Annotated in this window: 56 protein-coding genes, 1 tRNA gene and 1 other RNA gene (1 of these 58 cut by a window edge); 32 read left to right on the top strand and 26 right to left on the bottom strand. The window is 48.8% G+C overall.

From position 1 onward, the window contains the following. The 7 genes from gcvP to JK154_RS13315 all read right to left on the bottom strand — a co-directional run. A protein-coding gene (gene gcvP / locus JK154_RS13345) for an aminomethyl-transferring glycine dehydrogenase (protein ID WP_211993032.1) crosses the window boundary here: on the bottom strand, positions 1 to 2484 show its 5' portion. 390 nt of this gene lie to the left of the window's left edge; the window shows 2484 of its 2874 coding nt (coding positions 1-2484); the start codon lies at positions 2482 to 2484; its stop codon lies beyond the left edge, outside the window. Between the two features lie 192 nt (positions 2485 to 2676). After that, a complete protein-coding gene (gcvH, locus tag JK154_RS13340) occupies positions 2677 to 3066 on the bottom strand; it encodes a glycine cleavage system protein GcvH (protein ID WP_211993031.1) in 390 nt (129 codons plus the stop codon). A gap of 30 nt (positions 3067 to 3096) precedes the next feature. Continuing rightward, the gene (gene gcvT / locus JK154_RS13335) at positions 3097 to 4194 is read right to left on the bottom strand and encodes a glycine cleavage system aminomethyltransferase GcvT (protein ID WP_211993030.1); all 1098 of its coding nucleotides are present in this window, start codon (positions 4192 to 4194) and stop codon (positions 3097 to 3099) included. Between the two features lie 442 nt (positions 4195 to 4636). Beyond that, a complete protein-coding gene (gene ubiI / locus JK154_RS13330) occupies positions 4637 to 5836 on the bottom strand; it encodes an FAD-dependent 2-octaprenylphenol hydroxylase (protein ID WP_211993029.1) in 1200 nt (399 codons plus the stop codon). 12 nt (positions 5837 to 5848) lie between these two features. Continuing rightward, positions 5849 to 7030, bottom strand: coding sequence for a 2-octaprenyl-6-methoxyphenyl hydroxylase (gene ubiH, locus JK154_RS13325; protein WP_211993028.1), 1182 nt, complete (start codon positions 7028 to 7030; stop codon positions 5849 to 5851). 10 nt (positions 7031 to 7040) lie between these two features. Next, positions 7041 to 8357 (bottom strand): Xaa-Pro aminopeptidase, encoded by a 1317-nt coding sequence (gene pepP, locus JK154_RS13320; RefSeq protein WP_211993027.1) that lies wholly within the window; start codon positions 8355 to 8357, stop codon positions 7041 to 7043. A gap of 23 nt (positions 8358 to 8380) precedes the next feature. After that, on the bottom strand, positions 8381 to 8962 hold the full coding sequence (locus JK154_RS13315) for a YecA family protein (protein WP_211993026.1): 582 nt from the start codon (positions 8960 to 8962) through the stop codon (positions 8381 to 8383). A 167-nt stretch (positions 8963 to 9129) separates the two neighbouring features. Between JK154_RS13315 and zapA the strand changes: the two genes are divergently transcribed. The 3 genes from zapA to JK154_RS13300 all read left to right on the top strand — a co-directional run bounded on the left by zapA (position 9130) and on the right by JK154_RS13300 (position 10294). Continuing rightward, entirely contained in the window at positions 9130 to 9459 is a 330-nt protein-coding gene (gene zapA, locus JK154_RS13310) for a cell division protein ZapA (protein ID WP_211993025.1), read from the top strand. Between the two features lie 38 nt (positions 9460 to 9497). After that, a non-coding RNA gene (gene ssrS / locus JK154_RS13305) (6S RNA) lies at positions 9498 to 9681 on the top strand. 25 nt (positions 9682 to 9706) lie between these two features. Continuing rightward, complete coding sequence (locus tag JK154_RS13300; RefSeq protein ID WP_211993024.1) at positions 9707 to 10294, top strand: 5-formyltetrahydrofolate cyclo-ligase; 588 nt, start codon at positions 9707 to 9709, stop codon at positions 10292 to 10294. 34 nt (positions 10295 to 10328) lie between these two features. Here JK154_RS13300 and serA read toward each other — a convergent pair whose 3' ends face one another. Further along, a complete protein-coding gene (serA, locus tag JK154_RS13295) occupies positions 10329 to 11567 on the bottom strand; it encodes a phosphoglycerate dehydrogenase (protein WP_211993023.1) in 1239 nt (412 codons plus the stop codon). Between the two features lie 566 nt (positions 11568 to 12133). Between serA and JK154_RS13290 the strand changes: the two genes are divergently transcribed. Continuing rightward, positions 12134 to 12553: an ASCH domain-containing protein gene (locus JK154_RS13290; protein ID WP_211993051.1), complete on the top strand. Its 420-nt coding sequence runs from the start codon at positions 12134 to 12136 to the stop codon at positions 12551 to 12553. Positions 12554 to 12622: 69 nt separating this feature from the next. Here the strand turns inward: JK154_RS13290 and rpiA are convergent, their stop codons facing one another. Further along, positions 12623 to 13282: a ribose-5-phosphate isomerase RpiA gene (rpiA, locus tag JK154_RS13285; protein WP_211993022.1), complete on the bottom strand. Its 660-nt coding sequence runs from the start codon at positions 13280 to 13282 to the stop codon at positions 12623 to 12625. Positions 13283 to 13593: 311 nt separating this feature from the next. On the opposite strand from rpiA, the gene argP reads away from it, so the two are divergent. Continuing rightward, positions 13594 to 14493 carry a DNA-binding transcriptional regulator ArgP gene (gene argP, locus JK154_RS13280; protein WP_211993021.1) on the top strand — a complete coding sequence of 300 codons (900 nt, stop codon included), beginning with the start codon at positions 13594 to 13596 and terminating at the stop codon, positions 14491 to 14493. 40 nt (positions 14494 to 14533) lie between these two features. Here argP and JK154_RS13275 read toward each other — a convergent pair whose 3' ends face one another. From JK154_RS13275 to tkt, 7 genes are all read right to left on the bottom strand, one after another. After that, positions 14534 to 15265: an oxidative stress defense protein gene (locus JK154_RS13275; protein ID WP_211993020.1), complete on the bottom strand. Its 732-nt coding sequence runs from the start codon at positions 15263 to 15265 to the stop codon at positions 14534 to 14536. A 94-nt stretch (positions 15266 to 15359) separates the two neighbouring features. Then, positions 15360 to 15995: an arginine exporter ArgO gene (gene argO / locus JK154_RS13270; RefSeq protein WP_211993019.1), complete on the bottom strand. Its 636-nt coding sequence runs from the start codon at positions 15993 to 15995 to the stop codon at positions 15360 to 15362. 205 nt (positions 15996 to 16200) lie between these two features. Continuing rightward, positions 16201 to 17061, bottom strand: coding sequence for a small-conductance mechanosensitive channel MscS (gene mscS, locus JK154_RS13265; protein ID WP_211993018.1), 861 nt, complete (start codon positions 17059 to 17061; stop codon positions 16201 to 16203). A 293-nt stretch (positions 17062 to 17354) separates the two neighbouring features. Beyond that, the gene (gene fbaA, locus JK154_RS13260) at positions 17355 to 18434 is read right to left on the bottom strand and encodes a class II fructose-bisphosphate aldolase (RefSeq protein WP_211993017.1); all 1080 of its coding nucleotides are present in this window, start codon (positions 18432 to 18434) and stop codon (positions 17355 to 17357) included. 96 nt (positions 18435 to 18530) lie between these two features. Continuing rightward, positions 18531 to 19694: a phosphoglycerate kinase gene (pgk, locus tag JK154_RS13255; RefSeq protein ID WP_211993016.1), complete on the bottom strand. Its 1164-nt coding sequence runs from the start codon at positions 19692 to 19694 to the stop codon at positions 18531 to 18533. A 21-nt stretch (positions 19695 to 19715) separates the two neighbouring features. After that, a complete protein-coding gene (epd, locus tag JK154_RS13250; protein WP_211993015.1) occupies positions 19716 to 20762 on the bottom strand; it encodes an erythrose-4-phosphate dehydrogenase in 1047 nt (348 codons plus the stop codon). A gap of 338 nt (positions 20763 to 21100) precedes the next feature. Then, a complete protein-coding gene (gene tkt, locus JK154_RS13245; RefSeq protein ID WP_211993014.1) occupies positions 21101 to 23092 on the bottom strand; it encodes a transketolase in 1992 nt (663 codons plus the stop codon). Between the two features lie 257 nt (positions 23093 to 23349). Here tkt and JK154_RS13240 point away from each other — a divergent pair, with 257 nt between their 5' ends. From JK154_RS13240 to JK154_RS13220, 5 genes are all read left to right on the top strand, one after another. Then, positions 23350 to 24108, top strand: coding sequence for a M48 family metallopeptidase (locus tag JK154_RS13240; RefSeq protein WP_211993013.1), 759 nt, complete (start codon positions 23350 to 23352; stop codon positions 24106 to 24108). 93 nt (positions 24109 to 24201) lie between these two features. Then, positions 24202 to 25062: a LysR family transcriptional regulator gene (locus JK154_RS13235; RefSeq protein ID WP_349291109.1), complete on the top strand. Its 861-nt coding sequence runs from the start codon at positions 24202 to 24204 to the stop codon at positions 25060 to 25062. A 152-nt stretch (positions 25063 to 25214) separates the two neighbouring features. Then, positions 25215 to 25622, top strand: a complete 408-nt coding sequence (locus JK154_RS13230) for a DoxX family protein (protein WP_211993012.1) — start codon at positions 25215 to 25217, stop codon at positions 25620 to 25622. A gap of 10 nt (positions 25623 to 25632) precedes the next feature. Continuing rightward, positions 25633 to 26604, top strand: a complete 972-nt coding sequence (locus JK154_RS13225; RefSeq protein ID WP_211993011.1) for a glutathione S-transferase C-terminal domain-containing protein — start codon at positions 25633 to 25635, stop codon at positions 26602 to 26604. Continuing rightward, a complete protein-coding gene (locus tag JK154_RS13220) occupies positions 26601 to 27206 on the top strand; it encodes a dienelactone hydrolase family protein (protein WP_211993010.1) in 606 nt (201 codons plus the stop codon). Before JK154_RS13225 ends, JK154_RS13220 begins: the two co-directional genes overlap by 4 nt. Before the next feature lie 93 nt (positions 27207 to 27299). Here JK154_RS13220 and speB read toward each other — a convergent pair whose 3' ends face one another. Then, complete coding sequence (speB, locus tag JK154_RS13215) at positions 27300 to 28220, bottom strand: agmatinase (RefSeq protein ID WP_211993009.1); 921 nt, start codon at positions 28218 to 28220, stop codon at positions 27300 to 27302. A gap of 296 nt (positions 28221 to 28516) precedes the next feature. Continuing rightward, complete coding sequence (gene speA / locus JK154_RS13210) at positions 28517 to 30493, bottom strand: biosynthetic arginine decarboxylase (RefSeq protein ID WP_211993008.1); 1977 nt, start codon at positions 30491 to 30493, stop codon at positions 28517 to 28519. Positions 30494 to 31255: 762 nt separating this feature from the next. Here speA and JK154_RS13200 point away from each other — a divergent pair. From JK154_RS13200 to JK154_RS13180, 5 genes are all read left to right on the top strand, one after another. Next, positions 31256 to 32452 carry a multidrug efflux MFS transporter gene (locus tag JK154_RS13200; RefSeq protein WP_211993006.1) on the top strand — a complete coding sequence of 399 codons (1197 nt, stop codon included), beginning with the start codon at positions 31256 to 31258 and terminating at the stop codon, positions 32450 to 32452. 310 nt (positions 32453 to 32762) lie between these two features. Next, the gene (locus JK154_RS13195) at positions 32763 to 33515 is read left to right on the top strand and encodes an AzlC family ABC transporter permease (RefSeq protein WP_211993005.1); all 753 of its coding nucleotides are present in this window, start codon (positions 32763 to 32765) and stop codon (positions 33513 to 33515) included. Continuing rightward, the gene (locus JK154_RS13190) at positions 33505 to 33831 is read left to right on the top strand and encodes an AzlD domain-containing protein (RefSeq protein ID WP_211993004.1); all 327 of its coding nucleotides are present in this window, start codon (positions 33505 to 33507) and stop codon (positions 33829 to 33831) included. The genes JK154_RS13195 and JK154_RS13190 overlap by 11 nt, the downstream gene beginning before the upstream one ends. Before the next feature lie 148 nt (positions 33832 to 33979). Next, positions 33980 to 35362, top strand: a complete 1383-nt coding sequence (gene guaD / locus JK154_RS13185) for a guanine deaminase (RefSeq protein WP_211993003.1) — start codon at positions 33980 to 33982, stop codon at positions 35360 to 35362. 30 nt (positions 35363 to 35392) lie between these two features. Then, on the top strand, positions 35393 to 36745 hold the full coding sequence (locus JK154_RS13180; protein ID WP_211993002.1) for a solute carrier family 23 protein: 1353 nt from the start codon (positions 35393 to 35395) through the stop codon (positions 36743 to 36745). A gap of 8 nt (positions 36746 to 36753) precedes the next feature. On the opposite strand, the gene JK154_RS13175 is transcribed toward JK154_RS13180, so the two are convergent. Next, positions 36754 to 36999, bottom strand: a complete 246-nt coding sequence (locus JK154_RS13175; protein WP_211993001.1) for a hypothetical protein — start codon at positions 36997 to 36999, stop codon at positions 36754 to 36756. A 218-nt stretch (positions 37000 to 37217) separates the two neighbouring features. Here JK154_RS13175 and metK point away from each other — a divergent pair, with 218 nt between their 5' ends. Next, positions 37218 to 38372 carry a methionine adenosyltransferase gene (gene metK, locus JK154_RS13170; RefSeq protein ID WP_211993000.1) on the top strand — a complete coding sequence of 385 codons (1155 nt, stop codon included), beginning with the start codon at positions 37218 to 37220 and terminating at the stop codon, positions 38370 to 38372. Between the two features lie 92 nt (positions 38373 to 38464). On the opposite strand, the gene JK154_RS13165 is transcribed toward metK, so the two are convergent. Further along, the gene (locus tag JK154_RS13165) at positions 38465 to 39328 is read right to left on the bottom strand and encodes a glycosyltransferase (protein ID WP_211992999.1); all 864 of its coding nucleotides are present in this window, start codon (positions 39326 to 39328) and stop codon (positions 38465 to 38467) included. Positions 39329 to 39620: 292 nt separating this feature from the next. On the opposite strand from JK154_RS13165, the gene JK154_RS13160 reads away from it, so the two are divergent. From JK154_RS13160 to ruvX, 6 genes are all read left to right on the top strand, one after another. Next, positions 39621 to 40130, top strand: coding sequence for a SprT family zinc-dependent metalloprotease (locus JK154_RS13160; RefSeq protein WP_211992998.1), 510 nt, complete (start codon positions 39621 to 39623; stop codon positions 40128 to 40130). A 98-nt stretch (positions 40131 to 40228) separates the two neighbouring features. After that, the gene (gene endA / locus JK154_RS13155) at positions 40229 to 40936 is read left to right on the top strand and encodes a deoxyribonuclease I (RefSeq protein WP_211992997.1); all 708 of its coding nucleotides are present in this window, start codon (positions 40229 to 40231) and stop codon (positions 40934 to 40936) included. A gap of 73 nt (positions 40937 to 41009) precedes the next feature. Further along, entirely contained in the window at positions 41010 to 41741 is a 732-nt protein-coding gene (gene rsmE, locus JK154_RS13150) for a 16S rRNA (uracil(1498)-N(3))-methyltransferase (RefSeq protein ID WP_211992996.1), read from the top strand. Positions 41742 to 41754: 13 nt separating this feature from the next. Then, complete coding sequence (gene gshB / locus JK154_RS13145; protein ID WP_211992995.1) at positions 41755 to 42702, top strand: glutathione synthase; 948 nt, start codon at positions 41755 to 41757, stop codon at positions 42700 to 42702. A 161-nt stretch (positions 42703 to 42863) separates the two neighbouring features. Beyond that, positions 42864 to 43427 carry a YqgE/AlgH family protein gene (locus tag JK154_RS13140; protein ID WP_211992994.1) on the top strand — a complete coding sequence of 188 codons (564 nt, stop codon included), beginning with the start codon at positions 42864 to 42866 and terminating at the stop codon, positions 43425 to 43427. Then, positions 43427 to 43846 carry a Holliday junction resolvase RuvX gene (ruvX, locus tag JK154_RS13135; protein ID WP_211992993.1) on the top strand — a complete coding sequence of 140 codons (420 nt, stop codon included), beginning with the start codon at positions 43427 to 43429 and terminating at the stop codon, positions 43844 to 43846. Before JK154_RS13140 ends, ruvX begins: the two co-directional genes overlap by 1 nt. Before the next feature lie 95 nt (positions 43847 to 43941). Here ruvX and JK154_RS13130 read toward each other — a convergent pair whose 3' ends face one another. Then, the gene (locus tag JK154_RS13130; RefSeq protein ID WP_211992992.1) at positions 43942 to 44298 is read right to left on the bottom strand and encodes a DUF1622 domain-containing protein; all 357 of its coding nucleotides are present in this window, start codon (positions 44296 to 44298) and stop codon (positions 43942 to 43944) included. 202 nt (positions 44299 to 44500) lie between these two features. Further along, positions 44501 to 45511, bottom strand: a complete 1011-nt coding sequence (locus JK154_RS13125; protein WP_211992991.1) for a PilT/PilU family type 4a pilus ATPase — start codon at positions 45509 to 45511, stop codon at positions 44501 to 44503. A 15-nt stretch (positions 45512 to 45526) separates the two neighbouring features. On the opposite strand from JK154_RS13125, the gene JK154_RS13120 reads away from it, so the two are divergent. Genes JK154_RS13120 through hemW form a run of 5 tightly spaced genes read left to right on the top strand, consistent with a single transcriptional unit; the run spans position 45527 to position 48848 of the window. Continuing rightward, positions 45527 to 46231, top strand: coding sequence for a YggS family pyridoxal phosphate-dependent enzyme (locus JK154_RS13120; RefSeq protein WP_211993050.1), 705 nt, complete (start codon positions 45527 to 45529; stop codon positions 46229 to 46231). 24 nt (positions 46232 to 46255) lie between these two features. Beyond that, the gene (locus JK154_RS13115) at positions 46256 to 46810 is read left to right on the top strand and encodes a YggT family protein (protein ID WP_211992990.1); all 555 of its coding nucleotides are present in this window, start codon (positions 46256 to 46258) and stop codon (positions 46808 to 46810) included. Continuing rightward, a complete protein-coding gene (gene yggU / locus JK154_RS13110; protein ID WP_211992989.1) occupies positions 46807 to 47109 on the top strand; it encodes a DUF167 family protein YggU in 303 nt (100 codons plus the stop codon). The genes JK154_RS13115 and yggU overlap by 4 nt, the downstream gene beginning before the upstream one ends. Before the next feature lie 16 nt (positions 47110 to 47125). Continuing rightward, a complete protein-coding gene (locus JK154_RS13105; protein ID WP_211992988.1) occupies positions 47126 to 47719 on the top strand; it encodes an XTP/dITP diphosphatase in 594 nt (197 codons plus the stop codon). Next, complete coding sequence (hemW, locus tag JK154_RS13100; protein ID WP_211992987.1) at positions 47712 to 48848, top strand: radical SAM family heme chaperone HemW; 1137 nt, start codon at positions 47712 to 47714, stop codon at positions 48846 to 48848. The genes JK154_RS13105 and hemW overlap by 8 nt, the downstream gene beginning before the upstream one ends. Positions 48849 to 48884: 36 nt before the next feature. On the opposite strand, the gene JK154_RS13095 is transcribed toward hemW, so the two are convergent. The 3 genes from JK154_RS13095 to trmB form a co-directional block, all read right to left on the bottom strand. Beyond that, on the bottom strand, positions 48885 to 49604 hold the full coding sequence (locus tag JK154_RS13095) for a DUF2884 domain-containing protein (protein ID WP_211992986.1): 720 nt from the start codon (positions 49602 to 49604) through the stop codon (positions 48885 to 48887). 94 nt (positions 49605 to 49698) lie between these two features. Then, positions 49699 to 50025 carry a YggL family protein gene (locus JK154_RS13090; protein WP_211992985.1) on the bottom strand — a complete coding sequence of 109 codons (327 nt, stop codon included), beginning with the start codon at positions 50023 to 50025 and terminating at the stop codon, positions 49699 to 49701. Beyond that, positions 50025 to 50744 carry a tRNA (guanosine(46)-N7)-methyltransferase TrmB gene (gene trmB, locus JK154_RS13085; protein ID WP_211992984.1) on the bottom strand — a complete coding sequence of 240 codons (720 nt, stop codon included), beginning with the start codon at positions 50742 to 50744 and terminating at the stop codon, positions 50025 to 50027. Before trmB ends, JK154_RS13090 begins: the two co-directional genes overlap by 1 nt. Positions 50745 to 51001: 257 nt before the next feature. Here trmB and mutY point away from each other — a divergent pair, with 257 nt between their 5' ends. From mutY to JK154_RS13065, 4 genes are all read left to right on the top strand, one after another. Next, positions 51002 to 52060: an A/G-specific adenine glycosylase gene (mutY, locus tag JK154_RS13080; protein WP_211992983.1), complete on the top strand. Its 1059-nt coding sequence runs from the start codon at positions 51002 to 51004 to the stop codon at positions 52058 to 52060. A 30-nt stretch (positions 52061 to 52090) separates the two neighbouring features. Continuing rightward, positions 52091 to 52366: an oxidative damage protection protein gene (locus JK154_RS13075; RefSeq protein WP_211992982.1), complete on the top strand. Its 276-nt coding sequence runs from the start codon at positions 52091 to 52093 to the stop codon at positions 52364 to 52366. Between the two features lie 43 nt (positions 52367 to 52409). Continuing rightward, the gene (mltC, locus tag JK154_RS13070; protein ID WP_211993049.1) at positions 52410 to 53489 is read left to right on the top strand and encodes a membrane-bound lytic murein transglycosylase MltC; all 1080 of its coding nucleotides are present in this window, start codon (positions 52410 to 52412) and stop codon (positions 53487 to 53489) included. A gap of 289 nt (positions 53490 to 53778) precedes the next feature. After that, positions 53779 to 54162: an autotransporter outer membrane beta-barrel domain-containing protein gene (locus JK154_RS13065; RefSeq protein ID WP_211993048.1), complete on the top strand. Its 384-nt coding sequence runs from the start codon at positions 53779 to 53781 to the stop codon at positions 54160 to 54162. 138 nt (positions 54163 to 54300) lie between these two features. Here the strand turns inward: JK154_RS13065 and JK154_RS13060 are convergent, their stop codons facing one another. Continuing rightward, positions 54301 to 56439 (bottom strand): ornithine decarboxylase, encoded by a 2139-nt coding sequence (locus tag JK154_RS13060; protein ID WP_211992981.1) that lies wholly within the window; start codon positions 56437 to 56439, stop codon positions 54301 to 54303. 568 nt (positions 56440 to 57007) lie between these two features. Here JK154_RS13060 and JK154_RS13055 point away from each other — a divergent pair. Next, positions 57008 to 57083 (top strand) — tRNA-Phe (locus tag JK154_RS13055). The last annotated feature ends 588 nt before the right edge of the window (positions 57084 to 57671 follow it).

The following is a 57671-nucleotide window of genomic DNA, read 5'->3' as shown; positions in this document are numbered from 1 at the left end:
AATCCCGCTGCTCTCTTTTATCGGGCGAATATCAAGGATGCACTCATGGGCAACCCGGCCATCTTTGCCAGTATAAAGCACCGGAAAAGCATGCTTCAAACGAGTAGCAATATAGTTAGCATTTAAGATAGCAACCTGGCTCGCTTTTTTCAGGCCCTCAGCTCCCATCATACGAATATACATCCAGCTGATGGGGAGGATAGATGCGCTACCGAATGGTGCGGCTGAAACAGCACCTTGCTGAGTCAGCATCCCATCAATCTGTACGACACTGTGTCCAGGAACAAAAGGAGCTAAATGCGCTTTAACACCAATGGGCCCCATGCCAGGCCCACCACCACCGTGCGGAATACAGAAAGTTTTATGGAGATTAAGGTGGGAAACATCCGCCCCAATATATCCGGGGGAGGTAATCCCCACCTGGGCATTCATGTTGGCACCATCAAGATAAACCTGACCACCAAACTGATGCACTATTTCACAGACTTCACGGATAGTCTCTTCATACACACCATGTGTGGAAGGATAAGTCACCATAATACAAGAGAGAGCATCACCTGCAGTTTCTGCTTTCAGACGTAAATCTTGTAGGTCAATATTACCGTCTGCATCACAAGCCACAACGATAACGTCCATGCCAGCCATCTGAGCAGATGCCGGATTTGTTCCATGAGCCGAACTCGGGATCAGACAAAGATGGCGGTGCCCCTGCTGGCGATTTTCGTGATAACGACGAATCGCCAGTAAGCCAGCATACTCCCCTTGTGCGCCAGAGTTGGGTTGCATACACAGGGCATCGTATCCAGTGAGTTTCACCAGCCAGTCAGAAAGCTGGGAGATCATTTGATGGTAGCCTTCCGCCTGGTTAGCCGGACAGAAAGGATGCAACTCGGCAAATTCTGGCCAAGTAATCGGGATCATCTCCGCAGCCGCATTCAGCTTCATGGTGCAAGATCCCAGCGGGATCATTGCCTGATTTAAGGCCAAGTCTTTACGCTCAAGGCTGTGCATATAACGCATCATCTCGGTTTCACTGTGGTAGCGATTAAATACCGGATGCGTAAGAATAGCATCATGACGTATTAACGACGGAGGTATTGAGGGGGCGGCCATACTCACTTGCTGATCAAGAGTATCGATATCCAGTTGATGATCTTCACCCAGGAGTACATCAAACAGCGCCAATACATCTTCACGTGTCGTGGCTTCATCAAGGGTGATACCCACGGCATTGAGAATATCACTACGCAGGTTAATTTCCCGGGCTTCAGCACGCGCCAGCACATCTGCTTTATCAACGACATCAAGGCAGAGTGTATCAAACCAATGGGTATAACGCAGCGACTTACCTTTCTGCAGCAAGCCAGCTGCCAGAATATCGGTCAGACGATGAATACGAGAAGCGATACGCTTTAGCCCCACAGGACCATGGTAAACCGCATACAGACTGGCAATATTGGCCAGTAACACCTGTGAGGTACAAATGTTAGAATTCGCCTTTTCCCGGCGAATGTGCTGCTCACGTGTTTGCATTGCCATACGCAAAGCCGTGCGCCCCGCTGCATCACGTGATACGCCAATGATGCGCCCTGGCATCGCCCGTTTAAACGGTTCACGAGCGGCAAAAAAAGCAGCGTAAGGCCCACCGTACCCCATTGGCACACCAAAACGTTGAGCCGAGCCAAAGACAATATCCGCCCCCTGCTGACCTGGAGAGTCAAGCAAGACCAGCGTCATAAAATCGGCAGCAACAGCAACAATAATGCTACGCTGTTTCAGCTGCTCAATCAGTAACTGATAGTCATGAAGTGCACCAGTGGTGCCCACTTGTTGTAATAAAACGCCAAATACATCCTGGTGATCCAGTACCTTTTCAGCGTCATCGACAATGATGTCAAAACCAAAAGTCTCTGCTCGGGTACGCACGACATCCAGCGTTTGCGGGTGAACATCTGCCGCGACAAAGAAGCGGTGCGCATTTTTCAGTTTGCTGACACGCTTTGCCATTGCCATTGCTTCGGCAGCTGCTGTAGCCTCATCCAACAGTGAAGCTGAGGCAATATCCATGCCGGTCAAGTCGAGGGTAACTTGCTGGAAGTTTAACAGAGCTTCAAGTCGTCCTTGAGATACTTCAGGCTGATAAGGTGTATAAGCCGTATACCAGCCAGGATTTTCCAGCATATTGCGCAGAATGACCGGCGGGGTCTGTACTGCCGTATACCCCATTCCGATGTAGCTTTTAAAACGTTTATTACGCCCGGCAATCCCTTTGAGCTCGGCAAGTGCGGCAAATTCAGTGGCAGCGTCACCAACAGGCGGAGGGCTGGAAAGCTGAATATCTTCTGGCACGAGAGAAGAAATCAGTGCGTTCAAAGAGGGAGCACCAACAACATCCAGCATATCCTGCTGTTGTTGTTGATTAGAGCCGATATGGCGGAGAATAAAGGCTTCTTTATTTTCAAGCTGGTGTAAAGATTCGGTCATGGGCAGCAGTTCCTGAAACAGGCGAATTTTTGAAAGGAGATAAACACCGGATAGTTCAAGTTGCAGGAAGGCCACAACACAGAGAATGCCCTGCTGCCTGAACTATGACATGTAACGCATCAGAAACTGGCTCTGTGCTTCCAGAGCCAGTGCTTCTGGGCGGGAACACCCACGTGTTCCATCTGAGCTAAGTTACTCGTCTTCCAGCAAAGCCTCATAAGCAGAAGCAATAAGCAATGCTTCCAGTTCGGCTGCATCGCTGGCTTTGATTTTAAAAATCCAGCCATCTCCATAAGGTTCGTTGTTAACGAGTTCTGGCGAATCTTCCAGTGCCTGGTTAACTTCAACAATCTCACCGCTAATGGGCGCATAAATATCTGAAGCTGCTTTTACTGACTCAGCGACGGAGCAGTCGTCTCCCTGGCTGACCTGGGTTCCTACCTCCGGTAAATCAATGAAGACCATATCACCCAGTAATTCCTGGGCGTGCTGTGTAATACCTACAGTAAAAATACCGTCAGATTCTTCACGCAACCACTCATGCTCTTTGGTATATTTTAATTCATTCGGCACATTGCTCATTGTTTTCTCCTGACATCATATCGCAATCGATTAAAATGGCACTGGTTCACCCGCCCGTACAAAAACAGGCTTGGTGACCTTAACAGGTAGCTCACGCTTGCGTATCTCAACAATCGCCGTATCACCAATATTTTTTGGGACCCGCGCGAGGGCGATACTGTAGCCGAGTGTAGGGGAGAAACTGCCGCTGGTGATTTTGCCTTCATAAAGGTGACCGGCCGCATCAGTAAAGCGAACAAGTAACCCACTACGCAGGACTCCTTTGTCTTCCAGTACCAGGCCCACGAGTTTTTCTTCTACCGTTGAACGCTGTGCCTCCAGTGCCTCGCGACCAATGAAATCACGATCTTCAGGTTGCCAGGCAACAGTCCACCCCATGTTCGCAACCAGTGGCGATGTCTCTTCATCCATCTCCTGGCCGTATAAATTCATTCCTGCTTCAAGGCGCAAGGTATCACGCGCGCCTAATCCGCAAGGTGTAACACCGGCGGCCAGTAACCGTTGCCAGAAATCCGCCGCCTGATCATTGGCAAGGGCAATTTCATAGCCCTCTTCGCCGGTGTAACCGGTCGTGGCGATAAACAAGTCACCCGCCTGAACACCAAAGAATGGCTTCATACCTGTAACGGTCTGACGCTGTTGATCACTGAGTAGTGTCGCAACCCTGGCTTTTGCATTCGGCCCCTGAACAGCAATCAAGGCGAGGTCATCCCGTACAGACAGAGAAACCGCAAAGGGTTCAGCTTGTTGACGTATCCAGGCGAGATCTTTCTCACGCGTGGCAGAGTTCACCACCAGGCGAAAATAGTCAGTTCCCAGGAAATAGATGATCAAGTCATCAATCACACCGCCGGATGCATTGAGCATTCCGGTATAGAGCGCTTTTCCTGGCTGAGTGAGTTTCGCGACATCATTGGCGACCAGGTAACGTAAAAATTCCTGAGCCCGGCTACCATGAAGATCAACGATAGTCATGTGAGAAACATCAAACATACCGGCATCAGTACGGACGGCATGGTGTTCATCAAGCTGGGAGCCATAATGCAATGGCATCATCCAGCCATGGAAATCAACCATACGCGCACCACATTGCTGATGCTGTTCAAATAAGGGGGTTTGTTGAGTCATTTTTTCCTCTTTTAACCCATCGGTCGGAAAGCAATATAAGCGCCTGCAACCGCCAGATAAAACCCGCACCAGCCACTGTTAAGGCAGCGCTGCAAACACCATTCTTTGTTGAAGTTATCACCGAATAACCAGCGAAACTATAAGCTAAAATGGCTTTTGCATTAGCTTATTGTCAAATCAGAAAAAACAATGTCTGGTGTTCTCATGGGGTAAATTGAGATATTCGTCACATAAAAATGATTATTGAGATTGAATAACGTGATGAACTTTACATTTATTACTTTTTCATAAATGAAAAAACTCTCATCCCAAAACCATCAGATTAGAAAATATAATGCGAAACTTTACCAAGGATTAGAATATTTCAAACGAAGAAAAAACACCCTTTCAGGAAATCTGAAAGGGTGTGATGAAATGATTTACGGATATCTGTAATCAGGAATCAGCGTAACCAGGCTGGCAGGTCGTCCAATCCCATTGCTTGTCGGATCAGTTTAGGCTTCATACCCGGTAAAGTATCCGCCAGCTTAAGCCCAATATCCCGCACTAACTTTTTCGCGGGATGGTTACCGGCAAACAGTTCACGGAAACCCTGCATGCTGGCAAGCATTACTGCGGCACTATGCTTACGGCTCCGTTCATAGCGCCGTAAATAGAGATGCTGCCCAATGTCTTTACCTTCTCTGTGCAGGCGACGCAGTTCGGACACCAGTTCAGCGGCATCCATAAAGCCCAGATTCACCCCCTGCCCGGCTAAAGGATGAATGGTATGTGCAGCATCGCCAACCAATGCCAGACGATGTGCTGCAAAACTGCGTGCATAGCGTCCCGTTAATGGAAAGACCTGACGCTCACTTTCCACCTGACATAGCCCCAGCTGGAAATCAAACGCAGCAGAAAGAGCCCGGTTAAATACCTCATCGCTTGCGGTATGCATGTCCTGTGCATCAAAAGGGGACAATGACCAAACAATGGAACAAAGATGCGGATCACTCAGGGGAAGAAAAGCCAGAATGCCGTTACCATGAAACACCTGGCGGGCAACAGCCTGATGCGGTTCGGCGGTACGAATGGTCGCCACTATGGCATGGTGATTATAATCCCAGAAGGTGAGTGGAATATCAGCCTTGTTCCGCAGCCATGAGTGGGCTCCATCCGCGCCAACGACCAACCGTGCGGTTAACATATCACCCTCTTTCAGGGTCAGAAAAGCCTCGTTCTCACCCCAGGCAACTTGCTGAATTTCAGCCGGGGCAAGTAGTGTCACATCAGAACATTGCTCGGCACGCTGCCATAATGCTGAATGAATAACGGCATTTTCAACGATATGCCCCAAGTGGCTGAAACCGAGGCTTCTATCATGAAAATCAATTCGCCCGAAGCTGTCCTGATCCCAAACTTCCATACCATGGTAGCAACTGGCTCGCATGGCGATGTTTTGCCAGGCTCCCAAATGGGTAAGGAGTTTTTCACTGGCCGCATTGATAGCGGATACACGTAATCCTGGGGCAGCATCCATAGGCAGAGGTTCAGGAATACGGTTTTCCAGTACCGCAACTCGCAACCCGCTACCCTGAAGGCCACAGGCCACCGCGAGCCCGACCATGCCACCACCGACAATCGCCACATCAACGCTTTGCAAATTGACTCTCCTTTAACGCGCAACCCAACCTAGCGTGCGCTGAGCCAGCACATCACGTGCTGGAGTAAAATATTCCATCGCCAACAGGCCCAGATTTCGCCCCACCACTAAAGGAGACCAGTCATTGGCAAACAAATGAACCAGACTGTCTGTCATACCGATGGTCATTCCTCTGTCTGCCGACCGTTGTTGCTGATAGGCAGCCAGTACCGGATAACTGCCCGGATCCTGTTGTTGATGCCAGGCCTGAGAAAGATTCTCTGCCAGTGACATCACATCCCGCAAGGCAAGATTAAACCCCTGCCCGGCAATAGGGTGTAACGTTTGTGCCGCATTTCCTGCTAATACCAGGCGATGGGAAATAGTTTGCTCGGCCGTGGTCAACGCCAGTGGGTAGTGATGACGCTTCCCAACATGAGTAATTCGCCCTAAACGCCAGCCAAACTCTTGCTGCAAGTGTTGACAGAACTCGCTATCGCTCCAGCTTGCAACCTGTTCACTGGCATCCTGAGCATGGCTCCAGACCAGTGAACAGCGCCTGTCGGACATGGGCAGCATCGCCAATGGGCCATGTGGCGTAAAACGTTCAAAAGCGCGTCCATGATGCGGGCTCGAGGTGGTAACATTGGCAATGACAGCCACTTGCTGGTAATTATGAGATTGCCAGACGATGCCGCATTGTGCCGCCAAAGAGGAACGGGAACCATCCGCTGCAACCAGTAAACTGCCTTCAAGCCGGGTTCCATCACTCAGAGTGACATTCACGCTGTCCTGCTCACGCTGAAAAGCGGTGACACGTTGCGGGCAGTGCAAGATGACCCCAGGTGCTTTTTGCAACAAGGCAAACAAGCGCTGGCCAACATCATGCAGCTCGACTACCTGCCCAAGCGCCGGGATATGATAGTCCTCGGCCTCCAGCGTGACGAAGCTGGCATGGCCACGCTCGCTCACATGCACCGTGCGAATAGCGGTCGCACAATCAGCAATAGCAGGCCAAATACCAATACGCGTGAGCTGCTGACAGGTACCCTGAGCCAGAGCGATAGCCCGGGCATCAAAGCCTGGATGAGACGTGTTGTCAGGGCTCACGGCTTCAATTAAATGAACCGTGAGTTTCCCCTGTGTTAGCCGGGAGATAGCCAGTGCCAGTGTGGCGCCTGTCATCCCTCCCCCTACAATAATGATGCTGCTCATAGGATGCTCTTCACTGCCGTGCCGCGGCCATCAATGCTTCAATATCATCAGCGGACTTCACAACACCGGCGGTTAAATTCTCACTACCGTTTTCAGTTATCAGGATATCGTCTTCAATGCGGATCCCAATCCCACGGTATTCCGCTGGGACATCAGCATCGGGGGCAATATAGAGTCCAGGTTCAATCGTCAGAACCATACCCGGCTCCAGGACACGTGACCGTTCAGGGCCATAAAAACCCACATCATGCACATCCAGTCCCAGCCAGTGACTCAGGCTGTGCATAAAAAATGGCTGATATGCTTTTTCGGCAATCAGAGTATCCACATCCCCTTGCAGCAAACCCAGTTTAACCAACCCCGTGACCATAATGTGCACAACCTGTGCGGTGACATCCTGAATCGTCGTGCCTGGGCGATATAGCGCATGTGCTGTATCAAGAGACTCCAGCACAATGTCATAAATGGCACGCTGGGGAGCACTAAATTTGCCATTGACGGGAAAAGTACGGGTGATATCCCCGGCATATCCTTGGTATTCACACCCCGCATCAATAAGGACTAAATCTCCGCTCTGCATTTTACTTTCATTTTCAGTGTAATGCAGAATACAGCCATTTTCCCCACTACCGACAATGGTATTGTAGGATGGATAACGGGCACCATGGCGGTTAAATTCGTGGTGAATTTCCCCTTCCAGCTGGTACTCAAACATGCCCGGGCGACAAACTTCCATTGCGCGGGTATGGGCCAGAGAGGTGATTTCGCCCGCACGACGGAGTATTGCGCACTCCTCTTCCGATTTGAACAGGCGCATTTCATGCAAGACGGGGCGCCAGTCAATCAAGGTATCTGGAGCCTTAAGATTTTTGCGGCTGCCACGGCGCAGCTTATCCAGGGCAGCAAACACAATGCTATCCGCATAATCGTACTCACCCTGAGCGTGGTACACCACATTCAGTCCATTCAGCAATTGGTAGAGCTGTTCGTCGATCTCATTAAATGCCAGTGCTCTGTCCACCCCCAGTTTTTTAGGGGCGGCATCCTGCCCAAGGCGACGACCAAACCAGATCTCTGCGTTTTTATCCCGTACGCGATTAAAAAGTACGGTATGACTGTGCGTCACATCGCTCTTAATCAGCACCAGTACCGCTTCTGGTTCATTGAAACCGGTTAAATACCAAAAATCACTGCTCTGACGATAGGGATATTCACTATCAGCATTACGCGTTGCTTCAGGTGCCGAAAAAACAATAGCGGCACTTGCCGGGGCCATTTTGGCCAATAAAGCCTGACGACGACGGTGAAATTCAAGCTGCTGTTTCATCACTCCCCCTGAAATTTTTTTGATTAATGAAGTGTGGGTTTGTTGGTTTCTGGTGCAACAGGCTGGGTACGGGTAAAACTATCATGGCACAGTAAAGCTGCAACACGAACGTACTCAATAATTTCTTCCAGAGACATTTCCAGCTCTTCCTGGTCGTCATCTTCGTCATAACCCAGTTGGGCGATATTACGTAAATCGTCAATCGCTTCGCCAGTTTCACCCGTCACTTTATCCAGTTTAGGCTGTGTCACGCCCAACCCGAGTAAAAAATGGTTAACCCAGCCAGAAAGTGCATCTGCCCGGTCAAACACGGTAGCGGTTTCATCATCAGGGAGGTAGAGCTGAAACAGGAAACCATCGTCTTCCAGTGCATCAGCAATTGCACCCTGCATTTCTCGTAAGGCATCAGCCAGGTTTTTGCTAAACGCCAGGCCTTCGTTGGTTAAATCATGAAGCAGGGTTTGCCAGTTGCTTTCACTATTGTTACCACCGCACAACATTCCAGTGATTAAACCGTGCATTTCTGCCGGGGTTAGCCCGACACCTTGTTCATTGAGTAACTGGCCAACCGCATCATAGGCAGGCATTGCATTTTGTATAGACATGCGCATTCATCGTCGTTAGCAGGAGGAGTGTGTTATGCTACCACTTGGACCCCTCCAGATACCAGAAAAGGGCTTGTATCTTAATATTAGGGTGGCTATAGTGACGCCCCTTACGTTATTGGAGACCCATAACGTTAAGGCGGGCGAGTCAACAGCAGGAAGGTAGCATGTCTGCACAACCAGTCGATATTCAAATTTTCGGTCGTTCATTACGCGTTAATTGCCCACCGGAACAGCAGGATGCGCTGAATCAGGCTGCGGAAGAACTGAGTCAGCGTTTACAAGATTTAAAAGTTCGTACCAGAGTGACGAACACAGAGCAGTTAGTGTTTATTGCAGCACTTAATATTTGTTATGAACTGGCGCAGGAAAAAGCCAAAACTCGTGACTATGCCGCGAATATGGAAGAACGTATCCGCATGCTGCAACAAACAATTGAACGGGCCTTACTGGAACAAGGCCGTCCGGCAGATCGTCAGACTCCAGCGTTTGAATAACGCGTAAAAGTCGATTATACTGCTCAGTAACAGATAGAATTTCTCTGAGATGTTTGCAAGCGGGCCAGTCCCCTGAGCCGATATTTCATACCAACAGAATGTGGCGCTCCATGGTCGGTGTGCATGCTCGGTTCGTCCGAGAAGCCTGAAGACTGTGACGACATGTTCACCTTGAACCAAGGGTTCAAGGGTTACAGCCTGCAGCGGCATCTTGGAGAACCCCCCTCTTTGAACAGGCATTCTGCCTATGACTCACTGTAAATCTCGTACTGAACTTCGCCAAATTGTGCGACAGTCACGCCGCGCGCTGTCAGCGGATGAACAAGCATGTTCCGCCCGACTTGCCGCTCAACGCATGATGGCCTTGCCGCAAGTTATTCAGGCAAAAAATCTGGCATTATTTCTCTCTTTTGACGGCGAACTGAATACAGCCCCTCTGATTCATGCCCTGTGGCAAGCCCATAAAGCTGTCTATTTACCGGTTTTACACCCCTTTAGCAGGGGAAACCTCCTATTTCTGCGCTATAACGAAAACACACCATTAATCAAAAACAGACTAAATATTATGGAACCCAGGCTGGATGTCAGGCAGGTACTGCCCGTCAGTCAGCTGGATGTTCTGGTCACACCGTTGGTTGCTTTTGACAGTGAAGGACAGCGACTGGGGATGGGCGGGGGATTTTACGATCGCACTATGCAGAACCGGCAGCAACACCATTTTTATCCTGTTGGCCTGGCACATGACTGCCAGTGGGTCCCGGAACTTCCCGTTGAAGCATGGGATATACCGCTACCTGCCGTCGTCACACCATCACGCCTCTGGCAATGGCAATAACGCCTCGACTAATGCACCGAGGCGTGGCTGTCTTTTAGTAAAGCAAACGTGCGCGGATAGTGCCCGGAATAGCTTTCATCTGTTTCAGTGCGCCTTCCGCGACTTCTTCAGACGCGTCCACATCAATAACCACATACCCCATGTGCGGCGTTGTCTGTAGATACTGAGCGGCTATGTTGATGCCCTGTTCGGCAAAAATCTGGTTCAGTGCCGTCATCACACCCGGACGATTTTCATGAATATGCAGCAAACGACTGGAGGTTCCCCCATGCAATGGCAAAGAAACTTCCGGGAAGTTTACCGCAGACAGAGTTGAACCATTATCGGAATATTTAGCCAGTTTCCCGGCAACTTCCAGGCCAATATTTTCCTGTGCTTCCTGAGTGGAACCACCGATGTGCGGCGTCAGAAGCACATTATCAAACTCACACAACGGTGAACTGAAAGGTTCACTGTTGGTTGCGGGCTCCGTTGGGAACACATCAATTGCGGCACCGGCAAGATGCTTACGGGATAATGCATCGCACAAAGCAGGAATATCAACCACAGTACCGCGTGAGGCATTAATCAACAAAGCCCCTGGTTTCATCATCTCGATCTGAGATGCCCCCATCATATTTTTAGTGGAAGCATTTTCAGGCACATGGAGACTGACGACATCACTCATATTCAGCAAATCAGAGAGATGCTGTACCTGGATAGCGTTCCCCAACGGCAATTTGCTCTCGATATCATAGAAGAAAACATGCATCCCCAAAGATTCAGCCAGGATACCAAGCTGAGTACCAATATGACCATAGCCAATGATACCGAGCTTTTTACCACGAGCTTCATAAGAACCCACTGCCAGTTTATTCCAGATACCTCGGTGGGCTTTAGCATTGGCTTCAGGAATACCGCGCAGTAACAACAACAGCTCACCAATAACCAGTTCCGCAACGGAGCGGGTATTCGAGAAAGGCGCATTAAACACAGGTACACCACGTTTAGCCGCTGCATCCAGATCGACCTGGTTAGTACCAATACAGAAGCAACCGACAGCCACCAAACGTTCTGCAGCAGCAAGAATATCTGCGGTCAAATGAGTGCGGGAACGTAAACCAATGAAATGTGCATCACGAATCGCCTCTTTTAATGCCTCACTGTCCAGGGCGCCTTTATGATATTCAATGTTGGTATAGCCCGCTGCACGGAGATTATCGACGGCTTTCTGATGCACGCCTTCAACCAGCAGGAATTTAATCTTGTCTTTTTCCAGTGATACTTTTGCCATTTCCCGACCCTATGATTCTCAGATTTGTTGTGTACAACCAGATGTGTCCCTCCTGTCAAAATATCAAAATCTACGCTCGGGGCAATATAAACGATTGCGCTTTCCCTCAGGAAAAAGCGCAGAAAAATGACGTATCAGAATAATCTACTGAGTAACAGTGATTACCAGAGATGAATAACAGAACTGCAATATGAATGTGATATATGTCACCAAAATACCCCTAAAAATAATTTCCTTTATTTATTGTCCGGTATTGAAGACAGGTTTGGTACGCAATAATCCTGTTAAAACAAATTAAATAGCCACAAAGCAGATTAAAAACAACGAATTCTGGTTATTTTTAATATTAAAACCCAGTAATGATATGGAGTGCACCTGATAGTACAATCCGTACTCTTATGCATTTTCGTTGCACATGATGGTCTCACACAACCCACTCAGCTATAAATTCACATTATACTGGCATGAAATATACCCTTCGCTTATGGCTGACGGGCGTCAGATGACGCACGCCTCAAAACAGTGTTAGATTTATGCACTCGTCTATTGGAATGAGTTATTTAATGATGTCACTACTTGACCATTTAACAACAAAGTATCCGGACGCCCAGGCATGGGCAATGGGTGACAGCCCTGAAATGGCCAATCAACTTGCAGATTTAGTGGTAAAAGGGATTAAAACTGCATCCTGTGGCTCTCTTGCAGCCTTCCTTGCTGAAGCATCCTCCCCCAAAGTAGGAAGCCATAATATTATTCTTGATGGACAGGGGAACCCTGTGTGTGTCATCAGAATGGTTTCAATGCGTCTGTTGCGTTTCTACGAGGTCACTGAAGAATTTGCCAGAAAAGAAGGGGAAGGAGATCTGAGCCTTGAGTACTGGCGGCAAGAACATAAAGCCTTTTTCACCCGGGCTGGTTTTTACTCTGAGGATATGGAACTGGTAGCCGAAGAGTTTGAGGTCGTTGAAGCAGTACCATTCGATTGAATATGCGGCCCGCTCCCTGTAGCAATATTACTGAGTACAGGGAACGCAAAGCGTCCCCTGAAGAGTATGCTATTTCTTTAATGTAATCACACCATTTTCACTACCGATCAGCGCAATATCAGCACCACGACGCGCAAAAAGCCCCACAGTGACGATACCAGGAATGCCATTTATTTCATCTTCAAGTTTAATCGGTTCCATAATGCTCAAACCGTATACATCCAGAATCAGGTTACCGTTATCAGTCACTACCCCCTGCCGGTACTCAGGGCGCCCACCCAGTTTGACCAGTTTACGGGCAACAGCGCTACGAGCCATGGGGATCACTTCTACGGGCAGTGGAAATGTTCCAAGAATACCAACTTGCTTAGATGCATCCGCGATGCAAACAAACGTATCAGCCACTGAAGCGATGATTTTTTCACGTGTTAATGCCGCACCGCCGCCTTTAATCATCTGTAGTTGATCATTAATCTCGTCAGCCCCATCCACATACACACCCAGGGAATCAATCTGATTAAGGTCAAAAACAGGTATCCCCAAACTGATCAGTTTGGCGGTAGAGGCCTCAGAACTGGAGACGGCACCTTCAATTTTGCCTTTAATTGTCCCCAGGGCATCAATAAAATGTGCTGCGGTACTCCCGGTACCCACACCAACAATGGTACCTGGTTGTACATATTGCAATGCTGCCCACCCCACTGCTTTTTTCAGTTCATCCTGCGTCATAATGTTCTGCCTGTGCTATGAAGACTGGCGCATATTATAAATCATGTTGGCAAAAATGTGCTCAACCAGGTCGCAATATTGCGTGTTAATCCCCGAACATAGTCAAAAGATCGCCTGAATAATACAATTCATAGTAGGGGTCATCAAAAGAGAGCCGATCAGTAGAGAACTGTTGTGCAAGCAGCACGAAATAAACGAACACCAGCTCTAAGCAACCTGGAGTATGATAGTTACCAGAGGATTTAATCTGGATCGGTAATAAATATATGTCATAGTGCTACCATAGCGCAGATAAGAGTGAATAAATAATAATGAAACGCCCGGACTATAGAACATTACAGGCACTGGATGCCGTCATTCGTGAACGTGGATTTGAACGCGCGGCCCAAAAGCTGTGTATTACACAATCAGCGGTATCACAACGTATTAAACAACTGGAAAATATGTTCGGCCAACCACTCTTGGTTCGTACCGTTCCGCCTCGCCCCACTGAACAAGGGCAAAAATTACTGGCACTGCTGCGTCAAGTTGAACTACTGGAAGAAGAGTGGTTAGGTGACGAGCAGACGGGCTCAACTCCCCTGCTGCTTTCTCTTGCCGTTAACGCCGACAGTCTGGCGACCTGGTTGTTGCCCGCCCTGGCACCAGTACTGGTTGATTCCCCTGTCCGCCTGAATCTTCAGGTAGAGGATGAGACACGGACCCAGGAACGTTTACGTCGTGGTGAAGTGGTGGGTGCAGTCTCCATTCAGCCTCAGCCGCTACCCAGCTGTCTGGTAGACAGGCTAGGAGCCCTGGACTATTTGTTCGTCGGCTCCAAAGCCTTTGCCGAACGCTACTTCCCCAATGGGGTAACCCGCCAGGCATTACTGAAAGCTCCTGCCGTCGCGTTTGACCATCTTGATGATATGCACCAGGCATTTTTACAACAAAACTTCGATTTATCCCCCGGTAGTGTGCCATGCCATATTGTGAATTCATCAGAAGCCTTCGTGCAGCTGGCCCGTCAAGGGACGACCTGTTGTATGATCCCACACTTGCAAATTGAGCGTGAATTAAATAGCGGGGAGTTAATTGATTTAACACCCGGTTTGTTACAAAGACGGATGCTCTACTGGCACCGCTTTGCCCCAGAAAGCCGAATGATGCGCAATGTTACTGATGCATTACTGGAATATGCCCATAAGGTGTTAAGACAAGATACAGAATAACAATCTCCCCTGTATAAAGCGGGAGATTGTTGATTATCACTTACTGGGCGACAGAGGCTTGTGGTGGTTCAAGTTCAAATACCACATCCACTTGGTCATCAAATTGAATAGACTGCCTGTCGTAGGTATCTTCGGCAGAAACCGGTGCGGCGGAGTCAGCTTTCATCATACGAACCATAGGGGCTGGCTGATAGTTAGCAACATGGTAGCGTATGCTATACACCGGGCCTAGCTTACGGTGAAAACCTTCGGCTAACTGTTGAGCCTGATTAATAGCATCATTAATCGCGGCCTGGCGAGCTTTGTTCTTAAACGCGTCTGGTTGGGCAACGCCTAACGAGACGGAACGAATTTCGTTCAACCCCGCTTTCAGTGCACCATCAAGCAACGGGCTCATTTTATCAAGCTGGCGTAAGGTGACTTCCACCTGACGCACTGCACGATAGCCTTTCAGCTGGGTTTTCCCCTCTTTGAGGTACTCATACTCAGGCTGAGTGCTCAGATTGGCAGCGTTAATATCTTTCTTTTCTACCCCATTCTGCTGTAAGAACGTCATATACTGGGCTACACGTTCATCAACCTGTTTTTTAGCGTCAGCCGCATTTTTCGCTGAGACACTCACTTCAATAGCCAGTGTCGCCATATCAGGCACTGCACTGACACTGGCAGCCCCGGAAGTCACCACATGCGGGCCATTGGGTAATTCATTCGCCTGAGCTGAAACAGCCCCCAGCCCAATCAATGCAGATAATGCTAACATTTTAAACGTCACTGTATTTCCTCCGCAGTCGGTGTCAGAAGTGTTACTCTTGTTATCCTCATCAGCATAAGATCTTGCCGGTATTTGTCTATCAGACAAAAGCGAGTTATGTGATTAACTGCCTGAAAAGTGTCATTCCATCCAGAGCCAATTGTAGGGCAATAAACCACATTACGGCCCCGACGATCAGGTTAATTGCACGCTGCGCTTTTTCAGTCTGCAGAAGAGGAGCTAACCAGGCCGCCATCAGCGCCAGGCCATAGAACCAAATAATCGAAGCACTGGCAGTTCCGAGAGCGAACCAACGTTTTGGACCATCGTCCAACTGCCCTCCCAGGCTACCCAAGACCACCAAGGTATCAATATAGACATGGGGGTTAAGCCAGGTAACGGCCAGAACCAGTGCCAGCACCTTCCAGCGCCCTTGTTTCATTGTCTCGACAGTGGTCAATTCAATATTGCGACTCAATGCAGTACGCCATGCTCCAAAGCCATACCAAAGCAGAAACAGAACCCCACCCCAGGTCACCAGCATTAAGAGCCATGGAGACTGCATCAGCAATGCACTACCACCGAATATCCCCCCCCAAATCAGAACCAAATCACTGATAGCACATAGCGTCGCAATCATGATGTGATACTGGCGACGGATCCCCTGATTCAACACCAGGGCATTTTGTGGTCCCAGTGGCAGTATTAAGGCTGCGCCTAATGCAATACCTTGAAAATAATAAAATAGCACAACACACCTCTTCGGTTTCACCTCACTGAAACGGAGTGTAATGACTTTTTATTATTAGATTAAATGGATAATTTTAATGAAACATTAATAAAATTAATTTAAAGCGCAGGGAAGAGAAATGAATATTTAGCAGCGGCGTATTAATGATACCCAGCTGACAACCGCTACAGGGGAGGAGCACGTCCCCTCCCCTGTTTCTTAAATACTATGCCTGGTCTGTGCTTTTGATCTGGTTTACATGCACATCCATTTGTGGATATGGCAGGCTGATACCATTAGCATCCAGTTCTTTTTTAACACGCTCCAGCACGTCCCAGTAGACGGCCTGTAAGTCGCCACTGTTACTCCATGCCCGCATAATGTAATTCACCGAAGACGCCCCCAGCTCATGTACACGAACAATGATGTCACGATCCTGAAGAATGCGCTCTTCCGACTTCAAAATATTAGTAAGAATCTGTTTTACCTGATCGATATCGGCATCGTAAGAAACACCAATAATAAATTCATTACGTCGCGCCGGCTCACGAGAGTAGTTGATAATATTGCCACTAATAATCTTACCGTTTGGCACCACAACAATTTTGCCATCCGATGTACGCAACGTAGTGGAAAAAATTTGTACACTCAGCACAGTTCCCGCAACACCACCTAAGTCAACATATTCTGCAGAACGTAGCGGGCGGAAGGTCACCAAAAGGACACCTGCGGCCAGGTTTGAGAGTGAGCCTTGTAATGCCAGTCCCACAGCCAAGCCTGCGGCGCCTAATACCGCAATAACTGAAGCGGTCTGTACCCCAACACGCCCCAGGGCTGCTATCAGGGTAAAAGCGATAATGCCATAACGAACCAAAGCCGAAAGGAAGTCAGCCACGGTGGCATCAATATGTCTGGCTTTCATCAAACGATTAATCGTTCCAGATACAATACGCGACACCACGATACCAACTATCAGAATAACAAGGGCAGCCACAATATTGACCACATAACTTAACAGTAGCTCCTGGTTGTCAACCAACCAGCCACCCGCGCTACCAATCTTATCTACTACATGAAGTTGTTCCATTAAAAATTCCTTGTCTGATAGGTTATACATAACGGTTACGCCCAAAAGCGACCACGCGTCATCCGTACAGGGTAAACAAGAATAAACCAATATGCCAAAGAGGTTTGCTGTCAGGTACGAAAAGAGTCTGAATAGGGAGATAACGGACGATTGTCCCGGACAAAATATTCTGGCTTGCAATAAGCAAACAGACTGGAATAAGGAAGGGGATGAATAACGGGCAGATATGCCACGCTATACCTCAATAGCATCAAGCCCGCATTCGCGGGCTTGATGTGGATAACAAACGTAAATTACAGAACGTCTACCGCATTCAGTTCTTTAAACGCTTGCTCAAGACGTACGATCATAGATGTCTGGGCTGCACGCAGCCATACACGTGGATCGTAGTACTTTTTGTTCGGCTGATCGGCGCCTTTCGGGTTACCCAACTGAGCCTGGAGGTAATCTTCGTTAGTTTTGTAATACTGCAGGATACCGTCCCATGTTGCCCACTGGGTATCGGTATCAATGTTCATTTTGATAACACCGTAGCTTACGGAGTCTTTGATTTCCTGGGCAGAGGAACCTGAGCCACCGTGGAATACGAAGTTCAGGCTGTTGTGTGGCAGGTTATGTTTCTTAGAAACATAGTCCTGAGAATCACGCAGGATAGTTGGAGTCAATACCACGTTACCAGGTTTGTAGACGCCGTGTACGTTACCGAAGGAAGCCGCAATGGTAAAACGCGGGCTGATTTCAATCAGTTTAGAGTATGCATAATCAACATCTTCCGGTTGGGTGTACAGAGCAGAAGCATCCATATGGCTGTTATCCACACCGTCTTCTTCACCACCAGTACAGCCCAGCTCGATTTCCAGGGTCATACCCATTTTTGCCATACGAGCCAAATATTTAGAGCTGATTGCAATGTTCTCTTCCAGTGACTCTTCAGACAGGTCAATCATATGGGAAGAAAACAAAGGTTTACCGGTAGCAGCAAAGTGTTTTTCACCCGCATCCAGCAGGCCATCGATCCACGGCAGCAGTTTCTTCGCACAGTGGTCAGTATGCAGAATTACAGGTACACCGTAATGCTCAGCCATCTGATGAACATGATGTGCGCCAGAAATTGCACCCAGGATAGCAGCGCCCTGAGGAACGTCAGTTTTTACGCCTTTACCGGCGATAAATGCTGCACCACCATTAGAGAACTGAATAATAACTGGAGCTTTAACTTTTGCAGCCGTTTCTAACACAGCATTGATGGAGTCAGTACCGACGCAGTTTACCGCAGGCAGTGCAAAGTTGTTTTCTTTTGCAATCTGGAAAACTTTCTGTACGTCATCACCAGTCAGTACACCTGGTTTTACGAAATCAAAAATTTTAGACATATGGATGCGTCCTGTAAGTCTGTGAAAAATTGAGCTTATCCCACGTATTATTCCGGGGAAATAAAACCAACGGGCAGATATCTCTGCCCGCTACCATTACTGCTTCGCGCGTTCTTCAAGCATCGCAACGGCTGGCAACACTTTGCCTTCGACGAACTCGAGGAATGCACCACCACCGGTAGAGATATAGGAAATTTTATCAGTAATACCAAATAGATCGATTGCCGCCAAAGTATCACCACCACCCGCGATAGAGAATGCGTCACTCTCCGCGATAGCATTCGCCACGATCTCTGTTCCTTTACGGAAGTTAGGGAATTCAAATACACCCACTGGGCCATTCCACAGAATAGTTTTGGCATTTTTCAGGATCTCAGCCAATTTATTCGCAGAAACATCGCCCATATCCAGGATCTGTTCGTCATCTTTGATATCGCTGGCTGATTTCATTGTTGCTGTTGCTGTCTCAGAAAACTCAGTAGCAACACGAACATCAGTCGGTACTGGAATATCACAAACCGTCAGCAGACGTTTGGCTTCATCCACCAAATCAGCTTCGTACAGGGACTTACCAACATTATGCCCCTGAGCTGCAATAAAGGTATTCGCGATACCACCACCGACGATCAACTGGTCAGCAATATGAGAGAGCGAGTCCAGTACGGTCAGTTTAGTAGAAACTTTGGAACCACCAACGATAGCCACCATCGGACGAGCAGGATCTTTCAGTGCTTTACCCAGCGCTTCCAGTTCACCTGCCAGCAGTGGGCCTGCACAGGCCACTGGCGCGAATTTACCAACACCATGAGTAGAAGCCTGAGCACGGTGAGCGGTACCAAAAGCATCCATCACAAATACATCGCAAAGCGCCGCATATTTCTTGGAAAGGGTTTCGTCGTCTTTCTTTTCGCCTTTATTGAAGCGAACGTTCTCAAGAACCACCAATTCACCTTCTGCAACCTCAACCCCATCGAGGTAATCTTTAACCAGTCGTACAGGGGACGAAAGTTTTTCTTTCAGGTAATTAACAACCGGCAGCAGAGAGAATTCTTCGTTGTACTCACCTTCAGTTGGGCGGCCCAAATGAGAGGTGACCATGACTTTTGCTCCTTGTTTCAGAGCTTGTTCAATCGTCGGAAGAGAGGCACGGATACGTGCATCACTGGTGACTTTGCCGTCTTTAACAGGCACGTTCAGATCAGCACGAATAAAGACACGTTTTCCCGCAAGATCCAGATCGGACATCTTAATTACAGACATGGTGAAACCTCTCATTGATTCTTAAAATTTTATAGACGCTATTTGCGTCTCACCTGAAATACATTGAGCCATTGCTAACGTCGTATCAAGCATTCGATTAGCAAAGCCCCATTCATTATCACACCAGACAAGCGTTTTGATCAGATGCTGGCCACTGACCCGAGTTTGAGTACCATCAACGATTGCGCTATGCGGATCGTGATTAAAATCAATTGAGACCAGTGGTAATTCCGTATAATCAACTATACCACGAAATGATTCTCTTGCTGCCTTTTGAAGCAATGCATTGACTTCATTAGCTTTTACTGCATTTTTTACTGTTACGCTCAAGTCAATCGCCGTCACATTAATGGTCGGTACTCGTACTGCTATCGCCTCAAAACAATCAGCAAACTTTGGCAAAATACGTGCAATGCCGGATGCAAGACGCGTATCAACCGGGATAATGGACTGACTGGCAGCACGTGTACGACGCAGATCCGGATGATAGGCATCAATAACCTGCTGATCGTGCATAGCCGAATGAATAGTGGTTACTGTTCCTGACTCAATGCCATAAGCATCATCCAGTAATTTTATTATGGGAATAATACAGTTAGTCGTACAGGATGCATTAGAAACAATATTATGATGCGCTTCTAGCAACTGGTGGTTAACACCAAATACCACTGTCGCATCAATATCCGCTCCACCTGGGTGTGAAAAGAGCACTTTTTTAGCCCCTGCCGCCAAGTGTGCATCACCATCAGCACGTGAGCCGTAAACACCAGTACAGTCGAGGACTATATCGATATCAAGCTCGCGCCAGGGAAGTGCTTCAAGGGTAGGTTCATGCAGCAAGCGGATCGTATCATTGCCGATAAAAAGAAGTTCGCGTTCCTGGCGTACATCCAGGGCAAAACGACCATGGCTGGTATCATACTTGAGTAAATGAGCCATACCTGCAGAATCGGCTAACTCATTAATGGCAACAACGCTGATTTCCGCCCGGCGACCAGACTCATACAGCGCCCGAACAATGTTGCGCCCGATACGGCCAAATCCATTAATAGCGATGCGTACAGTCATATCTCTCCTGCCAGTATCCTGGGAATTACGTGGTTGACAGAGTAATCCAGCCACCACCTGAGGGGAATCCTCTCTCCCATGAAACAGCAATTATTCGCTTTATCGTCTGATGAAACCAGAACTGAAACGGTTCAGCTATATTAAGTGATCCGATGAATAAATGGAACGTTACTTCCCCCATTAGCACACCAAGTTCTGACGAACATCACATTTTTGATGGGAATAAATGCAACAAAAAATGATTCCGATGGAATAAAAACCAAAGCATTAGCAAAACCGGGCAAAGCAAAAAGGGTCGCCCTGGCGACCCTTAATCACAATAATATCACTTATTGTGCTTACAGAATGGCTTTCGCCTTGGCTACCACGTTTTCTACTGTGAAGCCAAACTCTTCAAACAATTGCTCGGCAGGTGCTGACTCACCGAATGTGGTCATACCGACAATGGCGCCATTCAGGCCTACATACTTAAACCAGTAGTCAGCAATGCTCGCTTCAATTGCTACACGGGCAGAAACCGCTTTAGGCAGTACAGTCTCACGGTAAGCGGCGTCTTGTTTATCAAACGCATCCGTTGACGGCATAGAGACAACACGAGCCTTAACCCCCTCAGCAGTCAGTTTTTCCCACGCTGCCACAGCCAGTTCAACTTCAGAACCGGTCGCGATCAAAATCAGGTCTGGCTGACCGTCACTGTCTTTCAGAATGTAGGCACCGCGCGCGATGTCAGCCAATTGCTGTGGGCTGCGCTCTTGTTGTGCCAGATTTTGACGCGAAAGAATTAACGCGGTTGGACCATCATTACGCTCAACAGCGTATTTCCATGCTACTGCTGATTCCACCTGGTCACAGGGACGCCATGTGCTCACGTTCGGTGTCACACGCAGGGCAGCAAGCTGCTCTACTGGCTGGTGAGTCGGGCCATCTTCCCCCAGGCCGATAGAATCATGGGTATACACCAGAACCTGACGCTGCTTCATCAGTGCAGCCATACGCACGGCGTTACGCGCATATTCAACAAACATCAGGAAGGTTGAGGTATAAGGCAGGAAACCACCGTGCAAGCCAATACCGTTCGCTATAGCAGTCATACCGAACTCACGAACACCGTAATGGATATAGTTACCCGCTTCGTCTTCATTAATCGGTTTAGAACCAGACCACAGGGTCAGGTTAGAAGGTGCCAGGTCAGCAGATCCACCAAGGAATTCTGGCAACCATGGACCAAAGGCTTCAATTGAATTCTGGGAAGCTTTGCGGCTAGCAATTTTCGCCGGATTGGCTTGCAGTTTGGCAATCAGTTCACTGGCTTTCGCATCGAAATCTGCCGGTAAGTCACCTTTCACACGGCGAGAGAACTCTGCAGCTTCCTGAGGGAATGCTTTTGCATAGGCGGCAAATTTCTCATTCCAGGCGGCTTCTTTCTGTGCGCCCGCAGCTTTGGCATCCCACTGGGCATAAATGTCCTGAGGAATAACAAACGGTGCATATTTCCAGCCCAGAGCTTCGCGTGTTAATGCAATCTCAGCATCCCCCAGCGGAGCGCCGTGAGAGTCGTGAGTCCCTTGCTTGTTCGGGGAACCAAAACCAATGATGGTTTTGCACATCAACAGTGACGGTTTGTCAGTAACCGCACGCGCTTCTTCCACTGCACGTTTAATGGCGTCAGCATCATGACCGTCAATGCCGCGAACCACATGCCAGCCATACGCTTCAAAACGCTTCGCGGTATCGTCAGTAAACCAGCCTTCAACATGCCCATCAATAGAGATGCCGTTGTCATCATAGAATGCGACCAGTTTGCCCAGTTTCAGGGTACCCGCCAGGGAGCACACTTCATGGGAGATGCCTTCCATCATGCAACCATCACCAAGAAAAGCGTAGGTGAAGTGATCAACAATATCATGGCCCGGACGGTTAAACTGGGCTGCGAGGGTGCGTTCTGCAATCGCCATGCCTACCGCATTGGCAATCCCCTGACCCAGTGGCCCAGTCGTCGTTTCAACACCGGCGGTGTAACCTACTTCCGGGTGGCCTGGAGTTTTAGAATGCAGCTGACGGAAGTTTTCCAGCTCTTTGATTGGCAGATCATAGCCGGTGAGGTGCAGCAGGCTATAAATCAGCATTGATCCATGGCCGTTAGAAAGCACAAAACGGTCCCGATCAGCCCATGATGGATTCTGAGGGTTATGGTTTAAAAAATCACGCCACAGGACTTCAGCAATATCGGCCATCCCCATTGGTGCACCAGGGTGCCCGGATTTCGCCTTTTGTACTGCGTCCATGCTGAGCGCACGAATTGCATTTGCAAGCTCTTTACGAGAGGACATTTTAACTCCAGATCGGATAGTGGAAGTTGACGCCATGGCTAATATAGATTAGCTAAATAACCTCCCGACAATGTACACCAGGGGGAGTTACATGTACATGTAGTGTCAGCGTAACGCCTGATAAATCTGACGAAAACGCTTGCATCTTATGCAGTCTACTGCGTATACCGTCTTGCTTATTTAAGAATAAACAACCTGGTCACGGGCGATTAAGCTCAATATTATTCCACGATTACCACGGTCAAAAGGATATGAACATGAAGTTACACCCCATTATCATCACTCTGGGCGTAACCCTCTTTTTGAGCGGCTGTCAAAACATGAACTCTGATGGCCTGTTAACTTCCAGTGTTGGTGCACTGCAAGCCTATACACTCAGCGATGCTCAGGTAAAACAACTCAGTGACGAAGCCTGTAAGCAACAAGACAGTAAAGCAACGCTGGCTCCGGCAAACAGTGTCTATACCCAGCGCTTAAATAAAATATCCAAAGCGTTAGGGGATAATATTAACGGGATGCCAGTCAACTATAAGGTCTATATCACTAAGGATGTCAACGCGTTTGCCATGGCTAATGGCTGCATTCGTGTCTATAGCGGTCTGATGGAGATCATGAATGATAATGAAGTGGAAGGCGTACTCGGCCATGAAATGGGACACGTCGCACTGGGGCATGTAAAAAAAGGAATGCAGGTTGCGATGGGAACGAATGCAGTACGTGTCGCTGCGGCCTCTGTTGGCGGCGTTATTGGTGATTTATCCCAGTCTCAAGTCGGGGATTTAGGTGAAAAACTGGTCAATGCCCAGTTCTCCCAGCGCCAGGAATCCGAAGCCGATGATTACTCTTATGATCTGTTACGTAAACGTAATATCAGTCCGAATGGGCTGGCAACCAGCTTTGAAAAGCTGGCCAAGCTGGATGGGGGGCATTCCAGCTCTATGCTGGATGATCATCCAGCATCCAGCGGACGTGCTGAACATATTCGTGAACGCATGGCGGCGGACGGCCTGAAATAAATCCCATTGACAGAGTGAAGCATATCAAGGGGCGTTTCAGGTTATCTGAATACCCCTTGATACCTCGCTGATTAAAGAAGGCAGGAAAAGAAGATGGAGAGGCTCGACTGTGATCGGATGTTCATTGCCGTAATGGAAACTGGCAGTTTTACTGCCGCCGCACAGCGGTTGTCCACCAGCCATGGACAAGCATCTAAATTGATTACCAGACTGGAGCACGAGCTGTCAGTCAGCCTTTTCAGCCGCAGTACCCGCTCGTTAAAAGCGACCGAGGTAGGGCTGGCTTACTATGAACGAATTCGCCCACTACTGGCAGAATATGACGCACTGAATGATGACGTACTCAATGCTTCTAAGACCCCCGCAGGTTTATTAAAGGTCTCAGCCCCAGTCACTTTTGGAACGACCCAACTGACCAGACATTTGATTACTTTTGCCCGTCGCTATCCTGATATTGAACTGGACGTAAGTTTTGCTGACCGTTTAGTTAATGTGGTCAATGAAGGTTTCGACCTGACACTGCGTATTGGTCACCTTACGGATAGCAACCTGATAGCCCGTAAGCTTTGTGATATTCGTATCGTCCTGGTTGCGTCAAAAACCTATTTACAGCAACACGGGACCCCATCCCACTGGAACCAGCTTTCAGAACATCACTGTATTGTTGACACAAACTTTCGCGATCCACTCGCCTGGCCATTTATCGACAAGGATCGACGGCAGTATCTGCATCCTATTCAGGGACGAATGAAGTTTTCCAATGCAGAGGTTTGCCTGCGTGCAGCGGCAGAAGGGTTAGGTATTGCACGGGTGCCAACGTTTGTTGCAGGGGAAGCCCTGCAGAATGGCGCAGTAATTCCGGTACTTTCCCAGTATGAGGCCCCCCCCTTGGGCCTGTATGCCATCTATCCGCCGGCGAAATACCTGGCAAAAACGCTCCAGGGCATTTATTGACTTCCTGGCAGAATCCTTTTCCGGTCGCCCCGGATGGGAAGATAATTGGCAATAATTTCCATTTTGGAAATAAACATGCTCTTTCTGATGGGATAATAACTTAAGCAGAAAGAGCGTATCTTCCTCTTATCAACCTATGAGAGGAAAATATTATGTTAGATCAACGCACAGCACCTTATGCCGCCTTCATCATGCGCCTGGCTTTAGGCATTTTGTTTCTGGCACATTTCGGCCTGAAGTTTTTTGTCTTCACCCCTGCGGGCACCGCACAGTTTTTTGCTTCTCTGGGGCTGCCCGGCGGTCTTGCCTACCTGACCATGGCGATTGAGTTTGTTGGTGGTATTGCCTTAATCCTCGGGATCTATGCCCGTGTGGTCGCCATCATACTGATCCCAGTACTGTTAGGTGCCATTGCCACAGTACATGGCCCTGCTGGATTCTTCTTTACCAATACCAACGGTGGATGGGAGTTCCCGGCATTCTGGATTGTGGGTCTGATTGTGTTTGCCCTCATCGGTGATGGTAAATATGCATTAAAACCTACGTCATTCAAACGTTAAGGAGAGCAACATGCTGGTTAACGGGAAATGGACGGCTGAATGGCATCCGGTACAGTCTACCGACGAAAAAGGTGGTTTTGTTCGTCAAACATCAAGTTTTCGTCACTGGGTGACACCTGATGGCCGTGCTGGCCTGACGGGAGATGCGGGCTTTATCGCCGAACCCGACAGATACCATCTCTATGTGGCACTGATCTGCCCATGGGCCTCCCGAACACTGATTGCCCGCAAGCTGAAGGGACTGGAAGAGGTGGTCAGTGTGTCCGTGGTGGAACCTTGGCTGCTGGATGAAGGCTGGCATTTTGGTGATTATCCCGGTGCTAACCGGGATACGCTGAACCATGCCGAATGGGTACATCAGCTCTATACCCAGGCCGACGGCACTTTTACCGGGCGGGCAACCGTCCCCGTATTATGGGACAAAAAAACGCATACCATCGTTAACAATGAGTCTGCGGATATTGTACGCATGTTTAACAGTGGCTTTGGTCATCTCGCCCAGTCGGATATTGACCTCTGCCCACCCGACCTCCTGCAAGAGATTGAGCGCTTAAACGCTGAAATATATCCCTCACTGAATAATGGTGTGTACCGGGCGGGTTTTGCGACCACGCAAATCAGTTACGCTGAAGCCGTAAGAGAAGTCTTCGGCATGCTGGATAAGCTAGAGTCTCGCCTTGCTGACGGGCGCGATTTCTTACTGGGTGATGTCTTTACCGAGGCAGATATTCGGCTGTTCGTGACACTAATCCGCTTTGATGCGGCTTATTATGGCCTGTTCAAATGTAATCTGCGCCAGCTGAGAGAATATGCCTGTCTTGACAGCTATACGCGCCGTATTTTGGCTATACCGGGCATCAGGGATACCGTCAATATTGACCACATCAAACAGGGATACTATTCAATCCGGGCTTTGAACCCGACCGGGATCGTACCTGAAGGGCCAGATATGCGTGCCTACGCACTGGAGGGAAAATCATGAGCAAAAATTTGATCGTCATGTTACATGGTGTGGGCAGTCGAGGCAGCGATCTACTGCCCGTCGTAGAATACTGGCAACAAGCCATACCCCAGACACAGGTCGCCTCACCAGATGGCCCGCTAGTTTTCGATATGGGGTCTGGTTTTCAGTGGTTTAGCATTAATGGTATTACTGAAGCGAGCCGCCCCGCACGTATTGCCGCCGCACGGGATACCTTTGATGCCAAATTAGCAGAGGTATTCAGGGAGCAAGAAATTAACCCGGGACAGGATCGCGTAGTTCTGGCTGGTTTTTCCCAGGGGGCAATAATGGCTTTGGACGCATTAGTACGGGGAAACTATCCCCTGGCGGGTGTGGTTGCCTTCTCCGGGCGACTCGCATCCCCCCTGCCACTGAGACCAGCTGCTCAATCCGCTGCATTACTGATTCATGGTAAAGCGGATCCAGTGATCCCCTGGCAAGAGAGTCAAAAAGCGGCGGAAGCATTAAGCGCTGCTGGCGTTCAGGCGGAACTCAGCGTGGAAGATAACGTGCAACACACGATAACTCTGGCGGGGATCAAAACAGCCAGTGCTTTTATTACACAACGATTTGCCCGTTGAGCTAAGGAAGCAGAAGGAGCATACGCGTTTCCCTTCCCAGAACATCAACACACTCAATTTAAGAGCTTACCCTGAAAGGGTAAGCTCTTAAGCTTATTCGCCTTTCCTGGCCGCCTGAATATACAGCAATTCCAGTGCCAGAGTCGCTGCAGCCAGTGCAGTGATTTCTGACTGATCGTATGCTGGGGCAACTTCTACAACGTCCATGCCCACAATATTAAGATCTTTCAGGCCGCGTACCAGTTTCAGTGCCCGATCAGAGGTCAACCCACCGATCACTGGCGTTCCTGTACCCGGTGCAAAGGCAGGATCAAGACAGTCGATATCGAAGGTCAGATAAACCGGCATATCACCGACAACCTGCTTGATTTGTGCCAACAGGTCGTCAACAGTACGATCATTGACCTGTGGGGCATCCAGTACGGTAAAACCATTGTCCTTGTCAAATTCAGTACGAATACCGATCTGCACTGAATGGTTAGGATCGATCAATCCCTCTTTCGGTGCAGTGTAGAACATCGTACCGTGATCAAATTCGCATCCATTAGCATAAGTGTCAGTATGGGCATCGAAATGCACCAGCGCCAGTTTGCCAAAATGCTTCGCATGAGCACGCAATAGTGGCAGAGTCACAAAGTGGTCACCACCAAAAGAAAGCATGCGTTTACCGCTGGCCAGGACACGTTCCGCATGGGCCTGCAAGTTCTCACTCATTTCCCGCGCATCACCAAATGCGTAGACCAAATCGCCACAGTCAACCACCTTCAGGCGATCGCGCATGTCAAAGTTCCAGGGAAAGCGATTACCTTCCCAGGCCAGATTGGTGGAAACCTGACGAATTGCCGCTGGCCCATGACGCCCGCCCGCACGGCCGGAGGTCGCCATATCAAATGGCACCCCCGTAATAACCCAGTCCGCATCACTGTCATAGGGTTGGAAATTTAGCGGAAAGCGTAAAAAACCAAAGGCATTGGATACCAGAGAATTATCGTATTGATGGCCTAAGGTGCTCATTGTCTGACCTCTCGTTTGATTGCCAGGATAATAAAAAAAAACCCTTCCGCGTCGTTAAACCCGACGAGAAAGGGATTTATGCCCGTCATTATCCAAGTCACATGTGTGCTGGCGGTGTTAGCTAACCCGTATCACTTACCTGAGTAAGCCACCCGGGGTGCATCCACTTACCCTCTTCCTGCAACGTGAACAACTCAGGGACTGCAGTAACTGTTTGAGTAAATTATCGTCGCTACCGGTGTCAGATTCAAGCCAGCATCAAGCCCCTGTGTTGAATCTTTCATCGCGTGAATAACTTACTCATCTTCCAAATAGGTATATCCGTACAAGCCAGCTTCAAACTCTTCCAGGAACTGCTGTTGCAATTCACTATCCAGATCCGTCTGTTTCACCTGGTCACGGAAATGCTTCAGCAACGTGTTCGCATCCAGCTGGACATACTGCAGCATATCAGCAACAGTATCCCCCTCATCAGACAGTTCCACATTCACAGCACCATCAGCTGTCACAAAGACATCAACGGCTTCGGTATCACCAAACAGGTTATGCATATTGCCAAGAATTTCCTGGTATGCGCCCACCATAAAGAAACCTAATAAGGGCGGATTCTCCGGGTCGTACTCAGGCATTGGCATCGTGGTCGCAATACCATCCCCATCAATATAGTGATCAATAGCCCCGTCTGAGTCACACGTGATATCCAGCAGTACTGCACGACGTTTAGGCGTCAGGTTCAATCCTTCCAGTGGCATTACCGGGAACAGTTGATCAATGCCCCATGCGTCTGGCATTGACTGGAACAAAGAAAAGTTGACGTAAATTTTATCCGCCATTCGTTCTTGTAGCTCGTCAATAATCGGGCGGTGTGCGCGATTACTGGGATCTAACAGACGCTGAATTTCATGGCACATCCCCAGATAGAGCTGTTCTGCCCAGGCTCGCTCTTGTAGCGAATAGCTTCCTGAAGCGTAGCCCGTGTGGATATCATGTAAATCCATCTGACTGTCATGCAGCCATTCCCGGAGTGAGCGACGGTTGTTTGGCTCGTGCATCTCCCCCCAAGTTTCCCACATGCTTTGTAAAGCTCGCGGGGCATCCTCCGCTGGCGCCGTCGGCATGGTGTACTCATTGCGCTCAACACCAATAATATTAGAGACCAGTACTGTATGATGCGCAGTAACAGCACGCCCGGATTCAGTGATGACTGTTGGGTGTGGGAGATTGAACTCTTCACAGGCATCACCAATCGCCCAAATAATGTTATTGGCGTACTCATTCAGACCATAATTTACTGAGCAATCAGACTGGGAGCGCGTTCCTTCATAATCAACCCCTAAGCCTCCGCCCACATCAAAGCACTGAATATTGACGCCCAGTTTATGCAGTTCTACATAGAAGCGAGCGGATTCACGCACCCCAGTCGCGATATCACGAATATTCGCCATCTGTGAACCAAGGTGAAAATGCAGCAACTGCAAACTGTCAATATGTCCCGCTTCCCGTAACATCTCAACGAGCTGCAAAACCTGCACTGCCGCCAGACCAAATTTGGACTTTTCACCACCAGATGCCTGCCATTTGCCAGACCCCTGGGAAGCCAGACGCGCACGAACCCCAAGACGTGGGATCACATTCAAGCGTTCAGCCTCTTCCAGAACAATGCTAATTTCCGACATTTTCTCGATGACAAGATAGACTTTATGGCCCATCTTCTCGCCAATCAGTGCCAGACGAATGTATTCGCGATCTTTATACCCATTACAGACAATGACCGAACGCGTCATCCCCGCATGGGCCAGTACCGCCATCAGTTCAGCCTTTGATCCTGCTTCCAGGCCTAAAGGTTCACCTGAGTTAATCAGCGATTCAATAACACGTTTATGCTGGTTAACCTTAATGGGGTACACCAGAAAATAGTCGCCGTTATAACCATAAGACTCACGGGCGCGCTTAAAGGCCGCATTAATTGAGCGTAAACGGTGCTGTAAGATCTGTGGAAAACAGAATAATGCTGGCAAGCGCTGCCCTTGAGCTTCACGTGCTTTTACCAGCTCGGCCAGATCAACACGCGCTTGCGGAACATCGGGATCCGGGCATACGGTGATATGACCCAGCTCGTTGACGTCATAGTAATTATTACCCCACCAGGCAATATTGTATGTACGCAGCATTCTGCTGGCATCCTCAGAACTCATAGCAACCTCCTGCATGGAGCGGTGTTGATCTTGCTCGCCTACTGACGAACCCGAAACAGAAGTGATTTTGTCAGTCATGGCGAACCTCAAGTTGTTTCAAATTTACGACATCATTGACTACTGTCGCAGAGTGATTTTCCAATAACAACCCATTACCAAAGCAATTGGGTAGCAGAAAAGTCTGACAGTCAGGCTGTACAATCGGCTTCTTCTTCATTTAATTGTAAAACACATAAACGAAATCTGTATGACAGATTGGGAAAACCACGAGAAAACTCTTGTCAAACAAGAGCGCCCTTGTTCAGTCAACACGACGGCTCAGAAGCCGGCCTGTGAATTCTGAGAAGCACCGAGATAGGTATCACATCGGCTGGATGTAAAACTCGAGAGGCACGTTGCGAGGGGTAAATTGATACCAGAACGGTATGCCTGTGGTAACAAATAACAACGGTTCATTAATCAACTCACCTCCACGCATACATTGATGGGTATGCAACAAGCTAACACGTTGAGCACTGTATAAAACAAGCTCTGGAAAAATGCGCAATCCGGCTGGAAGTTGGCAGCACAAACATCGTGTGCTTTAGTGAAGCCGAGTGGGCCGCTTTATACCGATAACCAAGGAAAAATGCAAAATAAAAATGCGTACGCCGCAAATGATTCGGTCCCCTCAGTTCCCTGCCGTTATGATACGCCCCGAATGAGATAAGGCAGTGCCACATCAGTAGTGAAACCTCATCTTCCCATGGCACTGGAAAACACATTCCTGACAACGCATTTGCCCCAAAAAATTGATAGACTGATACTCTGTCCACAAAAGATTCATAATGAAAGTACATTATGAAACCCTGGAAAGTTAATCTCATCTCTGTCTGGTTTGGCTGTTTTTTCATCGGGCTGGCCATCAGTCAGATATTACCATTTCTGCCCCTCTATATTTCACAGCTAGGGGTCACCTCCCATGAGGCTCTTTCCATGTGGTCAGGGCTGACATTCAGCGTGACCTTTCTGGTTTCAGCCATCGTATCTCCAATGTGGGGCAGTCTGGCTGACCGTAAGGGGCGCAAATTAATGTTGCTCCGTGCCTCCCTGGGTATGTCGATAGCCATTTTACTTCAGGCCTTTGCCACCAATGTATGGCAGCTTTTTTTGCTGCGGGCCATCATGGGGCTAACCTCAGGATACATCCCGAATGCGATGGCCCTGATTGCCACCCAAGTCCCCAGGGATCAGAGTGGCTGGGCACTGAGCACCCTTTCGACGGCACAGATAAGCGGGGTGATTGTCGGCCCGTTACTGGGGGGATTTTTGGCAGATATGGTTGGGCTGCGCGCTGTTTTTTTCGTAACAGCTGCCCTGCTAGCCATCAGCTTTGTAGTAACCCTCTTACTGATTAAAGAAGGGCCACGCCCACAGGTCAACAAAGCCGAACGCCTGAGTGCCAAAGCTATATTTGACTCTTTACCCCACCCGGGGCTGGTGATAAGCCTGTTTTTCACCACACTGGTCATCCAGCTGTGCAACGGCTCCATCGGGCCAATACTTGCTCTATTTATCAAATCGATGACACCTGACAGCAACAATATCGCTTTCCTGGCCGGGGTTATCTCCGCTGTACCCGGTATTTCTGCCCTGATTTCCGCCCCCCGTTTAGGCCGCCTGGGAGACCGGATAGGTACCGCACGTATTCTGATAGCCACCTTGTGTTGCGCCATCGTGCTGTTTTTCGCCATGTCGTTTGTCACAACGCCACTGCAGCTTGGTATTCTCCGTTTTTTGCTCGGTTTTGCAGACGGTGCCATGCTCCCGGCAGTACAGATACTGCTAATGAAACAGTGCAGTGATCGCATTACGGGACGCATTTTCGGATACAACCAGTCCTTTATGTATTTGGGCAATGTCATAGGGCCATTGATGGGAGCCTCTATCTCGGCCGTCGCCGGATTCCGTTGGGTATTTATCACCACAGCAGCGGTGGTTGTCATCATGCTCTGGCAGCTACTCGTCATGATGCGCCGCAGTCGCCGTCAGGTTTGACAATACGCGGGATACGCTCCCACTGAGTGTATTCCGTCCCTTCTCGTCATCATGATGACAGCAATACCGGGAAACAATATCATCAGCCAGGGACTCATGTGTTATGCCCGGAACTATGGCCTGTCGCCCCGCTGTTCCTTGCAGTAGTACTGTTATTCCCTCCCTGAATACCTTGATTCCCGCTCTGTTATGGGTTCATGTTACATCCCCGCCGGGCAGTAAGCCGGGGATTGTTCTACCGGCACTTTTGTATATACTGGCGGACGCGACTCTCATTGGCAGTAACCTTTTTCTTTACGGTTAGAAAAATATGTTGCCCTATTCCCATTCTGTTTCAACCCGTGAAGCGGGGACACAATTTCGGGCTGGCGTGATTGCCTGCCTGCCGACGGTAACCGGCTACTGGAGCATCGGTTTTGCTGCAGGTGCTATGGGGACACTCTCAGGTTTCTCCCTGTTACATACTGCATTGCTGGCAGCTTTTCTTTATGCCGGCTCCGCCCAGTTCCTGTTTTATTCATTATGGGCAGCCGGGGCGGATATTGTCTCTGTGGTCGTGAGTGTAGTACTGGTTAACTTACGTTATCTGTTGATGAGTTCAGCCTTAAGCCTCGGTTTCAAAGAACATACATTTGGCCAGAAAATCATAAGCGGTTTGTTACTGACCGATGAGACTTTCGGCGTCGCCGCGCAGCATAGTGCCCGTCATGGCACCATTCCTTTTTACTGGATGGCCGGGCTCAATCTGACCGCCTGGATCAACTGGATTATCGCGTGCCTCGCGGGTGCATGGCTGGCTTCAACAATCCCGGCATCAGTGATGGACGGACTCAGTTTCAGCCTGGTATCGATGTTTATCGGTTTGGTATTAATGACCTGGTTTGCCAGCCAGCAGAAGGGGCTGGAAACACTGACTATCATCGTGGCTATTATTCTCACACTCTGCTCTGCTGATTATCTCTCCATCAGTCTGTTGGTGGTTTTTGCCGCCGCAATATCTGCCACCCTCGCGACTCTGGTTCTGCGTCTGACGGCCCGGCAAAGGAAGCCAGATGATGTCTGATATTATCCTTGCCATTATCCTGTGCGCCGTTCTTACCGCCCTGATGCGTACGCTGCCGGTGATTCTGCTGTCCCGTTTTCGACTGGCGATCACCGTCCGCCAGTGGTTGGGTTTTATTCCCGCGGCTATCATGTCTGCCCTTATTGCGGCAGAATTAATCACCAAACCCGCCCTGACATCGGGGGGGATCAGCCTGTCACTGATTGCTGCCCTGATAGCCACACTTGCCGGGGCATTGTCCCGCAGCCTGTTTATCACAGTTATCAGTGGAATGGTCAGTTACTCCTTGCTGCGTTATCTGTTCGGGGTGGTCTGACACGCTGGCAAGCAGCGACCACCCACAAGTCCCCTGGACACTGGTATATCGATCAAAAATATTCCTCCCCCCCGACAGGCAAACGATTGCTTTTATATTTGTTGTCCTTAAAATAGCCTGACAATGTGTGATGAGGCTCACGATGACCATGTCCTTCCCTACTTCTTCCCCGGCGGCACCTTTTGCTGTGCTGGCCACGGCATTCACCGCCAGTGACCCAGAAACTCTCCATCTACTTGAAAAATATCTGATTTGCGTTGATCAAAACGGAATTATTTCAGCGGTTATCCCACCAGCGGATCCCCGTTATGCTGAACAGAAAAGTGCATACCAGCAAAACAATGCACTTATCGAGCTTGGTGATGATCAGTATCTGATGCCCGGAATGATTGACGTCCATGTACATGCCCCCCAATGGCCGCAAATGGGAAAGGCGCTTGATCTGCCTTTATACGCCTGGTTACAGGACAATACCTTTCCCCTGGAAGCACGGTTCAGTGATACCGACTTTGCACGTCGGGTCTATGCCCCAATGGTGGATGCCCTGCTGGCCAATGGAACCACCACCGCCATGTATTTTGCCTCTGCGCACAATGCAGCAAGCCTCGCCCTGGCTGAAATTTGTGCCACCAAAGGGCAACGGGCCCTGGTCGGTCGCATTGCTATGGATAACCCGGAGCAATGCCCTCCTTTCTACCGCGATAGCAGTGCACATCAGGCTGTCGACGATACCGCGCAGTTTATTCGCGATGTACAGACCCTTGTTACCCCGCAATCGAACCTGGTGTTACCGGTCATCACCCCGCGCTTTATCCCAAGCTGTACCGATGATTTGCTCACCGGTTTGGGTGAATTAGCAGGCCAGACAGGCTGTCATGTACAGACACACTGCTCTGAAAGTGACTGGGCACACGAGTATGTTAAAAATCGCTTTGGGATCCATGATGCTCAGGCCCTGCACAAATTTGGTTTACTGACCCGGCAAACCATCATGGCTCACTGTAATTTCCTGAGTGATGACGACATGGACACGTTGCGGGCAACAGGAGCGGGTATAGCCCATTGCCCACTCTCTAACTTTTACTTTGCAAACAGTGTGTTCCCTCTGCGACATGGGCTGCAACAGCCCTTACACATCGGCCTGGCAACGGATATCGCTGGCGGGCACAGCCCCTCGATGTTCGACAGCTGTCGTCATCTTCTGACCGCCGCCTGCGCGCTGAATGATGGCGTCAACCCGCAACTTTCCGCGAAAGAACGCGGCCGGCCCGGTGCTAAAGCTGACTTTATTCATGCTTTTTGGCTGGCTACCGGCGGAGGTGGGGAAGCCCTTAACCTGCCAATCGGTCAGCTGGCACCCGGCTTTGCCTTCGATGCTTTATTGATCGACTGCCAGTCTCCTGACTCCAACGTCATTATCTGGCCCGAGTTTGATGATCATCGTGATGTTCTGCAAAAAATTATTTATAACGCCACTCGCTGTAACGTTTCCCGTGTCTGGGTTCAGGGGCGCGTGGTTACCGAACGCTGATTTAACCTTTTGCTAATCAGGATATAAACCGTGGAAAAACAGGTTTTTGAAGGTAATCTGGTTGTCAAGCCAGACGAAAAACTCCCCATCAGCAAAGCATTCTTACTGGGTTTGCAACATATACTTGCGATGGATGTTTATGTCGTCCCGTTTATTATCGCTTCAATTTTGTCCCTTTCTGTCGCTGATTCTGCCTCACTTATTCAGTCAACATTTATCGCCGCTGGTATTGCCACCCTGATACAGACCCGGTTCTGTATGCGTTTACCTATTGCCCAGGGCCCTTCCTATATTCCGATTGGGGCCGTCGTTGCCATCGCCTTTTCCGCAGGCGGTGGAATGGCCGGATTATCTACCCTCTACGGAGCCATGCTACCCGGCGCTCTGCTACTTATTGTGCTCGGAGCCTTCGGCCTGTTTCATAAAATCATCCGCTTTCTGGTACCACCGCTCGTTGGCGGAACAATCATCCTGGTGGTGGGAATCGCCCTGCTGCCTGTGGCACTGAAAGCCAATGTGTTTACCGTCTACGGTAGCGGATCAATCAATAACAATATCTTACTGGCCACCGTCTCAGCCGGGTTACTGGTATTGTGCATGATGCTGGGAATAAAGCGCGGCGGGCGTGGGATTTGGTTACGTCTGTGCTCTGTGCTGATTGCGCTGGTGGGAGGATGTCTTGTGGCTGCTGCCCTCGGCCAGTTCCACCTGGGTGTCGTTGGCGATGCAGGCTGGCTGATGCTGCCACGAATTGCTCTGGTGGATTATCCTCTGACCTTCTCCTGGCAGGCCGCCGTGACATTCATCGTTATTTACCTTGTGCTGATGGCGGAAACGACGGGGACCTGGTTCGCTGTCGGTGCCGTTATTGACCATTCAGTAACGGATCCACAGCTTGACCGTGGAACCGTTGGTGAAGGGCTGGGATGTGCAGCGAGCGCCCTGATCGGTAGCACAATGGTTACCGGGTATTCCTCCAATGCAGGGGTTATTGCCATCACCGGGATCGCCAGCCGTTCTGCCTTTATGGCTGCCGGAGTACTGTTAATCATTTTCGGGTTATTCGGGAAGCTGTCCGCTGTGATTGCCTCTATTCCGGCTGCCGTCATCGGTGGCGTATTTGCAGTGTTGTGTGCCACTATCGCCATGAATGGCATCCGCGTGATCCGTTTTGTGAAATTTGATGAACGCAATATGCTGATTGTCGGTTTACCGATTATCTTCGCTTTTTTTGCCAACCTCGCGCCCGAAGATTATGTCCGTACCCTGCCTGAGCTGGTGCAGTACTTCCTGGGCTCCTCCGTGGCGGTAGGGGCTATTGCGGCAATTATCCTCAACCAGTTAATTCCCGTCTCTACAGCCGGGGAACCAGACGTAGTCTGAGACTGATATCAGGCCTCACTCAGCAGCCGCATCGCCTGATGCGGCTGTATTGCTGTGGTTGACGCCCTTTTTCGGAGTAAGGTTCTCAGCGTAATCCCACTAATCCCTGGTGTTATCCATAGCAATCCAGCCAGGTACAACAACCTCAGCCAATCCCCCCTGTCAACGCGGTAATCCATTGCCGCCAGAACGCCACGAACCACACTCATGGCAAAAAAGCGACACGCCCCATCCCGGATAACTCGACTTACCAAAACGAGCCCATTACAAACAGGGACGCAAATAACTCTGGCTATCTGTTAAATGAATAATCTAAAATAGCCGTCCGGATGTGAATCCATCTATATCGATTCACTGTTAGACTGTCTGTTTTTCAATCTGTGCCAATGAGTTATCAGATTGATTTATTCCGCTACACTTACTCATTCAACAGCAGCCTGAACTAAACGAATTCTCTTAGGGTGAAAAAAATATGGCCAAACACCTTTTTACGTCCGAGTCAGTATCTGAAGGGCATCCCGATAAAATCGCAGACCAAATTTCTGATGCGGTTCTTGACGCAATCCTTGAGCAAGACCCGAAAGCGCGTGTTGCGTGCGAAACCTATGTCAAAACAGGCATGGTATTAGTCGGTGGCGAAATCACCACCAAAGCATGGGTTGATATTGAAGAAATCACACGTCAGACCGTGCGTGACATTGGATATATACATTCTGACATGGGCTTTGACGCTAACTCTTGCGCTGTTCTGAGCGCTATCGGTAAGCAGTCTCCTGATATTAACCAAGGTGTCGATCGCACAGATCCACTGGAGCAAGGTGCTGGTGACCAGGGGCTGATGTTCGGCTACGCCACCAATGAAACTGACGTTTTAATGCCTGCACCTATTACTTATGCTCACCGTTTGGTACAGCGTCAGTCTGAAGTCCGTAAAAATGGCACCTTGCCATGGCTGCGTCCGGATGCAAAAAGTCAAATTACCTTCCAGTATGACGACGGTAAAATTGTTGGTATCGATGCGGTTGTTCTCTCTACTCAGCATGCGGAATCCATTGCCCTGAAAGATCTTCAGGAAGCCGTCATGGAAGAGATTATCAAGCCAGTTCTGCCTGAAGAATGGCTGAATGCCCAGACTAAATATCACATCAACCCAACAGGGCGTTTTGTGATCGGTGGCCCAATGGGTGACTGTGGTCTGACGGGTCGTAAAATTATCGTGGATACCTACGGTGGTATGGCACGTCACGGGGGCGGCGCTTTCTCAGGTAAAGATCCCTCTAAAGTAGACCGTTCAGCCGCTTATGCTGCACGCTATGTGGCAAAAAATATTGTTGCTGCTGGTCTGGCTGACCGCTGTGAAATTCAGGTTTCTTACGCGATTGGTGTGGCTGAACCCACTTCCATTATGGTGGAAACCTTTGGCACCGAGAAAATTGCTATCGAACAACTGAACCTGCTGGTACGTGAGTTCTTTGACCTGCGTCCATATGGCTTGATTCAGATGCTTGACCTGCTGCACCCTATCTATAAAGAGACTGCCGCTTATGGTCACTTTGGCCGTGAACATTTCCCATGGGAAAAAACGGACAAAGCCGCACAATTACGCGAAGCTGCTGGACTGATTTAATTTATTTCAGCATTACAGCATAAAGGCCAGCATTGCTGGCCTTTAATATTTTTGCTCGGCAGAGAGTGATAACGCCCTGCCAGCATACTCTGCTATTTAGAGGCAAAAGGGTTAAGCCAGCGATACCACCATGTTGGACGCCAGTATTTTCTAATAACAGGAGCCGTTGATGGCCGACGATTGTGTACTTTCAACGTCACCCAGTTGAAGTTCAGAAAGATACGGCTATGCCCATACTCCTTACCAAACAAATTGCACTCATCGCGCTTGCGTAAATCAACCGGGGTATTCGCTGAGAGATCACGGTTCAAAGAGTGATAACTCTTTTTACGATCCAGTTCACGCTCATAGCACCAGACAGACTTCGGCAAATAGCGCTGACGTGATCCCTGATATTTTTGGTACTTAACAAAACGATAGTCTTCAGCCCCATAGTTACCGGAAAATTCTTCATCATAGCCATGGAAACGCATAAAGCGAGCGCGGCTCATAAAGAACAGGTTCGAGTGACCTTTATAAATTTCACCATCCGGTTTTTTACGACGCATTTTATAAAAATTACGTCCTGGCTCTGGATGGTCAGCCAGATAACGCAGCGTTTCAGCGGGAAAAGCATGGTCAAGGTCAGACAGCAGAATTTTATCCGACTTGGCGTAAGTCACCCCAAGATTACGTGCTCCGCCCTGATTCCATTTGATATCCGTGGTGATACGCAGCCAGGTGAAATTCAGGTTCAGATCAGGAACGTCATACTCCAGGGGCGAGCAGTCATCAACGATAATGAATTCAACGCGATCCAAAACATCTGCCGGATAAGCCTCATACTCTCTTAGTAAGGAGGTTACAGACTCTATAGACTCTTGATTACAGTAAAAGTGGGTCACATATGTCAGGTCGATGTGAGACTTGTCTAACGGGTGACGGCTATTAATTAAGCTTGTTATTGAATTTGTCATAGTTATCTATCGTGTCGTTCGTCCACATCCATCGTCTCCAGGGGCGTAAAGAATAACCTGAAGCGTGCCATGGGTTAACAGAAAAACACTCCCATCATAAATATAAGAGTGCTCACCCTTTCAGACATGATAACAAATCTCAATTAATTGCTCTCCTCCGTAGATGACGATAATTTCACGTCACAGAGCCAGATGAAATATAACCGCCTGACTTGTCACTACTGGGTTACCCTTTAGCGCTTCAATATTGAGGGGTTGCCCCCAAGGCCTTGTGGCATTATTCTCACCGCTTATGAAAGTACCTCGTATCCCTATCGCCATTCAGCAGGCCGTTATGTGCTGTCTGCGAGAAAAACTCACACAAGCAAATACCTTTTTGCAATGTGACTACCCTCTTCCCAGTGTGCTCTACCAGCAGCGCGGCACGGCTGCAGGCACCGCCTGGCTTGAAAAGAACGAAATCCGTCTGAACCCAGTACTGTTACTGGAAAACCAACAGCCTTTTATCGATGAGGTCGTGCCCCATGAACTGGCGCATATTCTGGTCTGGAAACACTTTGGCCGTACCCCACCTCATGGTAAGGAGTGGAAATGGATGATGCAGACTGTGCTGGGTGTTACCCCCCGCCGTACACATCAGTTCGCAGTACAATCTGTGAGCACCAACACGTTTCCCTATCACTGCCCTTGCCAGCAGCATCAGCTCACAGTGCGTCGCCATAATCGCGTGATACGTGGTGAAACACAGTACCGCTGTACTCGCTGTGGTCAGCCACTTAAACCCGGCCTCACCACGCAATAGATTTACTGACTATTTCTGGACGTTATTACCGAATCACTGATTGAAACTGGATAAATCATCAGGTAGGGTTTCCGCGTGTTTTTGAAAGGGTTTTGGAAATGTCTCGAAAGTTATCTTCCGCCATTGCATTTATTGCATTACTCAGTTCATTCAGTACGTTTGCCCAGACCATTAATAATTTTTCCCAGGCGAAAACAGCCGGGGTTAAAGTTAATGCCGATGCTCCCGGTGATTTCTATTGTGGTTGTAAGATAACCTGGGAAGGAAAAAAAGGAATACCAGACCTGGAATCATGTGGCTATAAAATCCGCAAAAATAAAGAACGGGCTACACGCATTGAGTGGGAACATGTGATGCCCGCCTGGCAGTTTGGTCATCAGTTACAATGCTGGCAGGAAGGTGGGCGTAAAAACTGCGCCAAAGACCCTGAGTACCGTAAAGTCGAAAGTGATATGCATAACCTTCAGCCCGCCGTCGGAGAGGTCAATGCTGACCGCAGTAACTTTATGTACAGCCAGTGGAATGGTGGCGAAGGGCAGTATGGTCAATGCGCCATGAAAATTGACTTTAAAGGAAAGCTTGCCGAGCCGCCAGCCCGGGCTCGCGGTGCTATTGCTCGCACTTATTTTTATATGCGTGACCAATATAAATTGCCACTTTCCCGGCAACAGACCCAACTGTTTCAGGCATGGGATAAACTCTACCCAGTAACAGACTGGGAGTGTGAGCGTGATAAACGTATCGCTAAAATTCAGGGGAATAGTAACCCTTATGTGCTACGGGCTTGCCAGGGGCGAAACAGCTAACCTACACTAGCGGCAACTGCTTATTTTGCCGCGGTGATTTGTTTCCCGCCAAACCTAAACCGGAAAAAATTTCATGCGTATACCTCGCATTCACCACCCCTCCCCGTTAACCGTGGGTCTGGTGACGCCACTGAACGAAGATGCGGCCAACCATGTGGGCCGCGTACTGCGCATGCAGGCAGGCCAGGCACTACAGCTCTTTGACGGGAGCAATCAAGTATTTGAAGCTGTCATTAAACAGGCGGATAAAAAAAACGTTCTGGTAGAAATACTCTCTGCCAGCGAAGATAACCGGGAATCCCCACTCTGGCTGCACCTTGGGCAAGTGATGTCCCGGGGCGAAAAAATGGAGTTCACCATCCAGAAAGCGGTTGAATTGGGTGTCAGTGTTATCACGCCCCTTTATTCCGAACGCTGTGGTGTCAAACTTGATGCTGAACGCCTCAGTAAAAAACTGGGGCAATGGCAAAAAATTGCTATCGCGGCCTGTGAACAATGTGGACGAAATTGGATCCCTGAGATTCTCCCCGTGATGAGCCTGGAAGCCTGGTGTGCAGAACAAGAACAAGGGCTTAAACTCAATTTACACCCACGGGCCTGTGCCAGTATTAATACTCTGCCTCAACCGGTGGATCGTGTTCGCCTGCTGATAGGCCCGGAAGGTGGGCTTTCAGCTGATGAAATCGCCATGACAGCTGGACACCAATTTACTGATATCCTGTTAGGACCTCGTGTTCTGCGTACTGAGACAACTGCGCTCACCGCCATTACCGCACTTCAGGTGCGCTTTGGCGACCTGGGCTAAAGAGGAAGTAACTATGATTAAGCTCGGCATTGTGATGGATCCCATCACACAGATTAATATTAAAAAAGACTCAAGCTTCGCCATGCTTCTGCAAGCACAACATCGCGGTTATGAGCTGCACTATATGGAAATGGCTGATCTCTATCTGAATAATGGAGAAGCGCGTGCCCGTACTCGCTTGCTGAGTGTTGAACAGAATTACGAGAATTGGTACAGCTTCGGTAGTGAGCAGGATATTTCCCTGTCTGATCTTGATGTTATCCTGATGCGTAAAGATCCGCCCTTTGATACCGAGTTTATCTACGCCACTTACATTCTTGAACGTGCTGAAGAGAAAGGGACACTCATCGTTAATAAACCACGCAGCCTGCGGGATTGTAACGAGAAGTTGTTTACAGCCTGGTTCTCCGATCTGACCCCGGAAACGCTGGTCACCCGGAATAAAACCCAGCTCAAAGCTTTTTGGCAGCAGCATGGGGACATCATTCTGAAACCGCTGGATGGCATGGGTGGCGCATCCATCTTCCGCGTGAAAGAAGGGGATCCTAACCTGGGGGTTATTGCTGAAACTCTCACGGAGTTGGGTACACGTTATTGTATGGCCCAGAACTACCTTCCCGCGATTAAAGACGGTGATAAGCGCGTCTTAGTGATCGATGGCGAGCCAGTACCTTACTGTCTGGCACGGATCCCACAGGGGGGGGAAACCCGGGGGAATCTGGCTGCAGGTGGACGAGGTGAACCTCGTCCATTAAGCGACAGCGACTGGGAAATCGCACGCCGTGTTGGGCCTGAGCTCAAAGCAAGAGGTTTAATTTTTGTCGGGCTGGATATCATTGGTGACCGTCTGACAGAAATTAACGTGACCAGCCCAACCTGTATCCGTGAGATTGAAGCGGAATTTCCGGTGTCCATTACCAGCATGCTGTTTGATGCCATTGAAAAGCGACTGGCTAAATAAAACTCCCTACGGGTCTTGTCCCTGTCCTGTCGCACCATCACGCCTTGTATCGGTCTCCCAGGGTTCGTTCCTGGGTAGCCCGATTCTGTTTATTAATGATAGACTGCGCAGAATACGTCCATTGACTGCCGTTTTTCTAACCGGGACAACACGCACTGACAATGAATTTACAGCATCATTTTCTTATTGCCATGCCGGCGCTTCAGGACCCCTTGTTTAAGCGCTCTGTCGTTTATATTTGCGAATATAACGAAGATGGTGCAATGGGTATAATTATTAACAAACCACTGGAAAACCTTCAAATTGAAGGCATTCTTGAAAAGCTCAAGATTGAACCGGACCCTCGTGATATCAATATCAGACTTGATAAACCTGTTTTTATCGGTGGTCCCCTGTCCGAAGACCGGGGGTTTATCCTGCACTCTTCAGCCAGCGAGTTTGGCTCCAGCATTCGTATCTCTGACGATGTGGTGATAACCACCTCCCGTGATGTCCTTGAAACACTTGGCACCGCTCAACAGCCAGAAGATGTTCTGGTTGCACTGGGTTATGCCTCCTGGGACAAGGGTCAGCTGGAGCAAGAAATCATGGAAAATGCCTGGTTAACCGCCCCCGCAAGTGCAGATATTCTGTTCCGGACGCCTATTTCTGAACGCTGGCGTGAAGCCGCCCGCCTGGTCGGGGTTGATATCCATAACATGCCAGCTGAAGCGGGGCACGCCTGATGAGTAATGGTACCTTGATGGCCTTTGACTTTGGCACCAAAAGTATTGGTGTCGCCATTGGTCAGCGCATTACTGGTACGGCCAGGCCATTAACCGCATTAAAAGCTCAGGATGGAACACCTGACTGGAACGTGCTGGAAAAGCTTATCAAAGAATGGCAACCAGAAGAGGTCGTGGTTGGGCTCCCGCTTAACATGGATGGTACAGAACAACCACTGACGGCCAGAGCACGTAAATTCGCCAATCGTCTTCATGGCCGGTTTGGCGTTAAAGTCGTCTTGCAAGATGAACGTCTCAGCACGGTAGAGGCCAGGGCTGGTCTGTTTGAGCAAGGAGGATTTCGGGCGCTGAATAAGGGTAGTGTTGATTCAGCTTCAGCAGTGATTATTCTGGAAAGCTGGTTTGAGTACCATCCCTGAATATTTATTTTTACATACCTTGCCTCAAAAATAAGCCCCTGGCGCCACTAAACAGCCAGGGGCTTTTTGTTTGCCCAAAAAGCTGGCATAAACCGTCAGACAGCTTTCTTTATCTCTGCGTCTGTTTCATTCGGGTTATGTTCCAGCTCTTTGCTTAAGAAATAATTTAAAAATGTTCGGATAACCGCAATGATACCCAGTTTGATCAGACTGTCTAAATCAGGATCTACGGTGGTCACTAAAATATCAGCCGCCAACTGAAACTCCAGTGCGGTAGCTAGCCAATTTCCAAAACAGTAACGCGCCGCACGCCCCTGTTTTACTTTGATCAAAATAACTAACGTTTTCCCTAACCCGATAACCACACAGATAACGGAAATCGTCTCCAGCAACAGCTGGAGGTAGCTAACACATGAAACGAGTAATTCCCGTAAAAACAGTAAATCTGGCATCGAATCATCCTAATAAGCAGATTAAAACATCTCATATCTTCAATATTAAATAACTCACATTGCCGGGGATCATCCCCCGATCTGAACGGTGAATGGTATAAAACAGTATGTCGCGCATTATATACTAAATAATCAGAATGGCGGGAAGGGGTTAATGCAAGACGCCCCCGCAGGCAGCATGGTGGAAGACCTCATCACGATATTATGAATAGGTTGCCTCCGGGTTAAGGTATCCCTCCTCGCCAGAGTCCAGCAACTGCCTCCGGCTCTGCTCAAAGCTTTGCATCCCTTTGCGCTGACCCGTTTGCAGTATCCCCGGGAGCTGCCAAATTTTTCCTTCCCGAATAATATTAGCCACCGCGGGGAGATTCAGTAACAGTTCAAACAGGGCTTGCTGCCTGCCCGTTGGCGTCATTACTAATTTCTGTGCCAGTATGGCACGCAGGCTCCCGGCTAACTGATAACGCACCCACTCTTTCTCTGATGCTGGAAAAACATTGATCAGCCGTTCAATCGCCTGAACTGAATCACGGGCATGTAATGTGGCCAGAACCAAATGGCCAGTTTCCGCTGCGGTTAAGGCCAGACGAAGGGTGTCACAGTCCCGCAATTCCCCCAGTACAATAACATCGGGATCCTGCCGCAAGGCCGCTTTTAACCCACTGAAAAAGCAGGCACAGTGCTGGCCTATTTCCCGCTGTTGTATCAGGCAAAGCGCTGACTGATGCAGATACTCCACAGGTTCCTCAAGCATCATAATGTGCCCGGAAAATTGCTGGTTGATCTGTTCCACCATCGCTGCCAGCGATGTGGATTTACCGCTACCAGTAGCCCCAGCCAGTAAGATCAAACCGTCTGTTTGTTGTAGTAATGGCAAAACACTGGCAGGCATTCCTAACGCATCAAGACGCGGGCATTGATCGGGTAATAACCGCACGGCCAGGGCATAGCCCTGTTGCTGGCAGAATGCTTGTCCACGCAGCCTGATACCGTTGTTTATTGTCAGACTAAAATCCACCTGACCGTCACCCAGAAGCTGATCCTTTTGGGTTTCGTTTAACCATTTATCGATAACCTCCCCAGCAGAAGGCCCGGACTCAGAACAGACCTCCAGCTTTCCCTGTCGTCGCCAGCGTATCGGTTGGTGCGGACACAGGTGTAGATCAGACGCATTATGCTTTACACTAAGGGATACAATTTCGTCGATATCCATATCACTCCCAACATCATGACTGAAATAGCGCATAACTTGGCACAGATTCATCAAAAAATCGCAACAGCTTCAGCGCGTTGCGGGCGAACACCAGAAGACGTTATATTGCTTGCAGTGAGTAAAACGAAACCTGTGCAGGCTATCTCAGAAGCCATAGCAGCAGGACAGCGGTTATTTGGTGAAAACTATGTTCAGGAAGGGGTGAATAAGATTCATCACTTTGCGGAACTGGGGATCACTGGCCTGGAATGGCACTTTATCGGCCCGTTACAGTCGAATAAGAGTCGTCTGGTGGCTGAAAATTTTGACTGGTGTCACACCGTGGAAAGTCTGCGTATCGCCACCCGTTTAAATACTCAGCGTCCGCCACATTTACCGCCGCTGAATGTCCTGATTCAAATCAATATCAGTGATGAACAAAGCAAATCAGGCATTTCTCTGGAGCAACTGGACACTCTCGCCACAGAAGTGGCACTGCTCCCTGGGCTCAAGCTGAGAGGGCTAATGGCGATTCCCGCGCCTGAACCTGATTATGATAGTCAGCTTGCCGTTTGCCGCAAAATGGCTGCCGCGTATGAAAAACTTAAACATCGTTACTCAACGGTTGACACCCTCTCCTTGGGCATGAGTGATGACATGGATGCCGCTATCGCCGCGGGGTCAACCATGGTACGTATTGGAACCGCCATTTTTGGCGCACGAGATTATTCTGCTCGTTAATTATTATCATTATTGAGGAACACCATGCTGACGTTGACTTTTCTGGTCAAAACCCTAATTGAGTTGTACGTGATGGTGCTACTGATCCGTATCTGGATGCAGTGGTCACGTTGTGATTTTTATAACCCCCTGGCACAATTTATTGTCAAGGTGACTCAGCCCATTATCAGGCCAATGCGTAAAGTGATCCCAGCACTGGGGCCCATTGACACTTCATCATTGCTGTTAGCTTTTATACTCACCACCTTGAAATACCCTGTTCTGTTATTGATCCAGGTTGGTGTGTTGTCACTTGATCCCATGAACCTGCTGGTTGGCCTGCTGTCACTATTGAAGTCCGCCGGTACTGTCGTGTTCTGGGTAATTATCGTCCGCTCCTTAATGAGCTGGATAAGCCAGGGACGCAGCCCCATTGAGTACGTATTAATTCAGATGACCGAACCAATGATGGCACCGATTCGTCGTATTCTGCCTGCTATGGGTGGCATCGATTTTTCAGCCATGATTGTTATTCTTATCCTTTATGCCCTGAATTATCTGGGAATGGATATTTTTCCGGGGCTCTGGTATTTACTGTGAGTCCAGTAAGTAAGGTACCTGATGGGCTATTACTGCGGCTGTATGTTCAGCCAAAGGCCCATCGGGATAGCCTGGTCGGATTGCATGGGGAGGAGCTGAAAGTTGCCATTACGGCTCCCCCCGTCGACGGTAAAGCCAACAGTTATCTCATCACTTTTTTAGCCAAACAGTTTCGGGTTCCTAAAAATCAGGTGGTTTTAGTGAAAGGTGAAACCAGCCGTCATAAACAGATTAAAATCATCGACCCGCAACAGATCCCAACAGACGTCGCAGCCCTGACTGACCCTTTGGCACAATGACAGGATTCCCCCCACTATGAAACAAGTTGTTCTGGCCACCGGCAATAATGGTAAAGTTCGTGAACTTGCCTGTTTACTGGCTGATTTTGGCCTTAATGTCGTCGCACAAACAGAGCTTGGTGTCAGCTCCGCTGACGAAACCGGCCTGACCTTTATTGAAAATGCCATTATTAAAGCCCGTCATGCAGCTCAGGTTACTGGCTTGCCTGCCATTGCCGATGATTCCGGTTTAGCCGTCGATGCACTGGGTGGTGCGCCGGGGATCTATTCTGCACGCTATGCGGGCGAAGAGGCGACCGATCAACAGAACCTGGAGAAGTTGCTGGTTGCCCTGAAAGATGTTCCAGATACAGAGCGTCAGGCTCAGTTTCATTGCGTTTTGGTTTATATGCGCCACGCCGAAGATCCTACGCCGCTCGTCTTCCATGGCAGCTGGGATGGTATCATTGCCCGAACACCTGCTGGTGAAGGCGGGTTTGGCTATGATCCTATTTTCTTCGTTCCAAGTGAAGGGAGAACAGCCTCCCAACTTTCCCGCGAGGAGAAAAGCGCTATTTCCCACCGAAGACAAGCCCTGAAACTGTTACTGGAAGCTATGCGTAATGGCTAATTTGCCACCTCTGAGTCTTTATATTCATATTCCATGGTGCGTACAGAAGTGTCCTTACTGTGATTTCAACTCTCACGCCTTAAAGGGTGAAGTTCCACATGATGACTATGTCAGTCACTTACTGAGTGATCTGACGCTGGATGTGCCATTAGCCCAGGGGCGTGAAATACAAACCATCTTCATCGGTGGTGGCACCCCGAGTCTGCTATCCAGTGAGGCGATGCAGACCTTGCTCGATGGGGTCAGAGAACGCCTGATACTGGCTGATGACGCAGAAATCACCATGGAAGCCAATCCGGGGACGGTGGAAGCAGATCGTTTTGTTGGGTATCAGCAGGCGGGTATCAACCGTATTTCTATCGGCGTACAGAGCTTCAGTGAGCCTAAACTCAAACGATTAGGCCGTATTCATGATGCGGGGGAAGCCAAACGAGCGGCACACCTGGCTAGTGGCCTGGGATTACGTAGCTTTAATCTTGATTTAATGCATGGCTTACCTGACCAGACACTGGAAGAAGCGCTGGATGATTTACGCCAGGCCATTGCCCTGAACCCGCCTCATTTATCCTGGTATCAGCTGACCATTGAGCCCAATACACTGTTTGGTTCTCGACCACCAGTACTTCCTGATGATGATGCCCTGTGGGATATTTTTGAACAGGGGGATAAGCTACTGACTGCCGCAGGTTATCAGCAATATGAAACCTCGGCTTATGCAAAGCCCGGTTATCAGTGTCAGCATAATTTGAATTACTGGCGATTCGGGGATTACCTCGGCATTGGCTGTGGCGCCCATGGTAAAGTCTCTTTCCCGGATGGCCGTATTCTGCGCACTGAAAAAACCCGCCATCCCCGGGGCTATATGACAGGTAAGTACCTCGATCGCCATCATGATGTGGCACAAAAAGATAAGCCATTTGAATTTTTCATGAACCGCTTACGCTTGCTGGAAGCCGCGCCAAGGGAAGAGTTCACCCGATACACAGGGCTCGAGGAGCATGCTATCCGGTTACCGTTAAACGAAGCATTAGCTAAAGGTTATCTGGTAGAAACGGAAACACACTGGCAAATTACTGAAAAAGGTAAACTGTTTCTGAATTCGTTGCTGGAGCTATTTTTGGCTGAATAATATTTCCGGTGGGTTGCCTGGCAACCCACCATTTTTTTATTTCAGGGTCGTGACCAGAGCTTTACGTTGATCTTCCAGGGATACCACCTTATTACAGACGTCCCGTCCAAACTGTTGGAAGTCTGCCTGCTGGCTCTTCCATTCCGATTGAATAGCTGTTTGTAGTCCCCCCAGGCTGCCGAGTACATTCTGTAGTGGATTTCCCCCCCCACCCAGAACCGCTTTGGCACCCATCTCATTAATGCTGTCCTGCAATAATCCCCCCATAGCCTGATTAACCAGCTGCTGCCCTTCACTACGCACCTGATTAATGGCCTGATAATGGAAAGTTAAACCGTCAGAACGATGTTCTATAATACGATTCATTTGCTCTTTGAGTTGATTATCGAGCGTGGTCAGACGCCCACGCATTTTGCTGTTCTCACCCACTTCCTTGGCAATAATACTATCAAGCGCAGTACGCCCTTTCTCGACACGTTCCCGGGCACCATTATCGATCCATGGCAAATCAGTGCGCAGGGCGGACTGGTATTTTATCGCCTGTTGACGCTGGGCCGCAGTAAGCTGTTTTTCTGCACCATTAAATTGCACATTACCATCTGGTGCAATCACCAGGTTGCCATTCTGGCCCACCACCTGAACCGACTGCGGAGTAATCACAATGTCATCTTTGGGATTAACCCGGCACTGATAATCAGCCCGGGCAGACATGGCCACTGTCACCAGAAGCGCACCTAAAAAAGCCTGACGAAACATAATATCTCCTAAAAAGACAAAGAGGGAAAAACACTGTTTTTCCCTCTTAAGATTCAATTCACGGCTATTATCTGACGTAGCCTCAGTGGATAACTCAATCCCACCATACGTCGAACAAGTCGCTGGTACGAATATTGGTCAGTTTACGTGCCTCAAGCCAGTCACGAATCTGTGCCTGATGTTCCGGAGTACATTTACCAATGTCCTCTGTACAGACCAGCCCTTCCCATGCCAGGTAACCACTGCCATCAAAAGCCAGTTTGTTGGGTGCAATGACTTCAGCAATCAGCGCATCTACAGTTTGATCAATCTGTTCTTCAGACGTGCCTTCTGGAAAGCTCCAGGCAACTGAAAAGCCCACTTCCTGGAACTCATCAATATGCATTTTTTTACGCAAACGACGGCTGCGATTCTTTGCCATTACTTTATCCTCTCGAACATTAAGTCCCATACACCGTGGCCAAGACGCTGCCCACGTTGCTCAAATTTTGTCACCGGGCGTGACTGGGGACGTGGAACATAGCCATTGCTTTCAGACTGGTTTTGATAACCTTCCAGTCCAGACATAACTTCGAGCATATGTTCTGCATAAGGTTCCCAGTCTGTTGCCATATGGAATACCCCCCCAAGCTTCAATTTACTTTTTACCAGTTCAGCAAAAGGTGCCTGAACAATACGGCGTTTATTATGACGCGCTTTATGCCATGGGTCAGGAAAGAATAGCTGTACCATATTCAGTGAATTATCAGGAATCATCTGCTCCAGCACTTCGACTGCGTCATGGCACATCACTCTCAAATTATCGACGCCCATCTCATGGGCCAGGCCCAGGCAAGCACCAACTCCAGGTAAATGCACTTCAATACCGAGGTAATTATGGTGTGAATTCGTGTTCGCCATTGTGACCAACGAAGTCCCCATACCAAAGCCTATCTCCAGGGTGACAGGGCCTTCATTGTGAAATAACGAGGTGAAATCCAGTGGTTCAGCCTGGTATTCAACGCCCATCACCGGCCAGTAGTTATCCAGCGCAAGTTGCTGGCCTTTAGTCAGGCGTCCTTGACGACGAACAAAGCTACGAATACGACGTAGAGCGCGGCCGTCTTCGTTAAATTCCGGTGAAATGACATCATTCTTCATGATTTATTAGTGCTTCGGTTAAGATTTAAGAAAAAAGGCATTATCCAAAGTTAAAGATGAGAAGCAAGTGACTCACCCGACAAAGCCTGTAGCCCTTAAGTTTAGCGTTTTCTATAGCATATATACTAGCCTATACGCCATATGAGCACCGAGTCTTCTTTTATCCACTCACATCTATAAAGAAAGTTCCGGTTTACAGCAGGTTTTCTCTGTGCTGGAATCAGGCCCCCTGACTCACCCTTTGCGGATATTTCCCGTTGATTTTACAAGCTGCCCAATTTTCCCGACAAGTACTGGACTGGTATGATAAATACGGGCGTAAAACCCTGCCCTGGCAACAAGAAAAAACGCCGTATAAAGTCTGGTTATCGGAAGTGATGCTACAACAAACGCAGGTGACGACGGTTATTCCCTACTTTGAGCGTTTTATCGCACGTTTCCCAACGGTTAACAGCCTGGCCAGTGCCCCACAAGATGAAGTTTTGCACTTATGGACGGGGCTTGGCTACTACGCTCGGGCACGCAATCTCCATAAAGCTGCGCAGAAAATTGCCCAGGAATATGACGGGGTATTTCCGGAGACCTTTGAGGAGGTCGCCGCCCTGCCCGGTATCGGTCGTTCGACAGCCGGCGCAGTACTTTCGCTCTCTTTAGGGAAGCATTTCCCGATCCTTGATGGCAATGTAAAACGAGTTTTAGCCCGTTGCTATGCGGTGGATGGCTGGCCTGGGAAAAAAGAGGTAGAAAAACGCCTCTGGGAGATCAGCGAACAAGTGACACCAGCACAAGGTGTTGGTCAGTTTAACCAGGCCATGATGGACTTGGGAGCACTCGTTTGTACTCGTTCCAAGCCTAAATGCACACTTTGCCCGCTCAGTAACGGTTGTGTCGCTCATGCTAACGCAAGCTGGGCCAGTTACCCGGGGAAAAAGCCCAAGACTTCCCTCCCCCAACGGACTGGCTATATGCTGATGATGCAGGAAGGGAATGAGGTATTTCTGGCTAAACGCCCGGCCGTTGGACTTTGGGGAGGGCTTTTTTGCTTTCCACAATTTGCGACGCTGTCTGAGCTTCAAAACTGGCTGACACAACGTGGCCTACCGGCAGGGCAAATAAAACAGCTCACCGCTTTTCGTCATACGTTTAGCCATTTTCATCTGGATATCGTCCCGGTATGGCTTTCGGTATCCTTATCGGGCGGCTGCATGGATGAAGACTCCGGTCTCTGGTATAACTTAGTCCAGCCGCCATCCGTTGGGCTGGCTGCTCCCGTTGAGCGTTTACTACAACAATTACGTGCTGATCCGGTCGTATAAAACCGAATTAAATAAATAAAGGAAACCATAATGAGCAGAACTATTTTTTGTACTTACTTACAACAGGACGCTGAAGGGCAGGACTTCCAGCTGTATCCCGGTGAACTGGGCAAACGGATCTACAATGAAATATCCAAAGAGGCATGGAAGCAGTGGCAAACCAAACAGACAATGCTGATCAACGAAAAAAAAATGAACATGATGAACCCTGAACATCGTAAGATGCTGGAAACCGAGATGATAAATTTCCTGTTTGAGGGTAAAGATGTTCATATTGAAGGCTATACCCCACCAGAAAAACAGTAACCCTCGCAGCTTTTTTGCTAACACAAAAGCATAATGCCGAATGATGAAAAAATTTCTCGCACTGGTCCTTATTGCACCGCTGCTTATCTCTTGCTCCAGCAAGAAAAATGATAATGTCCCTAACCTGGCCTATGAGAAAGATACCAACGGATTCGATATTTTAATGGGGCAATTTGCCAACAATATCGAGAATATCTGGGGGATAAAAGAGGTCTTGATCGCAGGCCCAAAAGACTACGTCAAGTATACCGACCACTATCTTACTCGCAGTCATATTAATTTTGATGCTGGTACAATTACGATAGAAACGATAGCCGGCACTGACCCCACCGGGCATCTGCGCCAGGCTATCGTGACAACGTTATTAATGGGTGATGATCCGGGATCGATCGATCTCTATTCTGACGCCAATGATGTGCTTATCTCAAAAGAGCCATTTTTATACGGGCAGGTTGTGGATAACACCGGGCAGCCGATTCGCTGGCAAGGGCGTGCAGAGAAATTTGCCGATCATTTACTGCAAACCCAGTTGCGTAAACGTACTACTGGGTTAAAAATTGTCTATAGTGTGACGATTAATCTGGTTCCTAATCACCTTGATAAACGTGCCCATAAATATATGTCCATGGTACGTAAAGCATCTAAAAAATATGGTATTGATGAATCACTGATTTTGGCAATTATGCAAACAGAATCAAGCTTTAACCCTTATGCCGTCAGTCATGCTGATGCTTTAGGCCTGATGCAGGTGGTGCAGCACAGTGCCGGTGTGGATGTATTCAGATCCCAAGGGAAAACGGGCAAACCCAGTCGTAGTTTCCTGTTCGATCCGGAAAGTAATATCGATACCGGAACAGCCTACTTAGCGATTCTGCACAATACCTACCTGGGGCAGATAACAAACCCAACCTCACGTCGTTATGCCGTGATAACCGCCTATAATGGTGGGGCAGGAAGTGTACTGCGGGTATTTTCCAGTGATAAAGAACGAGCCTTTAATATCATCAACAGCATGCAGCCTGGAGATGTGTATCAAACCTTAACCACCCGGCATCCCGCCGCAGAATCGCGTCGCTATTTGTATAAAGTCAATACCGCCAATAAAAGTTACCGCCGCAACTAAAAACCCCCCTTCACCTGTACAGGATGAGGGGGAGTTATCCCCCCACCCTATTATCAAAAATAATCATCATCATTTGAATTATGATAATTTTCAGTTAATAGTTAATAGTTAATAGTTAATAGTTACAATTTGATGGTGAATCGTTACTGATTATTAAAACAATCAAAACTGACACTAATATTATTCGATACATGTTCTCTGGTTCCATTTAAAAACGAACATAAATGGTGCACTGGTAACATGTCACTCCGTATTGTTGAAACATTTTTAACAATGGTAAACATCATGAATAAAGTGTTTAAAGTCATCTGGAACGCCACTCTGGGAATCAAACGGGACAGCTATCCAGGGTGAAGGTGACAATAACGTTCAAACACGACTGGGGTTCCGTAGTTACCTGGAAGGACAGAGTGCCATTGATAAAGGCACAGGGCGAGAATTCCAGCCCTTCGTTGAATTAAACTGGATCCATAACACGCATGATTTCGCCACTCAAATGGATGGTGTCAGCATCCATCAGGATGGTGCCCGTAATCTGGGGGAGATCAAGACCGGTATTGACGGGAAAATAAGTTCACAGCTCAATCTCTGGGGGAATGTCGCCGTCCAAATTGGCGATAAAGGGTACAGTGATACCTCAGCAATGATAGGTGTGAAATATCACTTTAAATAACAAAAGGGGCAGTTCGCCACTGTGCTGCGATTGTTCGGCTCAGTCCCCTGCTCCCCCTTGATTATTCTCTTAATAAAGGGGGAACAACGAGGACAGTGTGGCGATCTTGCATTCAGAAAGCTGAACGTGATTTATGCATTAGGTGTTCACCATATTGCCATACAGGCGCTTGATGCCGTCAGTATCCGTTTCGCTGTAAACCCCCTGTAACTCCGGCGCGAAACCAGGCAGGCGATTAATCCCCTCTTCGAGTGCCAGAAAGTAGTTCAGTGCAGCACCGCCCCATCGTTCCCCTGGCACAACACACAGGACGCCAGGAGGATAAGGCAGGGCACCTTCAGCCGCAATACGTCCCTCGGCGTCTTTTAAACGAACCAGCTCCACATTGCCGCGGATAAACTCCCGGTTCGCATCCTGGGGGTTCATCACCATCTCCGGTAAACCTGCTTTACGGAACATCGCTTTTTGTAGCGCTTTAACATCAAAGCTCACGTAGAGGTCATGCATCTCCTGACAGATTTGGCGCAGTGTGTACCCCTTATAGCGCAGGGGATACTTGTGATAGATCGTCGGCAGTACGTCAACCAATGGCGTATCATTTTCAACGTGGTGCTCGAACTGTGCCAACATAGTGACCAGACTAGCCAGTTTTTCTCTACTCTCAGCCGGGGTTAACAGGAACAGGATAGAGTTGAGATCTGACTTTTCAGGAACAATACCGTTCTCCCGCAAATAGTGCGCCAGAATCGCGGCTGGAATGCCAAATTCAGTATAGGCACCATCTTCTGGGGATATGCCCGGTGTTGTCAGGAGTAGCTTACAAGGATCAACAAAGTATTCATCCCGGGCATAGCCCTCAAAGCCATGCCATGAGGCGTCAGGTTCAAAGCTAAAGAAGGCCCGATCCCTGGCGATCACCTCATCAGGATAATCCTGCCATGGCTGCTCATACACCACCGGAGGAATAAAGGGTTTTATCATTTTACACTGGGCAATTATCGCCTTACGCGCCTCAATGCCTTGCGACACACACTCTGCCCATAAGCGGCGGCCACTCTCACCCTGATGAATTTTCGCGTTGACATCCAGTGCGGCAAACAGTGGATAAAATGGACTGGTCGAGGCATGCAGCATAAAAGCATTGTTCAGACGTTTATGAGGACAAAAACGCGCCTGCCCACGGATATGATTATCCTTTTTATGGATCTGCGAGGTTTGTGAGAATCCAGCCTGTTGCTTATGTACTGACTGAGTCACAAAAATACCGGGATCTTCAGGCCCCAGCTCCAGAAGGAGTGGTGAACAGTCTGCCATCACAGGAATAAATTGCTCGTATCCAACCCAGGCCGAGTCAAACAGAATGTAGTCACAGAGGTGACCAATGCTATCAACCACCTGGCGCGCGTTGTACACAGTGCCGTCATAGGTACCAAGCTGGATCACCGCCAGTCTGAAAGGACGTGCTTCCTCTGCCCGATCTGGCGCGACCTCCGCCACCAGGCCACGCAAGTATTGATCATCAAAGCAGTGGGCATCAATACCACCAATAAAACCAAAGGGATTACGGGTTGCTTCTAAGTAAACAGGGGTGGCTCCCGCCTGAATTAATGCACCATGATGATTAGATTTGTGATTATTACGATCAAACAGCACCAGATCACCGCGGGTCAACAGTGCATTGGTGACCACTTTATTCGCCCCGGAAGTACCATTCAGGACAAAATAGGTTTTATCCGCGTTAAATACTTTGGCTGCAAATTTCTGTGCATGTTTAGCGGACCCTTCATGGATCAGTAAATCGCCTAATTTCACATCCGCATTGCACATATCAGCACGGAAAATATTCTCGCCGAAAAAATCATAAAACTGTCGCCCGGCTGGATGCTTCTTAAAAAATTCACCATGCTGATGCCCCGGACAGGCAAAAGTGGTGTTATCCATTGCCACATATTGCGTCAGGGTTTTGAAAAAGGGAGGCAGCAGTTGCTCTTCATACTCGCAAGCGGCCCTTTCCATTGTCAGGTAGTCCTCGGCCTGCCCGGTGATAACCCCCGTCACTTCGGGTAAATCATCTGTCGCTGTTTCCGTAAAGATAAATACTGGCAGATGAAACCCTGTTCGTTTTAGTAACGTCAGGATCCCACTCTGGCTATCGGCAACAGAAACGACAACCGCTGCTACATCCGTAAAATCCGTATCAGCAAGCACCACAACTTCACGATGCGTTAAGAGCGAACCAGCAATGCTATGGCTGGCAGCAATTTTAAGTGACTTCATAAGCACAAATCCCCGTGGTCAAGGATGAGTGAGTGCCCAAAGGGCACGGCAAAGGGAGTACTCCCCGACGAAAGCGTCTTGAAAGTCTTGAGAGGTAAATCCACTCCGACCGTCAGACATCAGTAAAATCAGGTCATCCTGAGTTTACTGATATCCTACAGTGAGCCAGCGTTGCCCTTACCTCATAATGAAATAAAGGCTTCGATCAGGCATTGGCCTACAAGCGGGCACGCCCCCAAAGAATGGGGAGAGAGGTATATAAACATCAAGGTGCCCCGTGGTGCCCAGCCAGCAACGGATAGAAAAATTCGCGCAATAATCGCACCTTCTGCCCCGTGGTTCAACATTCCTGCGAATAGCTTATTCTGCCATCAGAAGCCAAAAGATAAATGGTAGGATACCGGTATCAGACTAATCTGCAGACAGGTGGATTTATCGGCATTATGCTCAAGAACCCTGCAACAAATAGCCTGCCCGCCCCCTATTTGCCGTAAAGTTAATCAAACGCACCATTCTTGAAGAAATTTCGTTGACGGCAGATACAGATTACGGTTTAATGCGCCCCGTTGCCCGGATAGCTCAGTCGGTAGAGCAGGGGATTGAAAATCCCCGTGTCCTTGGTTCGATTCCGAGTCCGGGCACCACTATTTAGAAAAACCAGCCTACGGGCTGGTTTTTTGCTTTCTGGGGTTCCGGTAGATATCTGGTCATTAAAACACGTTATTTGGCCTGAATTTATCGCCGACTTTCGCAGGTTCTCGTTACTTTTATTTCCCCCCCCCCAAATACCCTCTACGTACCTTTCACTCGCTTCACTACTATTTTTTTTCCATTCCTGACTGAATATAGTGATGCAAAATCACGGGGAAACGGGATATTGGCATTTTACCTTTATCTTCCGGCCCTGAACGGATTCTGTCGCGGAAAAACCTGACAACCCCCCCCCACTGTTCATATGGGGCTCTTAACCAGGCCGTCTACTCGAACACAACGCTCATTTATAACAGATACAGAAAAGGTGCTGATATCTTGAAACTGGATGATCTGGCGGCGTACTTTGAAGAAACGCGCGGTATAGCAGCACCTGTAGTATCTGCCCGGCAGATTCTGGTTTGCTTGTGTATTAACACACTTATCCGGTCATATTGGCGACTGAAGCCGTAATCAGTTTGATTAATGCTTCCTCGTTCAAGTCTGCTTCGGCCAAATTTTGGCGCATCGCTGTTTATTGG

It is taken from the genome of Citrobacter sp. JGM124 (assembly GCF_018257795.1).
GTDB lineage: Bacteria > Pseudomonadota > Gammaproteobacteria > Enterobacterales > Enterobacteriaceae > JGM124.
Note: the sequence above shows the minus strand (reverse complement) of the source record. Positions and strands in the feature narration are given on the sequence as shown.

Coding starts and splice junctions, on each gene's coding strand:
- gcvH (WP_211993031.1), bottom strand. CDS start 3,066: ATGAGCAATGTGCCGAATGAATTAAAATATACCAAAGAGCATGAGTGG.
- gcvT (WP_211993030.1), bottom strand. CDS start 4,194: ATGACTCAACAAACCCCCTTATTTGAACAGCATCAGCAATGTGGTGCG.
- ubiH (WP_211993028.1), bottom strand. CDS start 7,030: ATGAGCAGCATCATTATTGTAGGGGGAGGGATGACAGGCGCCACACTG.
- pepP (WP_211993027.1), bottom strand. CDS start 8,357: ATGAAACAGCAGCTTGAATTTCACCGTCGTCGTCAGGCTTTATTGGCC.
- JK154_RS13315 (WP_211993026.1), bottom strand. CDS start 8,962: ATGTCTATACAAAATGCAATGCCTGCCTATGATGCGGTTGGCCAGTTA.
- zapA (WP_211993025.1), top strand. CDS start 9,130: ATGTCTGCACAACCAGTCGATATTCAAATTTTCGGTCGTTCATTACGC.
- JK154_RS13300 (WP_211993024.1), top strand. CDS start 9,707: ATGACTCACTGTAAATCTCGTACTGAACTTCGCCAAATTGTGCGACAG.
- serA (WP_211993023.1), bottom strand. CDS start 11,567: ATGGCAAAAGTATCACTGGAAAAAGACAAGATTAAATTCCTGCTGGTT.
- JK154_RS13290 (WP_211993051.1), top strand. CDS start 12,134: ATGTCACTACTTGACCATTTAACAACAAAGTATCCGGACGCCCAGGCA.
- rpiA (WP_211993022.1), bottom strand. CDS start 13,282: ATGACGCAGGATGAACTGAAAAAAGCAGTGGGGTGGGCAGCATTGCAA.
- argP (WP_211993021.1), top strand. CDS start 13,594: ATGAAACGCCCGGACTATAGAACATTACAGGCACTGGATGCCGTCATT.
- mscS (WP_211993018.1), bottom strand. CDS start 17,061: ATGGAACAACTTCATGTAGTAGATAAGATTGGTAGCGCGGGTGGCTGG.
- fbaA (WP_211993017.1), bottom strand. CDS start 18,434: ATGTCTAAAATTTTTGATTTCGTAAAACCAGGTGTACTGACTGGTGAT.
- pgk (WP_211993016.1), bottom strand. CDS start 19,694: ATGTCTGTAATTAAGATGTCCGATCTGGATCTTGCGGGAAAACGTGTC.
- epd (WP_211993015.1), bottom strand. CDS start 20,762: ATGACTGTACGCATCGCTATTAATGGATTTGGCCGTATCGGGCGCAAC.
- tkt (WP_211993014.1), bottom strand. CDS start 23,092: ATGTCCTCTCGTAAAGAGCTTGCAAATGCAATTCGTGCGCTCAGCATG.
- JK154_RS13240 (WP_211993013.1), top strand. CDS start 23,350: ATGAAGTTACACCCCATTATCATCACTCTGGGCGTAACCCTCTTTTTG.
- JK154_RS13235 (WP_349291109.1), top strand. CDS start 24,202: ATGGAGAGGCTCGACTGTGATCGGATGTTCATTGCCGTAATGGAAACT.
- JK154_RS13230 (WP_211993012.1), top strand. CDS start 25,215: ATGTTAGATCAACGCACAGCACCTTATGCCGCCTTCATCATGCGCCTG.
- JK154_RS13225 (WP_211993011.1), top strand. CDS start 25,633: ATGCTGGTTAACGGGAAATGGACGGCTGAATGGCATCCGGTACAGTCT.
- JK154_RS13220 (WP_211993010.1), top strand. CDS start 26,601: ATGAGCAAAAATTTGATCGTCATGTTACATGGTGTGGGCAGTCGAGGC.
- speB (WP_211993009.1), bottom strand. CDS start 28,220: ATGAGCACCTTAGGCCATCAATACGATAATTCTCTGGTATCCAATGCC.
- speA (WP_211993008.1), bottom strand. CDS start 30,493: ATGACTGACAAAATCACTTCTGTTTCGGGTTCGTCAGTAGGCGAGCAA.
- JK154_RS13200 (WP_211993006.1), top strand. CDS start 31,256: ATGAAACCCTGGAAAGTTAATCTCATCTCTGTCTGGTTTGGCTGTTTT.
- JK154_RS13195 (WP_211993005.1), top strand. CDS start 32,763: ATGTTGCCCTATTCCCATTCTGTTTCAACCCGTGAAGCGGGGACACAA.
- JK154_RS13190 (WP_211993004.1), top strand. CDS start 33,505: ATGATGTCTGATATTATCCTTGCCATTATCCTGTGCGCCGTTCTTACC.
- guaD (WP_211993003.1), top strand. CDS start 33,980: ATGTCCTTCCCTACTTCTTCCCCGGCGGCACCTTTTGCTGTGCTGGCC.
- metK (WP_211993000.1), top strand. CDS start 37,218: ATGGCCAAACACCTTTTTACGTCCGAGTCAGTATCTGAAGGGCATCCC.
- JK154_RS13165 (WP_211992999.1), bottom strand. CDS start 39,328: ATGACAAATTCAATAACAAGCTTAATTAATAGCCGTCACCCGTTAGAC.
- JK154_RS13160 (WP_211992998.1), top strand. CDS start 39,621: ATGAAAGTACCTCGTATCCCTATCGCCATTCAGCAGGCCGTTATGTGC.
- endA (WP_211992997.1), top strand. CDS start 40,229: ATGTCTCGAAAGTTATCTTCCGCCATTGCATTTATTGCATTACTCAGT.
- rsmE (WP_211992996.1), top strand. CDS start 41,010: ATGCGTATACCTCGCATTCACCACCCCTCCCCGTTAACCGTGGGTCTG.
- gshB (WP_211992995.1), top strand. CDS start 41,755: ATGATTAAGCTCGGCATTGTGATGGATCCCATCACACAGATTAATATT.
- JK154_RS13140 (WP_211992994.1), top strand. CDS start 42,864: ATGAATTTACAGCATCATTTTCTTATTGCCATGCCGGCGCTTCAGGAC.
- ruvX (WP_211992993.1), top strand. CDS start 43,427: ATGAGTAATGGTACCTTGATGGCCTTTGACTTTGGCACCAAAAGTATT.
- JK154_RS13130 (WP_211992992.1), bottom strand. CDS start 44,298: ATGCCAGATTTACTGTTTTTACGGGAATTACTCGTTTCATGTGTTAGC.
- JK154_RS13125 (WP_211992991.1), bottom strand. CDS start 45,511: ATGGATATCGACGAAATTGTATCCCTTAGTGTAAAGCATAATGCGTCT.
- JK154_RS13120 (WP_211993050.1), top strand. CDS start 45,527: ATGACTGAAATAGCGCATAACTTGGCACAGATTCATCAAAAAATCGCA.
- JK154_RS13115 (WP_211992990.1), top strand. CDS start 46,256: ATGCTGACGTTGACTTTTCTGGTCAAAACCCTAATTGAGTTGTACGTG.
- JK154_RS13105 (WP_211992988.1), top strand. CDS start 47,126: ATGAAACAAGTTGTTCTGGCCACCGGCAATAATGGTAAAGTTCGTGAA.
- hemW (WP_211992987.1), top strand. CDS start 47,712: ATGGCTAATTTGCCACCTCTGAGTCTTTATATTCATATTCCATGGTGC.
- JK154_RS13095 (WP_211992986.1), bottom strand. CDS start 49,604: ATGTTTCGTCAGGCTTTTTTAGGTGCGCTTCTGGTGACAGTGGCCATG.
- JK154_RS13090 (WP_211992985.1), bottom strand. CDS start 50,025: ATGGCAAAGAATCGCAGCCGTCGTTTGCGTAAAAAAATGCATATTGAT.
- trmB (WP_211992984.1), bottom strand. CDS start 50,744: ATGAAGAATGATGTCATTTCACCGGAATTTAACGAAGACGGCCGCGCT.
- JK154_RS13075 (WP_211992982.1), top strand. CDS start 52,091: ATGAGCAGAACTATTTTTTGTACTTACTTACAACAGGACGCTGAAGGG.
- mltC (WP_211993049.1), top strand. CDS start 52,410: ATGAAAAAATTTCTCGCACTGGTCCTTATTGCACCGCTGCTTATCTCT.
- JK154_RS13060 (WP_211992981.1), bottom strand. CDS start 56,439: ATGAAGTCACTTAAAATTGCTGCCAGCCATAGCATTGCTGGTTCGCTC.